54 protein-coding genes, 2 rRNA genes and 1 riboswitch (1 of these 57 running past the window's edge) are annotated in these 57,671 nt (G+C 52.1%); of the genes, 24 read left to right on the top strand and 32 right to left on the bottom strand.

Features of this window, described 5'->3' with window-relative positions; translation table 11 throughout:
• The 16 genes from PV407_RS04900 to PV407_RS04825 form a co-directional block, all read left to right on the top strand.
• A protein-coding gene (locus PV407_RS04900; RefSeq protein WP_332088770.1) for a hypothetical protein crosses the window boundary here: on the top strand, positions 1–631 show its 3' portion. Its footprint begins 29 nt before the window's first position; 631 of the gene's 660 nt are visible here — the last part of the coding sequence; its start codon lies off the left edge, out of view; it ends in the stop codon at positions 629–631.
• A gap of 146 nt (positions 632–777) precedes the next feature.
• On the top strand, positions 778–1,011 hold the full coding sequence (locus PV407_RS04895; RefSeq protein ID WP_332088769.1) for a hypothetical protein: 234 nt from the start codon (positions 778–780) through the stop codon (positions 1,009–1,011).
• Positions 989–2,023, top strand: coding sequence for a restriction endonuclease PLD domain-containing protein (locus PV407_RS04890; protein WP_332088768.1), 1,035 nt, complete (start codon positions 989–991; stop codon positions 2,021–2,023). The genes PV407_RS04895 and PV407_RS04890 overlap by 23 nt, the downstream gene beginning before the upstream one ends.
• Before the next feature lie 157 nt (positions 2,024–2,180).
• Positions 2,181–2,681: a helix-turn-helix domain-containing protein gene (locus PV407_RS04885; RefSeq protein ID WP_332088767.1), complete on the top strand. Its 501-nt coding sequence runs from the start codon at positions 2,181–2,183 to the stop codon at positions 2,679–2,681.
• A complete protein-coding gene (locus PV407_RS04880; RefSeq protein WP_332088766.1) occupies positions 2,678–3,175 on the top strand; it encodes a helix-turn-helix domain-containing protein in 498 nt (165 codons plus the stop codon). Before PV407_RS04885 ends, PV407_RS04880 begins: the two co-directional genes overlap by 4 nt.
• A gap of 60 nt (positions 3,176–3,235) precedes the next feature.
• Positions 3,236–4,144 (top strand): hypothetical protein, encoded by a 909-nt coding sequence (locus PV407_RS04875; RefSeq protein ID WP_332088765.1) that lies wholly within the window; start codon positions 3,236–3,238, stop codon positions 4,142–4,144.
• Positions 4,145–5,006: 862 nt separating this feature from the next.
• Positions 5,007–5,915: a tyrosine-type recombinase/integrase gene (locus PV407_RS04870; protein WP_332088764.1), complete on the top strand. Its 909-nt coding sequence runs from the start codon at positions 5,007–5,009 to the stop codon at positions 5,913–5,915.
• 42 nt (positions 5,916–5,957) lie between these two features.
• Positions 5,958–6,635 (top strand): hypothetical protein, encoded by a 678-nt coding sequence (locus PV407_RS04865; protein ID WP_332088763.1) that lies wholly within the window; start codon positions 5,958–5,960, stop codon positions 6,633–6,635.
• Positions 6,622–7,290: an EAL domain-containing protein gene (locus PV407_RS04860; RefSeq protein ID WP_332088762.1), complete on the top strand. Its 669-nt coding sequence runs from the start codon at positions 6,622–6,624 to the stop codon at positions 7,288–7,290. The genes PV407_RS04865 and PV407_RS04860 overlap by 14 nt, the downstream gene beginning before the upstream one ends.
• Positions 7,291–7,366: 76 nt before the next feature.
• On the top strand, positions 7,367–8,005 hold the full coding sequence (locus PV407_RS04855) for an EAL domain-containing protein (protein ID WP_332088761.1): 639 nt from the start codon (positions 7,367–7,369) through the stop codon (positions 8,003–8,005).
• Positions 8,006–8,134: 129 nt separating this feature from the next.
• On the top strand, positions 8,135–8,740 hold the full coding sequence (locus PV407_RS04850; protein ID WP_332088760.1) for a hypothetical protein: 606 nt from the start codon (positions 8,135–8,137) through the stop codon (positions 8,738–8,740).
• A 33-nt stretch (positions 8,741–8,773) separates the two neighbouring features.
• Positions 8,774–9,241: a hypothetical protein gene (locus tag PV407_RS04845; RefSeq protein ID WP_332088759.1), complete on the top strand. Its 468-nt coding sequence runs from the start codon at positions 8,774–8,776 to the stop codon at positions 9,239–9,241.
• Positions 9,242–9,335: 94 nt separating this feature from the next.
• The gene (locus tag PV407_RS04840) at positions 9,336–9,896 is read left to right on the top strand and encodes a hypothetical protein (protein WP_332088758.1); all 561 of its coding nucleotides are present in this window, start codon (positions 9,336–9,338) and stop codon (positions 9,894–9,896) included.
• Positions 9,889–10,179: a hypothetical protein gene (locus tag PV407_RS04835; RefSeq protein WP_332088757.1), complete on the top strand. Its 291-nt coding sequence runs from the start codon at positions 9,889–9,891 to the stop codon at positions 10,177–10,179. Before PV407_RS04840 ends, PV407_RS04835 begins: the two co-directional genes overlap by 8 nt.
• A 132-nt stretch (positions 10,180–10,311) precedes the next feature.
• On the top strand, positions 10,312–11,667 hold the full coding sequence (locus PV407_RS04830; RefSeq protein ID WP_332088756.1) for a hypothetical protein: 1,356 nt from the start codon (positions 10,312–10,314) through the stop codon (positions 11,665–11,667).
• A gap of 27 nt (positions 11,668–11,694) precedes the next feature.
• Positions 11,695–13,434, top strand: coding sequence for a hypothetical protein (locus tag PV407_RS04825; protein WP_332088755.1), 1,740 nt, complete (start codon positions 11,695–11,697; stop codon positions 13,432–13,434).
• A gap of 264 nt (positions 13,435–13,698) precedes the next feature.
• On the opposite strand, the gene PV407_RS04820 is transcribed toward PV407_RS04825, so the two are convergent.
• Positions 13,699–14,394, bottom strand: a complete 696-nt coding sequence (locus PV407_RS04820; RefSeq protein ID WP_332088754.1) for a helix-turn-helix domain-containing protein — start codon at positions 14,392–14,394, stop codon at positions 13,699–13,701.
• A gap of 182 nt (positions 14,395–14,576) precedes the next feature.
• Positions 14,577–14,843, bottom strand: a complete 267-nt coding sequence (locus PV407_RS04815) for a helix-turn-helix domain-containing protein (protein WP_332088753.1) — start codon at positions 14,841–14,843, stop codon at positions 14,577–14,579.
• A 241-nt stretch (positions 14,844–15,084) separates the two neighbouring features.
• Here PV407_RS04815 and PV407_RS04810 point away from each other — a divergent pair, with 241 nt between their 5' ends.
• The 5 genes from PV407_RS04810 to PV407_RS04790 all read left to right on the top strand — a co-directional run bounded on the left by PV407_RS04810 (position 15,085) and on the right by PV407_RS04790 (position 22,124).
• On the top strand, positions 15,085–17,163 hold the full coding sequence (locus PV407_RS04810) for a WG repeat-containing protein (protein WP_332088752.1): 2,079 nt from the start codon (positions 15,085–15,087) through the stop codon (positions 17,161–17,163).
• Between the two features lie 35 nt (positions 17,164–17,198).
• Positions 17,199–19,352, top strand: a complete 2,154-nt coding sequence (locus tag PV407_RS04805) for a WG repeat-containing protein (RefSeq protein WP_332088751.1) — start codon at positions 17,199–17,201, stop codon at positions 19,350–19,352.
• Between the two features lie 175 nt (positions 19,353–19,527).
• Entirely contained in the window at positions 19,528–20,634 is a 1,107-nt protein-coding gene (locus tag PV407_RS04800) for a hypothetical protein (protein ID WP_332088750.1), read from the top strand.
• A 30-nt stretch (positions 20,635–20,664) separates the two neighbouring features.
• Positions 20,665–21,432 (top strand): hypothetical protein, encoded by a 768-nt coding sequence (locus PV407_RS04795; protein ID WP_332088749.1) that lies wholly within the window; start codon positions 20,665–20,667, stop codon positions 21,430–21,432.
• A 32-nt stretch (positions 21,433–21,464) separates the two neighbouring features.
• A complete protein-coding gene (locus PV407_RS04790) occupies positions 21,465–22,124 on the top strand; it encodes a DNA-3-methyladenine glycosylase family protein (RefSeq protein ID WP_332088748.1) in 660 nt (219 codons plus the stop codon).
• Between the two features lie 44 nt (positions 22,125–22,168).
• On the opposite strand, the gene PV407_RS04785 is transcribed toward PV407_RS04790, so the two are convergent.
• Entirely contained in the window at positions 22,169–23,266 is a 1,098-nt protein-coding gene (locus PV407_RS04785) for a restriction endonuclease, SacI family (protein WP_332088747.1), read from the bottom strand.
• A 116-nt stretch (positions 23,267–23,382) separates the two neighbouring features.
• On the opposite strand from PV407_RS04785, the gene PV407_RS04780 reads away from it, so the two are divergent.
• The gene (locus PV407_RS04780) at positions 23,383–24,522 is read left to right on the top strand and encodes a DNA cytosine methyltransferase (protein WP_332088746.1); all 1,140 of its coding nucleotides are present in this window, start codon (positions 23,383–23,385) and stop codon (positions 24,520–24,522) included.
• A gap of 130 nt (positions 24,523–24,652) precedes the next feature.
• On the opposite strand, the gene rlmD is transcribed toward PV407_RS04780, so the two are convergent.
• The 4 genes from rlmD to PV407_RS04760 all read right to left on the bottom strand — a co-directional run bounded on the left by rlmD (position 24,653) and on the right by PV407_RS04760 (position 28,404).
• Complete coding sequence (rlmD, locus tag PV407_RS04775) at positions 24,653–26,209, bottom strand: 23S rRNA (uracil(1939)-C(5))-methyltransferase RlmD (protein WP_332088744.1); 1,557 nt, start codon at positions 26,207–26,209, stop codon at positions 24,653–24,655.
• Between the two features lie 20 nt (positions 26,210–26,229).
• Complete coding sequence (locus PV407_RS04770) at positions 26,230–27,138, bottom strand: diacylglycerol kinase (RefSeq protein ID WP_332088742.1); 909 nt, start codon at positions 27,136–27,138, stop codon at positions 26,230–26,232.
• 16 nt (positions 27,139–27,154) lie between these two features.
• On the bottom strand, positions 27,155–27,955 hold the full coding sequence (locus tag PV407_RS04765) for a sirohydrochlorin chelatase (protein WP_332088740.1): 801 nt from the start codon (positions 27,953–27,955) through the stop codon (positions 27,155–27,157).
• Between the two features lie 158 nt (positions 27,956–28,113).
• The gene (locus tag PV407_RS04760; protein ID WP_139603968.1) at positions 28,114–28,404 is read right to left on the bottom strand and encodes a YerC/YecD family TrpR-related protein; all 291 of its coding nucleotides are present in this window, start codon (positions 28,402–28,404) and stop codon (positions 28,114–28,116) included.
• 1,221 nt (positions 28,405–29,625) lie between these two features.
• Between PV407_RS04760 and PV407_RS04755 the strand changes: the two genes are divergently transcribed.
• Positions 29,626–30,138, top strand: a complete 513-nt coding sequence (locus PV407_RS04755; protein WP_332088735.1) for a hypothetical protein — start codon at positions 29,626–29,628, stop codon at positions 30,136–30,138.
• A gap of 104 nt (positions 30,139–30,242) precedes the next feature.
• Here the strand turns inward: PV407_RS04755 and PV407_RS04750 are convergent, their stop codons facing one another.
• The 6 genes from PV407_RS04750 to PV407_RS04725 form a co-directional block, all read right to left on the bottom strand.
• Entirely contained in the window at positions 30,243–31,061 is an 819-nt protein-coding gene (locus PV407_RS04750) for a hypothetical protein (protein WP_332088733.1), read from the bottom strand.
• A 142-nt stretch (positions 31,062–31,203) separates the two neighbouring features.
• Positions 31,204–32,463: a Glu/Leu/Phe/Val family dehydrogenase gene (locus PV407_RS04745; protein ID WP_332088858.1), complete on the bottom strand. Its 1,260-nt coding sequence runs from the start codon at positions 32,461–32,463 to the stop codon at positions 31,204–31,206.
• Between the two features lie 131 nt (positions 32,464–32,594).
• Positions 32,595–33,497 (bottom strand): TIGR01777 family oxidoreductase, encoded by a 903-nt coding sequence (locus tag PV407_RS04740; RefSeq protein ID WP_332088732.1) that lies wholly within the window; start codon positions 33,495–33,497, stop codon positions 32,595–32,597.
• A 147-nt stretch (positions 33,498–33,644) separates the two neighbouring features.
• Positions 33,645–33,788, bottom strand: coding sequence for a hypothetical protein (locus PV407_RS04735; RefSeq protein ID WP_332088730.1), 144 nt, complete (start codon positions 33,786–33,788; stop codon positions 33,645–33,647).
• An 11-nt stretch (positions 33,789–33,799) separates the two neighbouring features.
• Positions 33,800–34,891, bottom strand: coding sequence for a DUF3048 domain-containing protein (locus tag PV407_RS04730; protein WP_332088729.1), 1,092 nt, complete (start codon positions 34,889–34,891; stop codon positions 33,800–33,802).
• 211 nt (positions 34,892–35,102) lie between these two features.
• A complete protein-coding gene (locus tag PV407_RS04725) occupies positions 35,103–35,771 on the bottom strand; it encodes a Bax inhibitor-1/YccA family protein (protein WP_332088728.1) in 669 nt (222 codons plus the stop codon).
• Positions 35,772–35,879: 108 nt separating this feature from the next.
• On the opposite strand from PV407_RS04725, the gene PV407_RS04720 reads away from it, so the two are divergent.
• A complete protein-coding gene (locus PV407_RS04720; RefSeq protein ID WP_332088726.1) occupies positions 35,880–36,005 on the top strand; it encodes a hypothetical protein in 126 nt (41 codons plus the stop codon).
• Between the two features lie 183 nt (positions 36,006–36,188).
• Here PV407_RS04720 and purD read toward each other — a convergent pair whose 3' ends face one another.
• The 19 genes from purD to PV407_RS04625 all read right to left on the bottom strand — a co-directional run.
• On the bottom strand, positions 36,189–37,448 hold the full coding sequence (purD, locus tag PV407_RS04715; RefSeq protein WP_332088725.1) for a phosphoribosylamine--glycine ligase: 1,260 nt from the start codon (positions 37,446–37,448) through the stop codon (positions 36,189–36,191).
• A gap of 21 nt (positions 37,449–37,469) precedes the next feature.
• Positions 37,470–38,201 carry an IMP cyclohydrolase gene (locus PV407_RS04710; RefSeq protein ID WP_332088724.1) on the bottom strand — a complete coding sequence of 244 codons (732 nt, stop codon included), beginning with the start codon at positions 38,199–38,201 and terminating at the stop codon, positions 37,470–37,472.
• Positions 38,202–38,235: 34 nt separating this feature from the next.
• Positions 38,236–39,411 (bottom strand): phosphoribosylaminoimidazolecarboxamide formyltransferase, encoded by a 1,176-nt coding sequence (locus tag PV407_RS04705; RefSeq protein ID WP_332088723.1) that lies wholly within the window; start codon positions 39,409–39,411, stop codon positions 38,236–38,238.
• 48 nt (positions 39,412–39,459) lie between these two features.
• Positions 39,460–40,074, bottom strand: a complete 615-nt coding sequence (gene purN, locus PV407_RS04700) for a phosphoribosylglycinamide formyltransferase (protein WP_332088722.1) — start codon at positions 40,072–40,074, stop codon at positions 39,460–39,462.
• On the bottom strand, positions 40,074–41,114 hold the full coding sequence (purM, locus tag PV407_RS04695; protein ID WP_332088721.1) for a phosphoribosylformylglycinamidine cyclo-ligase: 1,041 nt from the start codon (positions 41,112–41,114) through the stop codon (positions 40,074–40,076). Before purM ends, purN begins: the two co-directional genes overlap by 1 nt.
• A gap of 334 nt (positions 41,115–41,448) precedes the next feature.
• The gene (locus PV407_RS04690; RefSeq protein WP_332088720.1) at positions 41,449–41,613 is read right to left on the bottom strand and encodes a hypothetical protein; all 165 of its coding nucleotides are present in this window, start codon (positions 41,611–41,613) and stop codon (positions 41,449–41,451) included.
• Between the two features lie 107 nt (positions 41,614–41,720).
• Positions 41,721–43,211, bottom strand: a complete 1,491-nt coding sequence (purF, locus tag PV407_RS04685) for an amidophosphoribosyltransferase (RefSeq protein ID WP_332088719.1) — start codon at positions 43,209–43,211, stop codon at positions 41,721–41,723.
• Complete coding sequence (purL, locus tag PV407_RS04680; RefSeq protein ID WP_332088718.1) at positions 43,196–45,439, bottom strand: phosphoribosylformylglycinamidine synthase subunit PurL; 2,244 nt, start codon at positions 45,437–45,439, stop codon at positions 43,196–43,198. Before purL ends, purF begins: the two co-directional genes overlap by 16 nt.
• The gene (gene purQ, locus PV407_RS04675) at positions 45,417–46,109 is read right to left on the bottom strand and encodes a phosphoribosylformylglycinamidine synthase subunit PurQ (RefSeq protein WP_332088717.1); all 693 of its coding nucleotides are present in this window, start codon (positions 46,107–46,109) and stop codon (positions 45,417–45,419) included. The genes purL and purQ overlap by 23 nt, the downstream gene beginning before the upstream one ends.
• A 48-nt stretch (positions 46,110–46,157) precedes the next feature.
• Positions 46,158–46,409, bottom strand: a complete 252-nt coding sequence (purS, locus tag PV407_RS04670) for a phosphoribosylformylglycinamidine synthase subunit PurS (protein WP_332088716.1) — start codon at positions 46,407–46,409, stop codon at positions 46,158–46,160.
• A gap of 99 nt (positions 46,410–46,508) precedes the next feature.
• Entirely contained in the window at positions 46,509–47,399 is an 891-nt protein-coding gene (locus tag PV407_RS04665; protein ID WP_332088715.1) for a phosphoribosylaminoimidazolesuccinocarboxamide synthase, read from the bottom strand.
• A 57-nt stretch (positions 47,400–47,456) separates the two neighbouring features.
• The gene (gene purB / locus PV407_RS04660; RefSeq protein ID WP_332088714.1) at positions 47,457–48,752 is read right to left on the bottom strand and encodes an adenylosuccinate lyase; all 1,296 of its coding nucleotides are present in this window, start codon (positions 48,750–48,752) and stop codon (positions 47,457–47,459) included.
• Positions 48,753–48,884: 132 nt separating this feature from the next.
• A complete protein-coding gene (purK, locus tag PV407_RS04655) occupies positions 48,885–50,042 on the bottom strand; it encodes a 5-(carboxyamino)imidazole ribonucleotide synthase (RefSeq protein ID WP_332088713.1) in 1,158 nt (385 codons plus the stop codon).
• A complete protein-coding gene (purE, locus tag PV407_RS04650) occupies positions 50,042–50,539 on the bottom strand; it encodes a 5-(carboxyamino)imidazole ribonucleotide mutase (protein WP_332088712.1) in 498 nt (165 codons plus the stop codon). Before purE ends, purK begins: the two co-directional genes overlap by 1 nt.
• Before the next feature lie 178 nt (positions 50,540–50,717).
• A riboswitch (purine riboswitch) is annotated at positions 50,718–50,819 on the bottom strand.
• Between the two features lie 272 nt (positions 50,820–51,091).
• On the bottom strand, positions 51,092–52,840 hold the full coding sequence (locus tag PV407_RS04645) for a hypothetical protein (protein WP_332088711.1): 1,749 nt from the start codon (positions 52,838–52,840) through the stop codon (positions 51,092–51,094).
• Positions 52,841–53,123: 283 nt separating this feature from the next.
• Positions 53,124–53,930, bottom strand: a complete 807-nt coding sequence (locus PV407_RS04640) for an alpha/beta hydrolase (protein WP_332088710.1) — start codon at positions 53,928–53,930, stop codon at positions 53,124–53,126.
• Between the two features lie 81 nt (positions 53,931–54,011).
• Positions 54,012–54,770: a GTP pyrophosphokinase gene (locus tag PV407_RS04635; protein WP_332088709.1), complete on the bottom strand. Its 759-nt coding sequence runs from the start codon at positions 54,768–54,770 to the stop codon at positions 54,012–54,014.
• Positions 54,771–56,237: 1,467 nt separating this feature from the next.
• Positions 56,238–56,354: ribosomal RNA gene (rrf, locus tag PV407_RS04630) — 5S ribosomal RNA — on the bottom strand.
• 121 nt (positions 56,355–56,475) lie between these two features.
• Positions 56,476–57,671: ribosomal RNA gene (locus PV407_RS04625) — 16S ribosomal RNA — on the bottom strand; the annotation flags it as partial.

The raw sequence follows: 57,671 nt of genomic DNA, 5'->3' as shown, positions 1-57,671 counted from the left end.
CATTGACCTGACTTTTTCGCCAGTTATCAACCGGCACAGCGATATTATTGCTAACGAAGCAACTTTAACTCTCGAAGATTCAACCCTTATCAAGCACTTCCCCACATCCAGACTCAACGAAGTCCAGAATCAATTAGATATGTACTACAAACGCCTTGCCATTGAGTCCTACTCCGGCAATGTTCCTTTGATTCTTAGCACCAGCGAGTGGCATCACAGGGGTTCTGCATCTGCGCCGCGGCCATTTTTTTATGAAATTACCGTCTTTTATCAATCAGTCTGGGTAACTTTATACTACTATGAACCGACTAGACGAATCTCATCAAAGGAGATTCCGATACGGAAAATTGGACAAGGGCTTCAAGCGTTACCGTTGTTAATACAAACAGCAAATCCAAGGTTCATCATTTTATCGCGGCAGTTCTCACATCAGCAGAATCATGCCGAGATTGTAACTGCCTATTCGAGAGTTCTGGAACATCTCTGCGAACTAGGCATCGAGGTTATTGCATCTGGTGTTTCGACCAGAAAGTTAACGTGGTTCCCCGCTCCTAAAGGGTTACTTACGAACAGTTCCGTATCTGGTGGCAGTACTGCCCTTCCGTCTCCTTCCCCATTGGAGTACCGCTAGAATACTACTAGAGGAAATTTGAGGAAAATCCCTCGGTGGTGTAAAATTTATTCGAGTATCTCGAAATATGTTGCAATTTGCGTTCAACAAGCAGGAATGAGTCATATTTTGTTAAAGTAGATTCAGAGGTATGGAAGGTGTGCTGAATGTTCATTGGTTTAGTTGCACATGGAGATCCGTTCTGGATAGCTTGGTCGCTACTTCTTGATGTTGCGCTTCTTTCGCTAATGTATGGATCAGGGGTTCTGTTTATCGTTGTTGGCGATCAGTATTATGGTGCAACGGATTCGAAGATATTTGCCAATGTAACCAGCAGATACTTACTGAGTCCGGTTGATGTAAAGGGAGAGTTTCAAAATGAGAATCCTAAACAATATTGACTCCAGTCATTTTAACGAAATAAAGAGTTTAGTTCAGAACGCAGACGAACTGTACATCATTAGCCCTTTCCTAATGGAGTCATTCGACGTTTTCTTCGATGAGATTGTCGCCCCTTCTGGAATCAAGCGCATCGTATTAGTCACAACCCTTAAGGACAATGATCCCGACTTATTCAAAAAGGCGAACTCCCTTTACTCATTCTCAGTAAATTGTCTAACCCGCGCAATCGCGTATAGAGTACACGTCGATAACAAGCTTCACGGTAAAATCTATATTGCCAGTAAAGACGGCAGCCCGATCAGGGGTATCATTACATCGGCGAACTTCACGGATCGGGGGTTAAGCCACAATCACGAGTGGGGCGTTCAGATAGATGAATCGGCAGCGTTAAAGCAAATCATTGCCGATATCAGTAAAGTCAGCAGTCACGCCCTGACGAATGAGGAACTCCACAATATAATAGTGAAGATTGACAGCTACACAAAGAACTCGGGAGAACCGACACCACCCAAGATCAATCTAGAGATAAATAGCTTTATCAAGCACAAGGTTGTCGAAACTAAATCAGATGTTCGCTATTTCATAAAGCCGGTCGGCTTCTCAGATGAACCATTCGAGCCTTCCAGGGTATTATCAAGCGATATTGAAGCCATGCACTTTTCGAAGAGACGTCCGAATTCTGTACGGGTCGGAGATATTCTACTTTGCTATGGTGTCGGTTCGACAAAGCTGCTGGGGTATTTCGAGGTGATAAGCGAACCGTACATTTGGAATGATGATTACAGGTGGCCTTGGGAGGTAAAAGCCAGGAATCTATGTCCGAAGTATAGTCAAGCTTGGTACAAATTTGACAACACGATCTCGAGTACTCAGGCTTCTTTTGATTCCAAGTTGCCCATTACTTATGTCGGAGGAAGAACCCTCGGTGCTTTACAATTTGGAGCGGACAAAATCCGACTGTCGTATGAGTTTGCTCAACATGTAATTAGCATAATTGAGGGCAGTGTGTAATGAATTTAGCAGTACAAGACTCGTCCATTGAGTTTTGTACTGCTTTACTTTTTGAAATTTGATTTTTTCATCGCGCTTATAGCTTTCTTTATTTGAAGGAGTAAAGACAGAGTTAGCGAAAAAATATAAATCCGAAAGGTTTTAGGAGGGAAACGAATTGACAAAAAGAAAGGTCACGCTCAATGTCAAGGAAGTATCGGAAATATTGGGCATTTCTAACGGAAAGATTTATGAGATGGCCAGAATGAATCAAATTCCGCATATAAAGGTTGGCAGTAGAATTATCTTCCACGAAGATGTATTACGTGAATGGATGGGCGCCGCGAGTGTTACCCCGAGAGGGCCATTATTCACTCCCCTTCCATCTGAAAAGAACGACTCTGACGATGCATTAGCAGGGACAAGATACGAACTTCACTTAACTGGTGAGACCATTCGCTTTATTCAGACGGTACTTGAGATCCAAGAGGCTGATATCAAAAAGCATTTGGATGAAGTATTCGATGAGAGTGCAACAAAGAGCGTTTTTTATAAAGATCGGCCCGAGGACTTAGAAAAACGCAGATTGTATGCTCAACGGCGCTACCATGCATTAATCCTCGCTCTTGATGAACTTGATCGGGAATTTAGTAAGGCTCAGCGGAGGGAATTGAAATGATTGGCTATGTAATTTGGGGAGAGGAAGAGGCGAAAAAATGGTATAACGGTCACATGAATTCAAAAGAGGCTTCAGAATATCTCGGTATTTCAAGATACATGCTACGCAAGTTAGTTAACGAGAACAAAATTCCATATACCAAGCACTATCAAAATATTTCGTTTCATCAAACGATTATTGACGCTTGGATGCGCGGCGAATTTATCCCAGGACGAGTTGAACTAATTCTTGATGAAGAATCAATTGAATTCGATCACAGGGATGCTCTAAGAGAGCATTATGAAAGATACCCTGAACAACTTGAAAAGATTAAGGAGCAAGAAGAATTATCGATACCATCCGTTGCTACTGACTATAAATTCGAAGTAAGGCAGGATGGGGTTTTAGTTTCTTTTGGTTCCGTAAATAGTAAGATGGCTTTTCAAGTATTCCTAAGTAATAGTGTAGTCGATGAGCTTATTGAGTCTGTTCAAAGATTAAGATCAAGGTATTAAAACACAAAGCTTTATGCTCTAATCAATATACTGTGCCCAATCGAAAGGGGTTTCTAAGATATGTATTCGATCAACTTATATGACTCTTCCCTGCATGTCAATCACTTGAGTAACCATACGTACTTAAAGCTTGAGTTCGACCTAAGAATTGCCGATGGTATTCAGATATGTGATCTTGCATTAACAGATCAACACCATAGGCTTCAAAACGTTTTGGGAATTCAAGTACAGGCCAAATCGAATTCGGTATTCTTGAAAAAGGCGATTGGCGAGATTCAGTCAAATCTTCTAGTGTTCAATCAAGGCACTGGCCATAGGGTTTGGGATTGGGTATTCGACTCCAACGATATCTCTGCCCTTGAAGGGGTTCGATCTGGCGATGTTTACTTCACGATTGAAGTTAAGGCACTTGTTGAAGTAAGGGAGAACGGAATTAAGATCATTCCAGTATCCGGCAGTCAGCAAATCAGGATTGCAGAGACCGACTGGCTTCAATTCATCCGTAGCTTCGGGTATTCCACAAAGCATGGTATGACCCTTCCCTCATCGCTACTTAATGATACATGTTGGTTACGAGCTTATGAATTGCTCGACGATGCACGGGAACATTTGCAAAGGGGCAAGACATATGATGCCTTGCGGCAATGTCTTTCGACTCTTGAGTCCTATACAGATTATGGTCGAGATCGGGGCGGGCCGTACAGTGAGAAAGTATGGGATGAACTATTAGGTGATATCACACCTCAGAAAAAGGAAGGAATCATCAAGCTTATTACTGGGGTTTCTACATATCTAAACAAGGTTGGTCATCATCGGAACTCTAAGATGAAGGATAATGGCAATCTCACTTCGGTTCCTCTTGATCAATATGAAGCGGAGTTGCTTATCAGCATTACTCAGCTTGTGGTTACTTATTTGGAGAGGCTTAAAGAGGATCATTCGTCTTCGATTGGTGAATCGGCACATTAAGAACATCGCATAAGGAAATTGACAGCGAGGAACTTTTTCCTGAGCTCGGTGTCTCCGAATTTTTGTAACTCTTAAAAATCGACTCTACGTGGCTCACAAATCGATTTATTGGTATTCGCGGCTTCGGCTCTGGGGCTTGATCGCTTACAAGCCGTTACACAGCGAAATCGTGGTGTCCGCTCTCATTGGTACTCTTTTCCCTGTCCGGTCGCATAGATCATCTCCCGGTCAGGTGTCCATGAACTTCCCCATCTTATGGGGTTAAAAGTACAGTTTTCCTCTCGATAGATCCCCCGTTCTATTTCGGTGCGTTTGTATTTACATAGAAGGAACTGAACCGGCCCATTCCTTATAGCTATGGTTAGCAACCGAGGATTCCATTTAATTGTAAGAAAAATGACAGTACAGACTCGTCCTTCGAGTTCTGTACTGTCTTTCTTTTTGTAAATCGTAAAAATAGCTTTCCCGGAAGCCGCATGTACGGTTTCTTTTCGGCAGTGTATTACGAAGCCAATGTACGTATGTCATGGATGCGGTATCGCTCACCAGATGTGAACTCCCTTCCTCCTACACGGGTTCACGTTATCCAACGATCCGCATCCGTACTAACAGTCTCATCACAGTCAACCGAAGTCGGCTCAAAAGAACAGGTTTCCTTCTTTCCGTGGTCAGGGGGTTTTATTCTGGTCGACATGAGGTTCACTATGCACGGAATCCCCTCCCTTCTAACTCGTCGCACAATAGTCATTATATGACGAGTTTGGCCATCGGGCTGATGGTTATGGTTCAAATTTTTTTGCAACTGCTCGTACAATGCACGTTTACAACTCGTCGTATAACGATTGACAAGGGGGTATTATTTTTGAAAATCGATGTGGTCGCCGCTCTATGCTTAAAGAGAATGGAAGCCGATGGAAAATCTGCAAATACGCTTAAAGGTTATCAGATGTGCTACAGGCGGTTCCTGAATTGGTTGGCGGCTTCATGGGGTGAGGTTACGGAGATCGAGGATGTGACACAGACTGTTGTCCGGGACTTCAAGGCGTTTCTTCAATCAAGAATTGATGTACGGACGCAGCGACAATTTGCTCCAGCGACGATAAACCAAAATTTGATTGCCTTAAAGACTTTATTGGTATTCGCAGGAACCCTCGGGGTACAGTTCCGCTCCGATCCGATCAGCGCGATCAAGCTGATCCCGGTTGCCAATCAAAATCAAACCAGATGGCTAAGTCAAGATCAAGTCTCAAAAATACTCCATGAAATCGAGTTGCTAAAGCGTACCAGCGACAAACGAAAGGCACTCTACAAAGCGGTCGTTTCCGTATTAGTTAACTGCGGCTTACGTGTCGATGAAGCCGCCAATCTAACGTTAACTGATGTGATCCTGCCATCCGGCCTGATTGTCGTCAGAAGCGGCAAAGGCGGAAAGTATCGGCATGTTCCGTTCAAGCAAAAGACGAAGAACACCCTCGAACGTTGGCTATTTTTTCATGAAAGGAAAACGCCGTATCTTTTTTACTCACAGCGGAGTGACCGTATGACAACTCGGGCAATTCAGCACATGATCGAAAAGTTATCGGAGCTAACGAAGATCGATTTTACGGTACATCAGCTCCGTCATACGTATGCGAAAGGGGTTGCCCGAGAAAGCGGCCAGATCGAAACGGTCGCATCCCTACTTGGCCACGCCAATATTCAAACGACTAGGCGTTACATTGAACCTTCAATGCAGGAGATGGGTGCGGTCATAGAACGAGTGGAATTCTAATGAATTTGGTTACTCAAATCAAATGAAACGGAGTGGTATTCAATGAACGTTATCGGCGGAAAGTTTATTCCTGTGGTGGACGAGCAATTCAATATTATTGCTTATGAGGCTGGTATTGAGCTAATGGAGTTGGAAAAGGAAAAGGCCGATTTCAGTCTCGACGGCATCGACCTGAGCAAGCTTTTCGCTCACCCGGACTATTTCATTCAAAAACTTGCTCTTGAGAACTACCGGGGATCGGTTCCGTTAATTCTTAAAGCCGACTGTGTTGATCCACTTCCGGATTCATTTCCAAGACCTGAAGGGGTTCAAATCGTTCTTCTGTTGAAAGAATGGATGGATAAAAAATATCTTGATCGTGTCTTCGAACTTTACGCTGGCGAGGAGATTTCTTATGCTTTGTCGGAAAGTTCGAATGGGGTCATATCATGGCCATTTTCAATTAGCACTCACCCGGAGTTTATTAAGATAACGCCTGATCGTCGTTTTCCCCGCAATGATATGCTTTTAGAATTTGCGAAGGATACATGGGGGTTGAACAACTTTTTAGAGTATTTTTTTAAGCCGCTCAAAGATATGGGCATCCGTATCATCGCATGCGATATCCTTTCCGAAGAGGACTTTGAACTTATGAAGCCGGTTGCCGATGCGTTCATGGGGGTTTGGGTTTCGGAGCAGTTGGCATCTCGAAATATCGAGGTTCCCAATGGAGCCGAATAAACCTTTCTCCACTTTGCAGTTGTATCCAGTGTACCAACCAATTGTTGACCGCCAGCTATCGATTGTTGGCTACGAGTCCTTTATCCGGGGTACAGATGCGAATCGGGTATTAGCTGATTTCCTCTCTCCGTCCTTACAGCGGCTGGATCGGATCGTGGCGATGGACACGTTATGCAAGCAGTTAGCGCTGGAAAAGTACACGGGTGCGGCACCACTTTTTCTTAATTCACACCCATACTCTAGCAATCCGTTCCTGCAGCCGCTCTCGCTCCCGAAGCGGCATGGGTTGGTCATAGAACTCAACGAGCATGCGCTGGTGAATGAAGAACAACTGTTGTTGAAAAATGTCGAATGGTTGTCGGCCAGTGGAGTTAGCTTTGCCATAGACGATTTCGGTTGTGGTTTTCTTTCCTTCCCATTTATCATGCGGCTGAATCCCGGATTCATAAAGCTCGCCAAGGAAGTTATCCAATCCTGTTCAGATATGCGTTCCAGAGAAGTAGTAAAAAGGATTGTACAGCCGTTCCGCGACATGGGCATTCAGATCATAGCCGAAGGTATCGAGTCGGAAGCACAATACGAGAGTTTGCAATCCGTTGTTGATGCTTTCCAGGGGTATTGGATATCTAAACCTAAAATTCTGCTCGGAGCATAAAGAAGCGCGGCGCTTATCGTGGTCAGTCAATGCGCCGCGCATTACAAGTTGTTGTTTCTAAGTGAGGGTTCCGACAATGCATATTATTGAAAAACATAAACGGAGCGAGTTTGGTGTTCAGGTGGGGGTTGCGCCGGTTGTTAATCGAGATTTTCAGCTTGTTGCTTATGAAGTTATTATGCAGTTTGACACAACCAATCAGGAGCAGATATCAGAACATGCTTTAGATCGGTATATTGCCAGTAAGACTCACAAGGAATCGGTTCCGCTTATTCTAAACAGTCAGTCGACAGCAACCTCTCATTGCCTTAACCTGTTGGCGGATTCGAAGAGTGAAATCATTCTCCAAGTTGAATTTTCTCAATTGCAATCTTATGCAAGGATTCAGCATCAGTCAGAACGGTCATCAGGAAATGGGGTTCAAATTGTCCTTTCGGGTTTTATACAATGCTATTTTTCATTGCCAATCTTGATCGATCTTCGACCGAAGTTTATTAAGTTGGCTTGGGAAGTAATCCAGTCCTGCGCGGACGACGACACAATGCATGGGATAGCCAAGCTGTTGAAGCCGCTTAAAGAATCTGGAACCTTGGTTATCGTTGACGGTATCGAGGATCGAAATCGATTTGAGCGAGTAGAACCCTTTGCTGACGCATTTCAGGGGTGTTGGATCACGCAGAACAGGCAGCGACTAGAACTTCATAGCAAGCTATAAGATTGGATTCGATCTCTTTTTTCAGAGTCGAATCCTTTTCGTTTTTGACGTACATTTGATCGTGTTGAGCCTTTCGGCCTAGTGGAGTATTATTAAAGGATAATGTTACCAAGTCCATCAGGAGGTTCTATGAACTTTTCATATGATAGAGAAGCCGAACTTAAGGAGAAATTCAATCAGTTTATCACCAGCAAAGTTACAGGGGTAAATGAGGACTATTACTCGCGGCTGTCAGCGGAAGATTTTGAAGAAATAAAGACGACTTTGAAGGACATACACAACATTATTACATTTAAGACGACAGTCCGTTTTATCGAATGGGCAAGCGAGCGTTTCCCATATGTGAAGGAAAATTTTCAAGTTTACTTGGATCAGGTATTAGGTACGAAACCAAGTGACAATGGGTATGATCTTGTCGTTACTGGCGAAGTTAACATCATTGCTGAAATCAAATGTAATAAGCCAATCAACAACGGTTATAAGTTCGGTTCGGCACAGAGAAATGGCATTGTTAAGGACATTCGGGGGTTACTTGACGGTAAGTCCAAGGCTAAATCGGTTAATTCCAGTACGGCTTACAAGTTTCTCGTTATCTATGATTTTGGTGATTATACGTTAAAAGCCGCACAGCACCTGATAAAAAATATCGAGGCTGACCTGAAAGGCAAAGTTGAGATTTACGATGACAGTACCAAGCTGAACTTGGATAAAGTGTATATCGTATTTACAAAGTAATGAGGTGCAATGTTTGAGATGAAGTTAGACCTTATGAAAATTTTCGACGGTTACGTCAGAAACTACCATACTTTCAATCTCTCCGTTCATCATGGAAAGCATTCATTCACCATGACGGAGATTGAGTATTTTTCAAGACTCGGTTCGATGTTGGGGTATCTTCCCTACACGGAGGACACAGCCGGCGGTACCTGTAGAGCAATGGATTTATCTTGGTGGGGCGAATACGATGGTGAGTATTGGCACGACCTGATATTACATCTGGAACGGGAGAACTATACCAAGAAGGATGAGGAGACACTGGACAAGTTGTTTTGTTATCGCGAAGTACGTCCCCTCAACGCCATCGGGATTATGAATGTTCCGAGCCAGGAAAGAATTGCTGAATTGATCCGTATAGCAAAAACAACTTGCAAGGTTGAGAATGCCCTTCTCGTTTTTAGAACATATTCATCAGGAAAGAAACAACCTTATTTTGACGAAGTCATGCCTATTTATTGAATAAGAGAAAATTGATCGGCAGCAAAATAGCTTTCGTCTCCGATATTGGCGGTACTTTATTTATGCACTACGATAATCAAGGAACAGATAAATAATGGACTATTTATCGCAGTATGACCAAGAAACGTATATATTCGAGACAGTACGCCGCCGTTTTGCTGATCAGGGGTTCCTAAACGCGTATGACTTCTTCTGTATAATTATTTGGAAGGCCAACCGTGCAAAGACTAAAATCGCACAAAGGTTACTGAAGATTAATAAATTTGACACCCTTGATGATGCAGTTAAGGCTCTTTCAAAAGGTATTATCACAGCGTCCGAACACAAAGAGCGGTTGCATTATTTGCTAAATGACTGGGGTTTCCAACTTCCTATGGCGACAGCTATTTTGACTGCCTTATATCCAGATTACTTTACGGTCTATGATGTAAGAGTTTGTGATGAACTTCAAGATTTTCACAACCTGAAAAATATGGTTAACTTCGAGAACATATGGACTGGATTCCTTGCCTATAAGCAACAGGTTGAGTTAGCCGCTTCAGAAGGTCTTTCACTTCGCGATAAGGATCGCTATCTTTGGGGTCGATCATTCTCGCGGCAGCTTGAAAATGACATAAGAAAAAGATTTAGTAAGGGAGATAAAGATAATGAGTGATAGTTTGAAGCACTATTTGCCAGAAGAGGTTCCAGACCATTTATTCACACAGAGTCGCTTAAGCCGGATGGGACTTGCTCCGACAGCAGAGCATGTCGCCTATGTCATCTATCCAGAGCAACGGCAGCAGTTCAAACTTTTCGATATCAGTGCGACTAGAAAACGTAAACAGCAAAAAGGGTTCTCTCTCGTCCAAAAGGATGCAACGGTCGAGCAGATACTCGCTGAACGTAAGCGCGAATTGGAAGTTAGGAAGATTCAGTTAGAGGGGAATCCTAAATAACTTGTTTCGGTGTAAAGAATTTTGGCAGTTTGTTTGTCGACATTGGTGACTATCTGCTAGTAACCAAATCATTTGTTTATTTTCTTAGTTTAATGCTCAGCAGTCAAACTGCATGTCGGGAGGGGGTATTCAATGGCGAGTATCAATGAACTTATTGACGCGATCACTCTGGTTCTGACAGAGGAAAAAGCATATGACCTGCCAACCGTTTGCATCAGATATGGTTTAGATAGCGGAGACGAGTCCGAGGCTTTTAAGAGTAGGCGTGTCTATGTCCAAAAAAGGCTTAAAGGAAAAGACCAATTATTCTTACTGGACTTGGCTAAGCGGGTTATTAACGACTATGGTTCAGTAGCCAATTCATTGGCTAAACTAGTTCATCGTGTCAGTCCAACAGGACTATTTACAATCAGCGAGATAACTAGACGAAATATCATGGATGAACTATATGCTAGAAATAACATTTCAGGCAAGTACGATTTGATTGAGCTCTTGAACAGGATATGGGATTTGGACACCATGCCTTCCTTGGATTCCCGGTTCAAAACAGCATCAGGCGATATATGGCAACATATGATCAATAACTCTGACTGGGACGATGTTTACTTATTCGAGAAGTACTTGGAGTTATTGACCGCAACTGATGAAGTATTTATAAAATTTTTGGAACAAGTAGTACATCCATTAGTGCGACAACAGGCCGAGCAGGATGAGTATATTGAGTTTATCAATAAACATTTAGTACATGATGGCTATAAACTAACGTTGGCTGACAATATTTCGGGATTCCCGGTTTATAAAATAGATAAAGTTCTCGATGGGGTAAAAGGTAATGTGAAGAACCTGATATTCGCCGCAGTGGGCCAGAAGCCGGAAATAGTGATCAGTGACTCTATCAATAACGATATAAAAATCGTTAAGCATGAGGAAAATTGCTTAATCTATGACCGACCTATTCCGAATACTGGCTTGTACTGGACAGACTTAGTTACATGGTGGGCAGATAGGAATGGTACTACGGAGCCTGATAGGGATACTGAAAAATCACTCTATTGGCGCCTATATAAGTCCTTGGCCTCCCCGCCGGAACAGTTATTATTCAGAAGTTACTTCAAGTACTTTAAGGGATTGTTTGAAAAGAATTTTCCTGCTCTGGTACCGCAGGTTTACTTACACTATGACCCATACACGATAAAACAACGATCAGGAAAGGCGTTCTTACCTAGACAGCGAATGGACTTCCTTTTGGTATTTTCAAATAAGCAGCGGATAGTCCTTGAAATAGACGGAAAGCAGCATTACTCTGATGGTGATATTTCTAGCCCTCAAAAGTATGCTGAAATGGTGCATGCGGACAGAGAGTTAAAACTGAATGGCTATGAAGTATATCGTTTCGGTGGGTATGAACTGCTGGATGAAGAAGTAGGAGCAAGAATCGTTAAGGAATTCTTCGAAGGACTGTTCAAAAGGCACGGAGTCAGATCATGATAAAAAATAATGATAGTTGGTGGGACAATGCTACAAATAATCTCTGGAAAATTTTACGGAGATAGGCATATTCATGAGAATAAAGGTCGTGGAATCCTCTATTCCAACTTTAGTTGGTTCAACTCAATAGAAACTGACATCGCCTCTTTAGAGCCTGCTGATCTTCATGGAGATGTCAAAGGATACGTTATTAGTTATGTAAATAAACTTGAAAGTGATGAAGGAAATGGGTTTTCTTTAGTCAGAACTGGTGACTCTGAGATTGTGCAGCAATTCAGGTTACTGTGTTCTTTTGGTTTGAATGCATACTTCGATCATGACAAAGTAACAGTACAAATGAATTGTAGAGAAAAATCTGTGGGTATAGGTGACGATACCGTTCCGGCACAGTTTGTTCCTAAATTTTTCAAAAGAGAAATTAATGGTACCGCTGTAGAAGTAGACAATTTAATCTCATTTGTAAAGCACGTAATTGGTTTGAAACGAGAAGACTATAATAACGTCATCGCGTGTTTAACAAATTATTTAGATGCGCTTGAGGCTGTAAATTATAACATTGATTTGGCTTATTCAATGATCATCTATTCGCTAGAGGCATTGAGTAAAAAGTATAACGATTATACCCCTTCTTGGCTAGATTACGACCAACGTTTGAAGAAAGAGTTAGAGGCTCATTTCGAGACAATAGATGGTGAGAAGGCTCAAGGGATAAAGGATATATTGGTTAAATCCGCACATTTGAAATTGCAGCAAAATTTTATTGACTTCGTATGCAGAAATCTCTCTGATTCCTTTTTTGAAGAAGAGTCATTCGGTGTGACAGCTGCGCTTAAGAAGTCAGAATTAAAAAGAGCCCTTCGAAATGCGTATATTCTGAGATCTGGCTACGTTCATGAGCTAAGAACAATTTTGAAGCAGTTAAAGATACATACGATAGCCGCTGGAGATGTCTACAATTGGCAAGGTGAGCCTTACTTAACGTTTTCGGGTTTAATTAGAGTTTTTAGACATGTAGTGAAGAATTTTATCTGGTCTAGAGAAACTGTTACTACCGAGAATATAAATTGGAGAAGTGAATTGCCTGGTGTAGTTAGCGTGGAACTTGCACCTCAATATTGGGTGTGGAAACATGAGAGCTTCCTTACGTCTCACGCAACTGGTAAGTTTTCCGGCTTTTTATCACAGTTAGCTGGGGTTTTATCCCAAAATGAGCCATTAACAGATTTAAAGGAGTTGCTAGAGAAGTATATTGTACTTTTACCGAATGCAAAGAGGATGGAAAAAGTATCAATGTACTGTATGTTTTTCCTATATACAATATCGGTCAGGGAAGAGCATAGACCGGTGAATCATCAGAAATTTATTAGTGATAATACCAGACTTACAGAAATGCCCTGTATAGAGAATATGGTGACTTATCTGTATATTGGACAGGATTGGCCGTGGGAAAAAGAAGTATGCCAAAGCACATATGATGAGTATAATACTTCTAGATTCTCGGCAAACTCATTAAAGCTGCCAAGTATTTTTGAGATCGGCATACTGTGCCGCTTAGCAAATCTGTGTGATCCAGTTGAAGATTCGAGTAATAGAACACGGTTGTTTAATCAAGCTCGACATGAGGCAGCAGGACTGGAACAGATCCAAAAATACATCGAGAAATGCCTCGAGAATGAGTGTGATGCTGATATATCTCATATCCTTAAAGGGTGCAGAGAAGAGTTAGATGAAAGTGGAAATACTTTTGGCTCCGCTGAGCCAACGTAACTTTAAAGTAATTTTCCCTAACTCCTACCCCACTCACTTTAAGCAGTTTGGAAAGCACCTTCAAATCAATGACCGTTTCGTTAGCTGACATTCGAAGGATAGAGCAAATCACGCACTTTCCTTCTGTTACAGTGAGTGTTCCATCGGTTCTTACATCTTGATCGTAATTTTTTCATAAAGGTAATCCGCAGCAGGGATTCCCCTCCCCGCTTTTTGTCCGGGAATCAGAGGTATAGAGAAGCCGCTTCGCTTCGCGTGGCGGCTTTACCCTTTCTCTCTAACGAGTTCATTGCCGGTTATGCCAAGAATCTCGTATGCTTCCTGAACCATAAAGCGATCTTTGCCGAATAGTTGATACGACTGGTTATATATTCCACTAATGGACGTGACGTGATTGAGGTTTTGAACCATAAATTGAGAATTACACAAGACGGCAACTTTTTTCGAGTAGATCAATAAATTCTTCTGGAACTCGATCGCTTTCTCTGTAACTTCCGGCGAGTACACAGCCGGTTCCCCATCTGCAGCAAGCATAAGTCTATGGTCTACCAGTAGGCTTATCTCCCCTCTGCCAAAGCCAGCACAAATCCCAATCAGTGTTCTATCCATGTATGCCACATCTTGTGGGGTCAGAAGACCTTTTACGGTGAAGGCAAGTACACGTGTTTCAGGGTCAAGATGGTACTTAAACCGATCCTGAATCGGCTCCGTAAAGTCTTTTTGTTGATATGTGGGGGTTGCCGAGAATCTCTCCCCAGCGAATAGATATTCAATCGACACTGTAAGCGCCGCGGCGATCTTTTCGATATTTACCAGACTGATATTCCGAGTGCCGCGCTCAACATCCGTAATATATGTTCGATCAAGTCCGGCTCGATGAGCCAGTGTTTCTTGCGACATTCCGCTACGCAACCGCAGTTCGCGTACCCGTATACCAAAATGATGGCGTATATCTAGCAAATCAGTGACCTCCCGACAACGACAAATCTATATCAAAAATATCGGCATAGTAGATCTGGAGGTTTAGGTCTTAATGTCACTTAAAGTCCGTGGAAAATTATTCTTCATTCCACTACTCTTAGTCTCGAAATGCAAAAAATCCGTCAGATATCTTTTGACGGATTTTTGAAGGGAGAGGTTGGTCATTCTTTCCCCTTTTCTGGGTTCTGCTTCTCATATTCGATTTCGACCATTCGTATTAGGTCGGAAGGTTTGATCTTAAGCCCTTCGCATATTTCAAAAATTTTGCTGACTGATGGTTCGTTTTTCCCGACTTCAATTAAAGAAATGTATGATCGGTCAACATCACAAGAAAAAGCCAGATCTTCTTGGCTTATTCCTTTCTTCATCCGGATGGCTTTTATGGTTTTTCCAATAATCTTCTTTATGATAATGGGCTGGTTACTCAAAGGGAACTTTCTCCTTTTATGCCCATTATCAGTCTGCTATAATTGCGACAACAGATAGAGTTTTCAACAAATAGGGAATTTATGTAAGTTTTTATTCTATCTCATGACGTATACTGTGTGCGAGGTGAAGAGACGATTTCAGACGAAAACATCTTATTGCATTATATCATTCACATCCAAATCAACGAGTAAAGCTAATTTCCGACCTTTGATGCACTAGACCTATGATGGAGGAATAGAAATGATTAAACGAGGAGTAATGAGTTCTCTGATCGCTTCGAGCATTCTAATGTTTGCTTCGGCAGTTCAGGCTCAGGGAAACGAAAGTATCACAGGAGAACCCCGTTTCGCTATTAAACCGATGTTTGAAGATATGAAGAATCGTGATGGCAGCTCGTTTTATGCTGCTACATTAGCCTTTAGTGATGGAGTAGCATTTGTTGATTTTCAGTACATTGATAAATCAGGGAAAGTGAAATTTAAATATCCGGGTTCCTCTGTCTCAGGTTACCCATCGTTTAAGGATGGTCTTTTGATTGTTGAATCTGTGCATGGTGTTTTGAATAACGAAGGAAATGTGGTTGTCAAACCTTTTTACTATGATGATGTCGCACGAATAGGAAAACCAGGGGCAGAGTATGTAAAAGAGGTATTAAAGGTAAAAAAGAAAGGAATGTACGGATTAATTAGCCGTACTGGCGAGGAGATTGTAAAACCGCAATATGAAAAAATTGAACCAGTCGAGGTATATGTTACTGAAGGCGCTTCTACTCACGCTGATAATATATACACAGTCGGTTTTGTAAAAGTCAAGTTGAATGGAAAGTATGGGTTGCTTGATCTTAGCGGCAAAAAAATTCTTGAACCACAAAATGACGATATCTACGTGTATCCTAATTCAGTCGGTAACAACAAAAGGTTCATGGTTAAAGTCAAGTTGAATGGTATATATGGCCTTTTCGATACTACAGGGAAGGAAATCGTAGCTCCGAGGTACAGCGAGATTGGTTTCTACTCCGACGGCTTGGCACCAGTACTCAAAGACGGAAAGTATGGCTATATTGACCAGAATGGTACGGAAGTAGTTAAGCCACAATACGATGTTGCAAGAGAATTCTCTGGCGGTTTTGCAGGAGTAAGTTTAGATGGAAAATGGGGGTACATTGATCAAGCCGGGAAAGAAGTCGTAAAACCTCAGTATGATGTTGATGATTTTATCAAAAACAATCCAAGCCCCAAGAATAACAACACAAAACCAAAAGAAAAAGACTTTACGAGTCTCATAGAAAAAGACGGTAAGTTCAGTCTGATTGATCAGAGCGGCAACGAAATAGCTCTAGATTATGATCACGTTGATTATATGGGAGTGCATTTGTATGTTACTCGTAGTAACAAGAAATACGGGTTAATCGACAAGAAGACGGGAAAAGAAGTAGCCGAACCAATTTACGATAAAATTAATGTAGTCACGGATGAATTGCTTTCTGTTATCAAAGATGGGAAACAAGGGTTTGTAGACTCAACGGGAAAAGAAGTTGTCCGCCCCCAATACGACATATTTGATGAACCGGTATTTCAAGCTGTTTCTACTGGAAGAGAAGGTTTGATACTGGTCGCAAAAAACGGCAAGTTAGGCCTTATAGATTTTTCTGGTAATGAAGTGATCAAGCCACAATTCGAATATATTAACAAATTCAGTGAAGGGGTCGCAGCCGTAGAAAAAGACGGTTTATGGGGGTTTATATATGATCCTTTGGACACCCCTTCAGACTGGGCAAAACAGGAAATTGAAGTTGCTTATTCCCTGAATCTAGTTCCTGAACAGTTCAATTATGATTTTACCAGTAACATTAACCGTATAGACTTTAGCAGATTAATCGTTAATCTTCTAGAAGTTAAGAAACAGAAAAGCATTTCCGAAGTGCTTTCGGATCAGAACAGAGTGTTGGCCACAAATGCTTTTAAAGACACCAACGATCCCACTATTCTTGCTGCCTACTCTCTCGGAATTGTTGGCGGTAAAGGAAATGGCATTTTCGATCCCAATGGTGAAATTACCCGACAAGAAGCCGCTGTGATGCTGGCCAGAACAGCCAAAATACTAGGCATCGGTGATGATGGCAACAACGGAACTTATTCTGACGACGATGAAATTGCAATTTGGGCTAAAGATTCGGTGTCGCTAGTCTCCTCTATTAAGGATAAAACGAACCAAAATCCGGTGATGGGCAGTACGGGGAACAATAACTTCAGTCCGAAGGCCAGTTATACGAAGCAGCAGGCGTTTATTACGATGAAAAGGCTGTTTAATGCCATATAAAGACTTTGATCGCTTAGTTCTAGGAGGTATTTTTGATGCGTAGTTTCCATTTCCCGAAAGTTGGATTAACATTGATAGTTATTTTGCTGTGTACAGTGCTGTCAAGTCCCATCACGATGGCACAGGAAAACAATCAAACACCGGCAAGTACCGCCCCTTTTGTTTGGTTGCTGAAACCTCAAATATCATACACATATGTTCGGGATTTATCAGAAGGGCTAGCCGTTGCAAATATTGGTGGAGTGCTATTGAATACAGGGGAAATTAAGGGCGGAAAGTTCGGCTATGTAAGTAAACTCGGGCGCGAAATAGTCCCCTTAAAATTTACTTATGCAAAGGCTTTTGCTGAAGGTCTTGGTGCCGTTCGCAATGAGGATAATAAGTGGGGGTTCGTGGACAAGAACGGTAATCTGATCATTCCCTGCATATATGACGATGTAGAATCGTTTTCAAATGGACTTGCTTGGGTAAAGAAAAACGGGAATTGGGGGTATATCGACAAAAAGGGCAACAATGTTCTTCCATTTAAGTATGTTGAAAAGAAAGATATCACAAGCAAAATTGTTCGGGTAACAGTTAGTACGGATTATAGCCAAGGAGTTTACGATAAAGTACGCAGATCGTTCATCCTAAATGAAGATACATATGACGATATTCAATATGGTGACGGATTATTTGAAGTTCGGATAAACGGGAAAAACAATTTTGTAAATATGAACGGCCAAGTAGTTATCCCATACTCAGCTCTGAAAGACCGACTGATTGATGCCCCTTTTCATGACGGACTGGCGCAACTCCGGGAAGAAAGCAATCAAGACGACTACTGGAGATTAGGATTCATTGATAAAACCGGCAAGACTGTGATCCCTCCCAAATATCGGAGGGTCGGCACCTATTTCTCCGAAGGAATTATTGCGGTATCTGAGAATTGGGATCGAACAACTCAGTCAGGGACTTTCACTTTAATTGATAAAACAGGCAAAGACGTCTTAGGAAAAGACTTGGGTGTTTTTTCAGACGTTTCTCCGTTTATCAACGGCCGCGCTGTAGTTACAAAGTATGATGCGCAAACCAAGCGCTACCTCAGCGGATTAATAGATAAATCTGGGAAGCTAATTATTCCTGTGCAGTATGACTCAATTGACTATGTCAAATCCTCTTATGACTTTAGTGACGGCACGGTAAAGTATGAACCGTATCAGAACGGTATGATCTTTATCAAGAAGCTGGCTGACTCGAAGTATAAAAGTTATAATGTTGGAGTCACGGATGCTAACGGTAATGTGCTTATCAAACCAGACAAGTATGTGAGTCTTTCTGAATACTCCGATAATAAAGTGTGGCATCCCGTTACGATTGAAAAATTCGAGTTAATCGATATCCACACAGGTCAAGCTGAAGTCTTTTATTTTCCCAAGTATATTTCGGAAGAATACGCCTTCGTTGCCAAAAAGCCAGAATACTCCCCTACGGGCGAGCCAGAGCATAGATTTTTCTTTATAGATTCACAAGGCAATCGGGTATTTCCAACCGCCAATGATGAGTATTTCACAGAAGCATTTGCTTCTCCAGAAGGAGTAACTGTTAAGCAGAACGGTATGTGGGGTATTCTGTCCAATCCTACGGACATCCCATCCGATTGGGCGAAGCCAGAAGTTGAAAAGGCGTTTTCGCTTAACCTTATTCCCGACGAGATGAAGTTTGGCTATATCAGCAACATTTCCCGAGCCGACTTCAGCAAGTTGGTTGTCCATCTCTTGGAGGTCAAAACTGGCAAAACTGTTGATTCTTTATTAGCCGAGAAAAACAAAAAGATTGATTCATCAGCTTTCAGTGACACAAGTGATCCTGACATTCTGACTGCTTACTCTCTCGGTATCGTAGGTGGAAAAGGAAACGGGGTATTCGATCCGGAAGGGGACATCACTCGCCAAGAAGCCGCTGTTATGTTGATGAGAACCGCCAACATATTAGGCATCAGTCCTGAAAACAGTTCACCGAGTTTTGCTGATAACAATGATATAGCGAACTGGGCGATGGAGTCTGTCTCGGCGGTAACCTCTATCAAGGATAAAACAAATCGGAGTGCGGTTATGGGCAGCACCGGAAGTAATAGGTTTAGTCCGATTGCTGGCTACACACGCCAGCAAGCTTTTATTACTGTGAAAAGATTGTTTAATGCTTTATAGCAAAAAATCCACACATTATAGAAATGGGCCGAGGAATGAAATTGTCATCGTTCCTCGGCCCAGTTTATATTTCTTGGCACTCCTCTTGATTATGAAAGTTTAGTGGGAATATAAAGGTTCTGGATATAAAATGTCGAAATAAGATTAGATCATATTTAGAAGGGATCTAGTCTGGATGAGAAAACGAAATAAAAAAGAGGAAAGGTTTATTCGAGTCACTGAATTACTTGGAGATATAGTTGTCAAAGCTCAAAATAAACATTTCAAGAATGACCCCGCTTTTTCAAATGATCTTGATCTGCTATTTTCAACCTCATATTGGGGATTCAGAGAGATAACACTCGTTGTTGTTGTGGCACGACTTCTTGATAGTAATTTTAAGGCATCAGAAGCATTTTATGAGTGTCACCCTCGGCCACTGTTTGAACATCCAATTCGACATGTATTACTAGAACTGAATATTCCACGCAGAAAATCTGGCCCTTTGAATGTTGCTAAGGCTACCGTTGGTATAAATGACGAATGGGCAGGCCAAAGAAGGCCTGCTCACGTTGCAGCAGCCGTAGTTCGTCTCGTTCAGTGGATAGAAACTGTTTCAAGAGATGATCTGGAGAATTTTGCTGTTTGTCTCATGACCAAATTTATCGATGAGGCGAAGAAAACGGAAGCTTTGAATGTCGAACTTGAGCCTCAATCGGACCCGGAGTTCTTATTTATGCTTTGTAGCAGGCTCATTCAAGAAACGCCAGATGCAGGAAACACCCCACAACGTATATTCGGGCTATTGCTACACTCATATCATGAAACATTAGGGACTGGAATTATAGTTACTGGTTTTGAAGACAGGGCATCCACAACAAGTACTACTAGCAAAAAACCAGGTGATGTGAATGAAGAAACCTTGGAGGGCGGGATTCTAAAAGTATACGAAGTTACAGTGAAGCCATTCAATCAGCAACGCATTAGTGAATCATACGAGGCACTAAAGGTTTACAATGAGACTCACTCAACTCATATTAATGAGGTAATCGTTGTCTGCAGAAAAAGCGATGTCCCCGAAGGTATAATAACTACCGATTTAAACGGGGTTCTTGGAAAATTTGTTTTTCAAGATACCATTTACTATTTTGTCGATATTTTTGAATGGATACTTCTTCAATTGTTAAAAATGCCAACGAACAGTAAACTGTTTTTTTATGACGAGCTTCATGAATACGTAAGGAACTCGAGTACTTCTCTAAAAGTAAAAAATCTCTGGAGAAGCATTCATACTGTAAGTTAAAATTATCTATCTACAGAAAGGCTCTTCAATATGAACTTAGCGGAAATTGTAACCAGAATGGAGATAACACTACACCATATTGGTTACGACTTAAAACAAACTGTCGATGATCTGGGGCAGATTGAGCGGTTTGAAAAAAGATCCCGCGGCGACACATTTGATATTAATGAGCACGTTAAGGGTATGATTCTTGCTCTATTAAGTAACCAAAGACCTTGGAAGCCTATCATGCAGAATATGACAAAGATAACCGAAATATTTTTGAATTTTCAGGTTGAAAAACTCAAGCAAGCAGACAAAAGGCTCTTGGCTGAGCAACTTAAAGGTATCAAATGTGGCAACCGAGCGATTGATAAGCAGTTGGCTAGTTTGGACTTCAATCTTTCAGTATTCGAGCAAATCGAGTTGGATTATGGCAGTCTTGACAAGTATGTTATCAGTGATTCACCAATTGACATTGCTTGGGAACTAGCGAAAGGGAAAAAGTATAAGCTTAAACAAATTGGTTTTGCCTTGGCACTGGAGTACTTAAGAAATGTTGGTATTCAGGCTATAAAACCGGACTTGCATTTACGACGCATTATTAGTAAAAACCGTTTGAACCTATATCCCGGTTATCCATCAGAAATAGACACATATAGAATATTAAGTACTATTTCAAAAGAAGCAAATGTTAGTCTTACTTATATTGATAATCTGATGTGGGTTTTCTGCGCTACAGATTATGCTAATGTATGTGGCAGTAACCCCAAATGCCACATCTGTCAACTCCAAGACAACTGCAACATGGCGACTTAATTTCAATCAGATTGTAGAAAGGTAAAAATGAAATGCAAAACAATATATGTTTAAGCGCTGAAAGTGTTAGACTACTTTGTGAATCTGATCCAATACTTAAAGATTTAATTCATCTGATAGGAGACGTAGAACATAAATCAGATGTGGACTATTTCGAGTCATTAGCAATGTCTATTATTGGCCAGCAGTTATCATCAAAAGCTGCGGCCACTATTCGCAATCGTGTTCAATGTTTATGTAGTGATAAAGTTACAGCTTCTAGCATTATATCCCTATCGCACGATCAACTAAGAGCCGCGGGAGTATCGCATGCAAAAATAATGTATCTTAAAGACTTAGCGGAGAAGGTATTAACAGAGCAGCTTGATTTTAGTAGCATTCGTGACTGGGATAACGAAGAAGTCATTAAAAGATTGACTGAAGTAAAAGGAATAGGAAAATGGACAGCCGAAATGTTTTTGATATTTGCTTTAGGTCGAACGAACGTTATGTCTTATGCGGACGCAGGGCTTCAACGAGCTGCTAAATGGCTGTATAATCTTCCAGAGCATCCTAAGTCAAATTACCTTCAACAAGTTGATCATGCATGGTCACCGTTTCAGAGTGTTGTATCACTATATCTATGGGAAGCTATTGACCGTGGATATGTTGACTCCGGAAAGTCGCTTTCTGATATTCTCGACACCAACTGAAATAGAAGCCCCGGTTTAGCAAAGACTAATCCGAGGCTGCAAAATCACTCAATGAATCCATGTTTTTGGGCGAGTTTTTGTAAATACTTAACAGTATCATCTTTCATTCTTGCTTCTCGTGCTATTGACATTAAAGTAACGAAAAATTGATCAGTACTAGTTGGAAGAATCTGTGCAAGGAACAATTTTATATATTCCTTATGAGATATGAAGGTTAAGTAAACTCCTCTTTTTGCTGCACTTTTTATGAGTTCGTCTTCAGTCGAACCCTGTAGTGTTGCTCTTGGACCTGTAACAAACATTAACCTATCGAATCCAGACTCAACTACTTTTCGTACTGCGTGATTTACGTCATCTTGTGTAAATATTTTATCTTTTGCTTCAACGGCATATAACAATTGTCCGTTCAAATAAACATCGATATCACTTACTTCTTTGGAAGAAGCTCCTGACTGATTTACGACATGTATCTCTACTTTTGTCTTACCCGCCAATGCAGCACAGTAAAGCTTCATAAGAACGCCAATAGCCAGTACCAAGCTTTCCCCACTGCAGGCCTGCTCAAGGAGATCTTCAAGGAAGTAATCCATCTCATAGAGAGAAGGAACTTTTGCAACTTGTACCGAGTTCTCCTTCTTTTTCTTAAGAAAATTTATCAGACAACATCGGATAGAATCAGAAAGGGCATCGAAGGCTTCCTGCTGCGAGCTAATTTTCGGTAAAAATGTGCAAAGTAAATTTAACAACATCTGATCATTACCCCGACGCACCGGGTTAGTAGGACTCAATTCAGGAGCACGGGCTGGCTTGTTGAGAAAAGGTTCGTTTGAACTTCCCAGACCCCCGTCAAAATATTTACGTTCAAATGGTACTAATAAGCCATGACAAAGACTCCTCGCATCATATGCACCTTGTAATTGAGAACCGGCTTGCAAGCATAGTGCATTAACTTGTGGATTAGTTGCCTTTGCTAAGAGAGCTGTCACTAATATGTATCGAAACGTCAGATGAGTACCGAAGAGAACAGTCTGTATTTCATTTGAAAATTTGGACTGCCAATTGTATTCTTTAGTCCCTGCTTTTTGCGTTGCTTGCACTAATATTTCGTATGCTTGGCTTTTATCCACTCTTACTTCGCTCATATGTCTTTACCCCCGAATCTTGTGTAAAAAGAATTCTTCAAATCAGAACATATGTTTGCTATACTGACTAAAACCGCGACTTATAGTAAAATAAAAAAATGATTGGAGTTGATAACTTGCGTAAATATACTGGACTATCTTTGTTCTCAGGTGCTGGCGGTATGGATGTTGGATTCAAGAATGCAGGAGTAAATATTGTTTGGTCAAACGAGCTGGATAAAGACGCCTGCAATACTTATGAGGCCAATCATCCTGAATCTTTTTTGTATAGAGGTGATGTGCGTGACACCTTTAACGAGCTAGAAAATCTCAAAGGAATAGATATTGTTTTCGGTGGCCCACCTTGTCAAGGATTCTCAGTGGCAGGAAAGATGGACCCTAATGATGAGAGAAGCACCCTCATATGGACTTATCTTGATGTTATAAAAATTGTGAAACCAAAAGCATTTGTTCTTGAAAACGTCAGTGCGCTGGCCAAACTTGAAAAATGGAAATCGGTTAGAACAAGAATGTTTCAAATTGCAGATGAGTTAGGCTATAGTTGCTATCCTTTCTTACTTAATTCTGCGGACTATGGAGTCCCCCAAAAAAGAGAACGTGTCTTTTTTATTGGATTGTTAAATAAATATCTGGATCAAGAGCTATTGTTAAGAAGATTACAGTTGCAGAAAATACAGCCTAGAACCATAAGGGAGACTATATCTCACCTTGGTCCGGCGGGTTCTCCAAGTAACCCACATACTTGTGAAGCACGAATTACCCTTGCAGCAAATCCAGTTATGAGAAAGTCTCCGTATGCAGGTATGATATTTAATGGAATGGGACGACCTCTGGACATCGACGGTATTTCAAACACCCTCCCAGCTTCAATGGGAGGAAATAAAACTCCTATAGTTGATGAGGCTTTACTCTACAGGACAGCTAATGATAATTGGGTGGTTAATTATCACCAAAGTTTACTAGCTGGTAAAGTTCCAGAGTTTGCTCAAGCACCATCAAGATTAAGGAGACTTACCATAAAAGAAGCAGCTCTAATCCAAACATTCCCTGAAGATTATGTGTTTAAGGGAAGTAAATCTGCAATTTATCGCCAGATCGGAAACGCCGTTCCTTGTCTCCTAGCTCAAGCAGTAGCTTCAGCGGTAATTGATGAATTAGATAACAAATCTATAAATCAGATAGAGTATGGTCAGCTTTCGCTGGATTCTTTTATTCGAGAAACTAGTCTTCGCGAGAAAGAAGTAATTTCCATATAGTATATCATACCCATTCTCGCTTGCATAACTCGGTAAGCTTTGAATAGTTCGAATTAGCCAAAATAAACAGCCCTACCTTTTCAAAAAGGATAGGCTGTTTATTTTGTTTGCATCCGGTTTAGGCGCCCCATTATTTGTCAATACGATGTGTTGACACTACGCACTCCACATGCGCCGTATGCGGAAACATATCCACCGGCTGCACCTCGACGGTGTGAAAGCCGCCGTCCTCCAGCACGCGCAAGTCGCGGGCGAGCGTGGACGGGTTGCACGAGACGTAGACGACGCGCTGCGGACGCATCGCGACGATCGTCTCGAGCAGGGCGGCGTCGCACCCTTTGCGCGGCGGGTCGACGACGATGACGTCGGCGCGGATGCCCTGCTCCCGCCACGAGGGGAGGACGTCCTCGGCTTTGCCGACCGCGAATTCCGCGTTCGCGATGCCGTTCAGCTCGGCGTTGCGGCGGGCGTCCTCGATCGCCTCCGGGACGATCTCCACGCCGTAGACGCGCTTCGCCCGCTGCGCGAGGAACAGCGAAATCGTGCCGACGCCGCAATACGCGTCGATCACCGTTTCGCCGCCGGTCAGCCCGGCGTATTCGAGCGCTTTGCCGTAAAGCGCCTCCGTTTGCACCGGGTTGACCTGGTAAAACGAATGCGCGGATATCGCGAACCGCACGTCGCCGATCGCGTCGTAAATCCGGTCCCGGCCCCACAGCACCGACGTACGCGGTCCCATCACCGTACCGGGAGGCCCGTCGTTCACGTTGTGGCATACGCTGGCCACGCCCGGGACCGATTCCGCGATGCGCCGCGCCAGCCGGTCGGCGTTCGGCAGCCGCTCCGTATCCGTGACGAGCACGACCATCGTTTCGCCGGTGCGAAAGCCGGTCTTGACGATGACGTGGCGCAGGCCGCTTTGCCGTTTCTCCGCGTCGTACGCGGGAATGCCGGCTTCGGCGGCGAGACGCTTCACGACGCGAACGATGTCGTCGGCGATTTCGCCGCGAATGAGGCAGCGTTCGCTGTCGACGATGCGGTGGCTGCCCGTCGCGTAAAAGCCGCCGACCAAGCCGCCCTCCCGCTCCCCGATCGGCACCTGCACCTTGTTGCGGTACCGCCAAGGCTCGGCCATGCCGATGGTCGGATGCACCACGACGCCTCCGCTGTCCTCAGCGCCGCCGGCGCCGCTCCCGACGCGCTCCCGTCCCGCCGCATCCGCGGCCTCGCCCTCCTGCCGCAGCTCGGCAACCCGCAGCTTGCCGATCCGCTGCAAATTGTCGGCGACCAGCCGCCGCTTCCACCGCAGCTGCGCCTCGTAGCCGAGATGCTGCAGCTGGCAGCCGCCGCACTCGGCAAATACGGGGCACGGCGGCCCGACGCGGTCCGGGCTCGGCTCCAGCACCTCCAGCAGCTCGGCGTGACCGTACTGCTTCTTGAGGCCGGTGACCCGCGCCTTCACCCGTTCGCCCGGCAAGGCGCCATGAATAAAAAGGGTAAAGCCGTTCACCCGGCCTACCCCTTCGCCTTCATGCCCGATGCCGATCACATCGGCGACGACTTCCTCCCGCAGCGCCACCGGAGCGGCGGCCGCGGCGGCCGCCCTGCCGCCTCGCGTTTCGCCCGGACGTCCGTCCGGCTTTCTGTTCCGTTTCGTTCGGCCGGTAGGGCCGGTTCGGTTTGCCACGTTGGATAACACTCCGCCTTTTATTTGTAAGTAGACGTTCCGGATTCGTCGACAAAAATTTGCAAATGATCCGGCAGCACCGATATCGTGCACGGCAGTGTGCCGCCGAACTCGCCGTCGAGATTAAGCTGCACGTAATCCGGCGATGTCACCTGGATATGCTGCGTCTTGAAATGAATGACGTGCGGATCGTTCAGATGCTCGCCGCGCAGCGCCGAGGAGACGATGCGGATAAACTCCGGCAAATTGCATTTCCGCAAAATGAACACGTCGAGCAGCCCGTCGCTCAGGCTGGCGTCCGGCGCCAGCTTCTCGAAGCCGCCGACGGAGTTGCTGTTGCAGATGAGAAACATCATCACTTCCTCGTGGACGACTTTCTCCTTGGCGCGGAACACCAGCTCGGTCGGCCTCAGCCGCGGCAGCTTCTCCAGCCCTTTCATATAGTACGCCAGCTGGCCGAGCACCGTTTTCAGCTTGCTGGGCACCTCGTACGTGAGCTCCGTCAGCGAGCCGCCGCCGGCGATGTTGATGAAATAACGCTGATTCACTTTGCCGACGTCGATCACCCGCGTATGCCGCTGCAAAATCAGATCGACCGCGTATTCCCAATGCTTCGGAATGCCGAGCGCCCGGGCAAAATCGTTCGTCGTCCCGAGCGGCAAAATGCCGAGCGGGGGACGATTCTTTTTCTCGGCCATCCCGTTGATCACTTCGTACAGCGTACCGTCGCCGCCCGCGGCGATAATGACGTCGAAGCCGCGCTCCACCGCATCGGCGGCGGCCAGGACGGCGTCCCCTTCCCCGATCGTGGCGTGGGTCGACGTTTCGAGCCCGCCCTGCTCCAGCCGCTGCAAAATTTCCGGCAATCTGCGCTTCATTTCTTCCCGACCCGACGTCGGATTGTAGATCAATCTTGCGCGTTTCGCCATCGACCCATACCTCCATCTAGCATAAGTTTCTACGCGGCCCGATCCGCTTCAGCCGCTCCGCCGCCTGCCGCTCCATCCAGCGCGAGACCGACGGGTGCGGCAGCAGCGCCTTGCCGTCATACGTATAGCGAAGTCCGTCCAGCCGCTGCGGAATGACCGTATTCGTAAAATAGCCCGAGCTCAAAAACAGCGGCACCACGACGATGTCGCAATCCGGCTCCGATTCGCGCCAATCGGCGAAAGCCTCCCGCGTTTCATCCGGGAGCAGCAGCGCCGACCGTACGTCGGCATAGCCGCCGAGCAGCCGCAGCCGTGCGGCGACGCGGTCCATGCCGGTTTTCCATCTGCGGTAAAATTGCGGAATCTCGCTCCCGTGGCCGACCAGCAGCACGCGCTGCCGCTCCGGACGATCCGTCAAGCTCCGCAGACGATCGAATACGATATCCGCCACAACCGGATCGTCGTCGAGCGGCGGACACATATGCACGTTCGCGCGCAGACGAAACGGCTGCAAATCCGTATCGAACGACGGCGCGGGCAAGTCGCCGAGCGCATATCGGATTTCCTCGACGTGCGTGCTCCCGTACGAAACGAACAGCGGGACGACCACGATATCGGTGACGCCTTGCGCTTCGAGCGAATCGATGCCGTCCTGAATCAGCCGCCCTTCGACGATTTCCAAAAACGAAGAGACGATCGGCACCTCTTCCGTTCCGCTGCCGAGATCGCCGATATCCGCGACGGCCCGATCGATGAGTTCGATCCATTCCGGGCTGCGGGAGCCGTGGCTGATGACGAGAACGCCGGCTTTGCTCATAAGGGGACATCCTTTCCGCCAACTTGTCATCCTCATGCTATCGAAACCGCTCCCGAAAGTCAATTCGCCCCCGGCCCAACGCCAAAAAACCCGCTCCGATCGGGAGCGGGCTTCCGGCAAACCGTCCGATGAGCCGGGAATCCGGGCTGCGGACGCGATTAACGGCCGAGCCGTTCGAGCGCCATTTTGTAGCCGTCGTTTCCGTAATTCAAGCACCGCTTCACGCGGGAAATCGTCGCCGTGCTCGCCCCCGTCTCGGCCTCGATCTGGTTGTAGGTGCTGCCTTTGCCGAGCATGCGGGCAACCTCAAGACGCTGGGACAACGATTGGATTTCGTTGACCGTGCACAGGTCGTCGAAAAAAATGTAGCACTCCTCCACCGTCTTGAGCGTCAAAACGGCTTCGAACAACTGGTCGATCGATTTATCGTTTAACTTCTTTAATTGCACGTTAACTCAACCCCTATTTCACTGACTTACATACCTGTTTCGACATCAAAAGCGACAATCCTTCCTTTACGATTGCGAAACGTTAAAATTTCTATGCATCACCGGGCTAAAATGATATAACAGCCTTCGCCGCCGATCGGCGACTGCATGCTGTTCATATTATAACATCTTTTGTGCGAAACGGTTCGAATTCGCCGGTTATGCCGACTCCAAGCGCGACAGGCACGTTCCCCGCAAGCTTCCATAAGGAAAACCATCTATCGACGCATTTCGAGGATGAGCAAAAACAGCGGCTTCCGAAACGTAACGGACGCCACGGCGCTTATTTCGCGAAAATCGGCCGTTTTCCACTCGTAACGGACACCATTGCTCTTAATTACCCCGAATCGCCGTCCAAAAGGGGGTTTTTCGCCAAATAGCTGTGCCTGTGTCCGTTAGAAAAAAAATAAGCCGAAATGAGACTCGATAGCGGCCTCCATGTCCGTTACACATTTGGTACTGGGGACCAGTCCCGCCGCGCCCCATGCTCGCCCCCGCTTCAACTCCCGCCGTCACCGGCGCAGGTCGTACGAGCCGCTATCGCCATTTCCCGCCGCCGGCAGCAGGAAACCCGCTCCGGCTTTGGCGCTTTAGCGAAATCGGGACGGACGGTCTTTTCTGTGCAAACCGATCCTCTTTGCACGCCGAACCGGCAGCGGAGCGGGAAGCGAGATGGAAATGCTCCCGCTATTTTCTGAAAGCTTCCCGTTTCCGGGCAAAACAAAGGGAAAATGTCCCGCTACATTCGTCCATACCGTGCATTTCGCCGATACTGCGCCATTTTACCTGGAGCTTCTCCCGGTATTTCGACACGACGCCACTAGGAGAGCGAGTTAACGTGAGGTTTTCCCGTTCGTTCGATATTCGATTCGAAAGCCGGACGCAGAAACGAAAGGCGCTGCTCGCCCCGGCTTTAGCGTACTTTCCAGACGTAACGCGCTTTTTGCGCAACCTCGTTCCCTTCGCCAGCCGCCCCGCATCGGTGACGAATACAACGAGATCGTCAATAAGGAAACCGAATCATACATAAAAAAGGGCGCCGCTTCGCGCCCGTTTTCCCGGACGAAAGGGCGATCCCCCGAACCGGATGCGGCAAACCGGGCATTCGTCCAATCCAATCATTCGCCTACGACATACAGTATCGTATAGCCTATAACCTAAACAAGAAGGAATGTGAATCTCGTGAATCCACATCAATGGCCGACTTGGCACGACGCCCGGAACCAGCGAAATCAATGGGACTACCGGGAATTCGGCTCCCATCAGGGGGCGGGACACGGCGGGCTTCCCGCCGAATACAGCTACATCCCCCCGCAATTCGGGCAGCAATTGCCGGGCCCGCCGCTTGGAGGCGGGGGCGGCGGGGGCGGAAGCGCCGGCGGGCTGCTCAGCGGCTTGAACTTCAAAGACATCAAATCGGTCGTCGACCGGCTGGGCGGCATCGACGGCATTATCTCGACCGTCGGCAAAGTCCAGAAAATCGTCAGCAGCATTCAGCAAATGCAGCCGATGATCAAGCTGCTCATGACGATGCTGCCCGGCAAATCGAAGGCGGCGGACGACGACGATTTGGACCAGGAGGAATGGAAACGGCCGCGCAGACGCAAACGCCGGCGCCGGAAAGGCAAAAGAAAAGCGCGCACGCGCTCGACGATTTACGTGCACAAGGCGAAACGCCGCAATCCGTATTGGTGACCGAAACCGCCCGCTTCCGCTGCCGTTTGGCGCAGCGAAGCGGGCGGTTTTTGCGGCGGTGCCGAAGCGGCGGTTTATCCCGGCCGGCGTTCCGGAGTCGGCCGTCACGCCCCGCGGCGCAGAGCGGCGATCCAATCGTCCGCGTCATAGACGAAGCCGTACAGCAGAGCGACTTGCCAGAGCGCGATCTCTTTCGCCGTTTCGGCTCGGGCCGTTTCCTTGTTTTCGATCGCCGTCACCGCCTGGCGGATCGCCGAGCACAGGTAGCCTTCCCGCTGCATGTCGACCATCCCTCCCGGCGACGTTTGCAGACAGCCGTTGATCGCGAAGCCGGCGTACACCAGATGGTTGATGCCGTCCTCCCGGCAAAGCGCATGCAGCTGCGCGGTCGATTCCGCGACGCCTTCCTCGCCCTGCGGGCGCGCCGTAGCGGGAAAATCGATGCGGCTCTGCCCGGCCGCGATGTCGGCCCGGTTATGCTCGCCCGGGAAAACGTCCCGCGCCTTGAACGCCGTCAGCCGGCGAAACGTGTCGTCGTGCTCGACCCGACGCGCTTTCGGTTGTTCCGGGCCGGCCAGCCGGACCGCTCTTTTGAAGCCCGGGCAATCGCGAAAATAGTCCCCGCCCGGGCGGACGACGTGATAGACCGTCATGCCGGCGTCTCTGGCGGCGCCGAGCACCCCCGGCAGCACACGGTCGCATACGTCGTACGAGCGCGGAATGTACTCGACGACGCGATGCCAGCCGGGGTACTGCTCCCTCGTTCCGCAGTCCCAGGCGTGCATGACGACGAGCGCCGTTTTGTCCCGGCGAATCGGCAGCGTCGTTTTGTTCCAGCCTCCGAAAGCTTCCGCCGGGACGTCCAGCGCGAAATCCGCATCGTAATGGCGATAATACCAAGTCGGAATTTCCAGCTCGCCCATTTCCCGTTCCCCCGATCCGCATCAATGCGCAGCGTTCAAGCCTATGCACAAAAAGAAGAGCATCGCCGTGCAGACCGTTCTGCCGCGGAAGCGATGCTCCTGGATAGCCGATTTCTTTTTCAATATGCGTTTGCCGGACGGATTAGACCCAGCCTCTCAGCCTGCTCGCTTCGGCATATTTCTGCACGCCGACCATGTAAGCGGCAAGACGGGGCGTAATGCCGCGGCTTTTCGCCAAACTGAGCACTTTCTGGACCGCTTCGACCATTTTCGATTCGAGCTTCCGGTTTACTTCTTCCTCGGTCCAATAATAGCCCTGGTTGTTTTGCACCCATTCGAAGTACGAAACGGTCACGCCTCCCGCGTTCGCCAGCACGTCCGGTACGACGAGCACGCCGCGCTCGTGGAGCCTGTCGGACGCCTCCAGCGTAGTCGGGCCGTTCGCGGCTTCGACGATCAGCTTCGCCTGGATCCGGTCGACGTTTTCCAGCGTGATCTGGTTTTCGAGCGCCGCCGGGACGAGCACGTCGCACGGCTGCACGAGATAATCGGCGTTCGTCAGCCGTTTGCTGAACAAGTTCGTCACACTGCCGAACGAATCCCGCCGGTCGAGCAAGTAAGGAATATCCAGACCTTTCTCGTCGTAAATGCCGCCGTGTACGTCGCTGATGCCGACGACGATCGCGCCCCATTGGTCGAGAATTTCCGCCAAATGGCTGCCGACGTTGCCGAATCCTTGGATGCACACCTTGAGCCCTTTCAGCGCCATTCCTTGCTGCGCCGCCGCTTCGCGAATCGAAATCGCCACGCCGAGCGACGTCGCCTTCTCGCGCCCTTGCGATCCGCCGATCACGAGCGGCTTGCCGGTAATGAAGCCGGGCGAATCGTACTCGCGAATGCGGCTGTACTCGTCGAGCATCCAAGCCATGATTTGCGCGTTCGTGTATACGTCGGGAGCCGGAATATCTTTGTTCGGGCCGACGATTTGACTGATCGCCCGCACGTAGCCGCGCGCCAAACGTTCGACCTCGCCGAGCGACATCGTCCGCGGATCGCAGATGATGCCGCCTTTCCCTCCGCCGTAAGGCAAATCGAAAATGCCGCATTTCAGCGTCATCCACAGCGACAAAGCGGACACTTCCTCCGCCGTGACGCTCGGATGGAAGCGGATCCCCCCTTTTGTCGGTCCGACGGCGTCCGTATGCTGGGCGCGATAGCCGGTAAACACTTTGACCTGCCCGTCGTCCATCCGGACCGGGATGCGCACGGTCAGCAGCCGCAGCGGCTCCTTCAGCAGCTCAAAATAGCTTTCGCCGTAACCGAGCCGTTCGAGCGCTTCGTGTATGACCTTTTGGGTAGCGGCCAGCACGCCTTCGCTGAGCGGAGGCCGTCCCGCCCCCATCAAAATCCGTTTGTTCCCGCTCAATCTGCTTCACCTGGCTTCCAGTTAATTGTATCTGACTTGTACGGGTTTTGCTCTATTTCAGTTAACAATACCTTACACAGAGTGTCAAGATGCAGAAAAGACTCAATTTATGCCGAGTCCCCGCCATAGATCGCTTTTAACGCTTCATCCACCGTTGGATGCCGGAATGCGAAGCCGTGCTCGACCGCCTTGGCCGGCACGACGTTTTGGCCGGTGAGCAGCATGTCCGCCATCTCGCCCAGGGCGAGACGAAGCGCGAACGCGGGCGCGGGAAACAGGCTCGGCCTGCGCAAGGCGCGCCCGAGCGCCCGGGCGAAGTCCGAGCTCGTCACCGGATGCGGCGCGGTGGCGTTGACCGGGCCGCGAACGTCGGGCCGCTCGAGGCAGTGGCGGATGAGGCGCACGATATCGTCGATATGAATCCAGCTCAGCCATTGCCGACCGCTGCCGACTTTGCCGCCGGCGCCGAACTTGAACGGGAGCGCCATCAGCGGCAGCGCTCCGCCGTCCCGATCCAGCACGACGCCCGTACGCAGCAGCACGAGCCTGTCGCAGGCGATCGATCGGGCGGCCCGCTCCCATTCCAGGACGACGCCAGACAAAAAATCGACGGCCGCGACCGGACTCGTTTCGTTGAAAACATCGGTCTCGGAAGTGCCGTATATGCCGACCGCCGAGCCGTTCACGACCGCCTTCGGCTTTTCGTCCAGCGATTCGGTCAGCCGGGCGAGCTTCGCGACCGCTTCCAGCCTGGAGTCGAGCACGCGGCGCTTCGCCCGCGCCGTCCATCTCTGATTGATCGTTTCCCCCGCCAAATTGACGATGCCGTCCAGCCCCTCGAACAGCCCCTTCCGGTCCGCCAGCTCGTCCCAAGAGACCGTCTTCAGCCGGTCGCGTATGCCCCCGGACCCTTGGCGGGAGACGAGAACGATCTCGTCCCCGCACAATTGCAAATAGCGGATCAACTTGCCGCCGATCAAGCCCGTCCCCCCGCATACCGCGATTCTCATAAGCGTCCCCTCCGCTTTGCCGTTTCCAATATTTTACCACAACGAAACGGGCGGCGAAAAAAAGAAAAGCTCCGCCAGGGAGCCTCCTGCGAGCGATGCGTCAACGCGGGCCGCAAAACAAAGCGGTATGTCCGGAACGTCCGGCGATTACAGCAGCCATTGCAGCAAATCCATCAATGCCGCAATGCCTCCTCCGATAGCGATGCCGATGATGTGATGCATGTGGGTGCCCCTTTCCATTTTCGCGATACCTACAGTTAGTTTGCCCGGATCGCCGTAAAAATAGTCCAAAGGCGGCTTATCTATTCAAACGTCGCCGCCCCTCCCGTCGGAACGATCTGCACCCATGTTTGCCCCGGCAGCCAGCCGAGCTCCTTGCCGCCCTCGTAGGCGCGAATGAGGCCGTCCTTGCGCTCCCAGACGATATCGCGCTTCGTGCCTCCCTGAAGCAGCGCGCCTTTGCCCGGACCGAACAAATCGACGTCGCGCCGCCCCTCCTTGTCCACCACGCGATGCTCCGCATAGCAAATGATTACGTTCGCGGCGCTCAACGTGCGGCCCGATTCGGCGTCGACGTGCGGCTCCCCGTTCATCGACCGCAAGTAGACGCCGTTTGCCGCATCGTATTCGTACGATACCGTATAACCGTGCAAATACGGGATCGTCGCCTTGACCGCCGCCGCGGCGTCCGGCGAAGCGGGCGCCCCTTTCGCGGGCGGAGCGGCGAACGTCGCGATCGGTCCGTTCCAGTCGGCGCGGAACCGTTTCGCTTCCGCCCCTTTGCGGATCAGCTCCGCGCCCGTGTACAAGTTGTGGGGCATTTTCCGCTTCGGGTCGCGCCAGTAATAGCTGCCGTCGCCGTACACTTGGTCGAAATGGGCCAGCTTGCGTTCGGCGATCATGTTCATCGCTTCCTGGCTCCAGCCGGCGTGCACGATCAGCGCGTCGAGTCCGTCGCCGAGCTCGACGAAATACGGCCGGATGCTTCGCACCGGACCGATCGTTTGCGGAGAAGCGCTCTGGTAGACGGCGGCGAATCTCGTAATTTCCCCTTCCGCCAAAATCTCATAGACGATGTCCGCTTCGTCCAGTCCGGTTTGCGGGCGGGCTTGCGGCGAGTTTTCGACCATGACCAGGATCGGCCGCCGCTTCGTTTCGCTTTCCGCAGGCAAGCCGGTCAAAGGATAAACATGCGCGGGCGCGGGCGCAGGCACTGGCTGCCGGCTTGGATGCGCGTCTCCGCCGGACGGCGCCGGGTCGCCTGCCGGCGGCGATTCGCTCCGCACCGGAACCGCTTCCGGCACGCCTCCCTTTGAGCAGCCCGCTGCGGCGAGCGCAAGCGTACCGCCGACGATGGCGGCAGACGCCAGCTTCAACCAATTATGTCTCGGCATGGAGTCCCTCCTTTTCCTCCCGATCTATCGATTTCGTACCGATAGATTCGAATCCGTACCAGTTTATGAGACTTTCGCGTCTCATAGAACATAAACAAAAAGCTTTGCAGCCGTGCGCGCCGTCCGGCTACAAGACCGGAGCAGCCCGCAGGCCGCAAAGCTTTCGGAATCGATCAAACGGAACATGCGGTCAAACGGCCGCTTTCCGGCGTCAGTCGTCGGACAAAATGCCGAGCAGCCGGAGCAAATACAGAAACAGGTTGATGAAGTTCAAGTACAGGTTGAGCACGGCCAGCGGAATTTCTTCGTCGGCGATCCCGTGCTTATACTGCGAAATGTCGTACAGGATGAAGCCCGAGAATACGAGCACCCCGAATGCCGCGATCAGCAGACCGAGCGTGCCGCCGAATCCTCCCGTAAACAGGCCGATCAGACTGAAGCCGATCAGGACGAGAATGCCTACCGTCAAAAATCCGCCGAGAAAGCTGAAATCCCGCTTCGAATAATACGCGTAAGCCGTCAGCCCGCCGAAGATGACGCCCGTGAGCAAAAACGCGCTCGTGACGAGCGTCGGTCCGCCGATCGACGTGTAGTAAGCCAGACTCGGAAAAACCGTAATGCCGCTGATGAAACAAAACGCGAACACGAAACCGTATCCGATCCCTTTGCCTTTCCGCCGAATGAAAAAGGCTGCGACAAGCATGACCAGCTCGATGATGATGAGCGGTATAAACAGCGCCGGCGGGACGTACATGCCTACGAACGATCCGACGAACGAAACGAGAATCGACAGCGTAAACATGCGCAGCAGCTTGTGAAACGGCGCATTGTACGTCGACTGGCCTTCGCCGGCGTAGGAATTCGGTTGCTCCACGTTCATGGAATACCCCTCCGTTCGGATGAAACCTATATTTGGTATTAGTATATCATACGATTCGGGATTCATACCAAGCCATTTGGACAAAATAACGTCGGAGGCGATGCGGGCATGAACGGATTTCTCGATTTCGTCAAAACGTATTGGCTTTCGTTTCTTCTTGCGGCCGGGTTGCTGACGGCGGTCTTATACGAGCTTAAGCATAAGAAAAAATTCGAAAAAAACGAATTCGAATAACCGACCGCTTCCGGCGGTCTTTTTTGTTCGCCGCCGTCCCCGGCTATCCCCCGAAAATCGGCTCGTCCAGTTCCAAATACGCCACCGTGTCCATGTCCGGCCGAAACACGTTCGAAAAAAAAGGTTGCACCCTTAAAAGAAAAAAACGCCCGCCGGACGGCGGACGTTATCGCTCACATTCGATTATTGCAATGCTTTCAAAGCGATATCTTTGCGGTACTGCATCCCGTCGAAACGAATTCGCTCCGCGTCGGCATATGCTTTCGCGCGCGCTTCCTCGATGGTCGCGCCTTTGGCGGTGACGCCGAGCACCCGTCCGCCGTCGGTGACGATCTGCCCGTCCTTGACGGCCGTTCCGGCGTGGAATACGACGGAATCGCGCACTTCGTCCAAGCCGTAGATCGGAATCCCTTTCGGATAGCCGCCGGGGTAGCCTCCGGACGCGAGAATGACGCAGACGGCCGATTCGTCGCTCCACTTGATGTCCATATCCTGCAGGCGGCCGTTGATCGTGGCCAGGAAAATGTCGATCAGATCGGTTTCCAGAAGCGACAGGACGACCTGCGTCTCCGGATCGCCGAAGCGTGCGTTGAATTCGATCGTCTTCGGACCGTCCTCGGTAATCATCAGGCCCGCGAACAGGACGCCGCGGAACGGCCGCCCTTCCTTCACCATCGCTTCCGCCGTCGGCTTAATGATCGTCTCGATCGCCTCGTCGATGATCGATTGCGGAATATGCGGCAGCGGACTGTACGTCCCCATCCCGCCCGTATTCGGCCCCTTGTCGCCGTCGAACACCTGCTTGTGGTCCTGCGACGGAACCATCGGCCGGACGACGCCGCCGTCGACGAACGATAAAATCGACATTTCCTGGCCTTGCAGAAACTCCTCGACGACGACGCTGCTGCCGGAGTCGCCGAACACTTTGTCGACCATAATGTCCTTCAGCGCCCGCTCCGCCTCCTCCAGCGTCCGGGCGACGATGACGCCTTTGCCGGCCGCGAGGCCGTCCGCCTTGATGACGATCGGAGCGCCCTGCTTGCGCACGTAATCGAGCGCGGCCTCGTAATCCTCGAACGATTCGTAAGCGGCCGTCGGGATGTTGTATTTTTTCAGCAGCTGTTTGGTAAACACTTTCGAGCCTTCGATGATCGCCGCGTTTTTGCGCGGACCGAATACGGGAACGCCCCGCTCCTCGAGCACGTCGACGATGCCGTCCGCCAGCGGGTCGTCCGGACCGACGACGACGAGATCGATCGCGTAATCGAGCGCGAATTGGGCGATTTGCCCGAACTCGCTTTCTTTAATCGGCACGCATTCCGCCAGCTCCGCGATGCCCGCGTTGCCCGGCGCGCAATAGACGTGCGTGACGCCGGCGCTTTTTTTCAGCGCCCAGACGATCGCGTGCTCCCTTCCGCCTTTGCCAATGACCAATATACGCAAGCGTCAGCCCTCCCGAATTGTCTATAGCTTATTGATGACGTGCATGTCCGTTTCGCCGGACGCTTTGTCGATCGTTTTGACGAGCAGCGAAATCCGGTTGTCCGCATTCAGCCGCTCCCAATAATACGAGGCGGTTTGCGCGATGTCGTCGAACAGCGGCAGGAGCAGCGGCTCGCCCTGGAACGAAGGCAGCGGATTGCCGTCGCCGGCATACGTCGTCACGCAGTGGCCGAAGCCCGTGATTCCTTGCTCGTAATGAAAATAATGGCGCATCGTTTGCGAGGCGTCGTTCTGATTCGTTTTCAAAATCGACAGCTTGTACGCGCACGCTTGGTCGGACAGGTCGACCAGCCCGGAAATGCGGGGGGTGTAGTTGGGCGCGTCGGGCTCCCAGGTCCGCGTCGTCAGCGCCTGCTCGAACGAGCCGCCGTTTTGCAGCGCTTCGTAAATCGTATCCGTTTGGTCGCCGTTCGTCACGATATGGGCCGAGCCGATATGCCGAACCGGATAATAAATGATCAGAGAAGGATCGGTCAGCTTGGCCGGATCTCTCGCCTCGGTGCGCACGAATCCGTTCGCTTCTTCGATAAAGACGCGATTGCGGCTGTTTTCGCTGCGCCCCATGATCCAATATACTTGCGCATAGCGCGTTCCGTCCGGCGTCAGGCCGATGACGATGCCCCGTCCGGGATACGGATTCGATTGCAGGCGGGCGCTGTTCTGCTCCGCCGTCTGGCTCCAAAGTGCAGTCACGGGAACATTCTCCTTTGCTTTGCGCCTCTAGGATTTAGTGGTGGAACAGCCTTACGCCGGAATACGCCATCACCATGCCGTAATCGTTCGCGGCTTGCACGACTTCCTCGTCGCGCATCGAGCTGCCCGCCTGAATGACGTACCGTACGCCGCTGCGGCTCGCTCTGTCGATGTTGTCGCGGAACGGCAAAAACGCGTCGGAGCCGTACGATACGCCCGTCAGCCCTTTCAGCCATTCCCGCTTCTCGGCCGGCGTCAGGCGCCGCGGCACTTCCTCGAAGCACGCTTCCCAGCTCGCCTGCTCGACCGGCGTCAGCTCGTCCTCGAGCCACAGGTCGATGGCGTTGTTTTGCTCCGGGCGGGACAGTCCTTCGCGGAATTTCATGCCCAGCGCGATCGGATGCTGGCGCAAATACCAGCGGTCCGCCTTGTCGCCGGCAAGACGGGTGCAATGAATGCGCGACTGCTGGCCGGCGCCGATGCCGATCGTTTGGCCGTCGAGCGCATAGCAGATCGAGTTCGACTGCGTATATTTGAGCGTGATGAGCGAGACGAGCATGTCGCGCTTGGCGCCGTCCGGCAGCTCTTTGTTGTTCGTCACGATATGGTCGAACACGGACGCGTCGATTATGCCGTTGTTGCGCTCCTGCTGCATTTTCAGGCCGAACAGCGTGCGCGTTTCGATCGGGTCCGGCACGAAAGCCGGATCGATTTGCAAAATGAGAAACTTGCCGCCCTTTTTCGACTTCAAAATGTCCAGCGCTTCCTCGTCGTAGCCCGGAGCCACGATCAGGTCGGACACCTCGCGCTTGAGCAGCTTTGCCGTCGAGACGTCGACGACGTCGCTGAGCGCGGCCGCGTCGCCGAACGACGACATCCGGTCCGCTCCGCGGGCGCGGGCATAGGCGGTCGCCAGCTCGGACAGCTCGAGTCCTTCCACGAAGTAAGCTTTCTTCAGCGTATCGCTTAACGGCGCGTACACCGCCGCCCCGGCCGGGCTGACGTGCTTGAACGAAGCCGCCGCCGGCAATCCGGTCGCCTGGCGCAGCTCGCGCACGAGCTGGAACGCGTTCAAGGCGTCGAGCAGGTTGATGAAGCCGGGATCGCCGTTCAATACGCGGATCGGCAGCTCGCCGCCGCCGTCCATGTACAGCTTCGCTTCTTTTTGGTGCGGGTTCATCCCGTAACGCAGATGGATTTCGTTTGGCATCGTGGACCTTCCTTCGCTTGATTTGTTCGTGCGTTCGTTACCGCCCGTTCATTTCCACAGCACCCGACGGCCGTCTTCGGCCAGCGATACGTTGCCGCTCGCGATCCCCCGGATGACGAACGGATACAGCTCGTGCTCGATCCGGTGAATTTTCGCGGCGAGCGTGTCGGCCGTATCGTCCTCCGCCACCTCGACGGGGCGCTGCGCGATAATCGGCCCGGTGTCCATGCCGCCGTCGACGAAATGGACCGTGACCCCCGTCACCTTCACCCCGTGCGCGAGCGCTTGTCCGATCGCGTCGAGGCCGGGAAACGAAGGCAGCAGCGACGGATGGATGTTGACGATCCGTCCCTCGTAGGGTTCCAGCAGCGTTCCGGAGACGATCCGCATGTAGCCGGCGAGGACGACGAGGTCGATTTGCTTCTCCTGCAGCAAACGGACGATTTCCGTCTCGTACGCCTGCTTGGACGCATACTGCTTCGGACGGAACGCGAACGTTTCGACGCCCGCCGCCTCGGCCCGCCGGACGACCGGCGCTTCCGGCTTATCGCAAACGAGAAGCCCGACTTCGACATCGAGCTTCCCGGTCTGCACCGCGTCCGCGATCGCCTGGAAGTTGGACCCGCTTCCCGAAGCGAACACCGCAATGCGAAACGGCTTCATCACACGTCCGCTCCGCTGAACGTAACGACCTGCTCGCCTTCCGTAACCGTTCCGAGCCGGTACGCCTTCTCCCCGTTCGCCTCGGCGAGCCGGATCGCGAGCTCCGCCTGCTCCGCGGGCACGATCAGCACCATGCCGATCCCCATGTTGAACGTACGGAACATGTCGTTGTTCGACACGGAGCCGGCTTCCTGCAGCAGCCGGAATATCGGCGGAATCGGCCACGAGCCGTACTCGATCCGGACGTTCGCCCCTTGCGGCAGCACGCGCGGAATGTTTTCCAGGAAGCCGCCGCCCGTAATGTGCGCCATTCCTTTTATATTCACTTGATCGAGCAAGGCGAGTATCGGCTTGACGTATATTTTCGTCGGCGCCAGCAGGACGTCGCCGAGCTTGCCGCCGAGCTGCGGAATGTCGTCGTGCAGGCTGTAGCCTTTATCCTGGAGCAGCAGCTTGCGCACGAGCGAAAAGCCGTTCGAATGGACGCCGCTCGAGGCGAGCCCGATCACCGCGTCGCCCGGGGCGATGCCGGAGCCGTCGATAATCTTCTTCTTATCGACGATCCCTACCGTAAAGCCGGCGATGTCGTATTCGCCTTCGCCGTACATGCCCGGCATTTCGGCCGTTTCGCCGCCGATCAGCGAGCAGCCGGCCTGCAGGCAGCCGTCGGCGATCCCTTTTACGATCGCTTCGATTTTTTCCGGCACGACTTTGTCGCAAGCCAAATAGTCGAGGAAAAAGAGCGGCTCCGCCCCCTGCACGACGACATCGTTGACGCACATCGCTACCGCGTCGATGCCGATCGTATCGTGTTTGTCCATCGCGAAGGCGATTTTCAGCTTCGTGCCTACGCCGTCCGTGCCGGACACGAGCACCGGCTCCTCGTATTTGTCCTTGTTCAGGCCGAACAACGCGCCGAAGCCGCCCAGTTCGGTAAGCACCTCCGGGCGGAACGTCTTCTGCACGTGCTTCTTCATCCGGACGACCGCTTCATTGCCCGCCGCGATGTCCACTCCCGCTTGCTTATACGCTTCCGACAAACTCGTTCACTCCTTGAAAGGTGTTGGAGCGCCATTCGGATTCGAAAGTGGCGCTATTTCGGGCCTTAATGGCAAGACCGGCGAGGCGCAGTCCCGTCTCCCCGATCGCATGTTGTCCGTGCAAAATATAACTCCGGCGAATTGTAACCTTCATTCCACTAATAGTGAACTTCGATGCGCTAATCGAACCCCAATCCAGCCACTGTTCGCTTTTACCGAACGCGATCTCCCTATTAGGAAATTCACATTCGCTACTTGCAAAACCAAGTTCACTAATCGCGTAATTAAAGCTGATTCGGCCCGAATAACGAAATGGCATTCACTATTAAGGTCGTTAAGGTTCGCTATACGCCGGAGCAAGAGCCAGCAGCACTTCGCACTGCACTTCGCACTGCGCTTCGCACTGCACTTCGCACTGCGCTTCGCACTGCACTTCGCACTGCGCTTCGCACTGCACTTCGCACTGCGCTCGCTCGGCGCTTCGCACTGCACTTCGCACTGCGCTCGCTCGGCGCTTCGCACTGCACTTCGCACTGCACTTCGCACTGCACTAGCTCGGCGCTCGTCCATGTTACTTCGTCGTTTCGGTCCGTACGCTCGCGAAATTCAATCGCAGCCGCCGCAAGCGGCCGCAGCCGCTTCCTCGTCCGGCACCGGCGTCGGGTAAATGTTGTCGAAGCAGGCGGTGCAATGACCGCCGTGCGGCTCGCCCTGCAGGCGGCCGATCGATTCGATCAGCCCTTCCTTGGACAAAAAGTGCAGCGAGTCGGCGTTGATCGCCTTGCGAATTTCTTCGACCGATTTTTGCGAACCGATCAATTCTTTACGGCTCGGGGTGTCGATGCCGTAAAAGCAAGGATTTTTGAACGGCGGCGAGCTGATGCGCACATGCACTTCCTTCGCCCCCGCCTCGCGCAGCAGGTTGACGATGCGAAGCGACGTCGTGCCGCGTACGATCGAATCGTCGATCATGACGACGCGTTTGCCTTCGACGACTTTGCGCACCGCGCTCAGCTTCATTTTGACGCCCTGCTCGCGCAGCTCCTGGCTCGGCTGAATGAACGTCCGGCCGGTATAGCGGTTTTTGATCAGCCCGAGCTCGTACGGAATGCCCGTCTGCTCGGCGTAGCCGATCGCCGCCGAAATGCTCGAATCCGGCACGCCGGTGACGATATCCGCGTCGACGAACGACTCCATCGCCAGCTGCCGTCCCATCCGCTTCCGCGCGCTGTGGACGTTGACCGCGTCGATATCGCTGTCGGGACGGGAGAAATAAATATATTCCATCGCGCAGACGGCGCGCTTCTGCGGAGCGGCGAACCGCTCCTCCTTCAGGCCGCCTTCGTCCAAAACAAGCAGCTCGCCCGGCTCGATATCGCGGACATAGTCCGCGCCGATCGCGTCGAAGGCGCACGTTTCCGAGGCGAACACCCACGCTTCGCCCAGCCTGCCGAGCACGAACGGCCGCAGTCCGTGCGGATCGCGCGCGGCGATCAGCTTGCCGTTCGTCATGAACAGAAACGCGTACGCCCCGTTCAGCGCGACAAGCGCTTCGCGGACCGCTTCGACGATATCGTTATGTTTCGAGCGGGCGATCAAATGCGCGACGACTTCTGTATCGCTCGACGTTTGGAAAATCGAGCCTTGCCGCTCCAGCTCTTTGCGAATCTCCGGCGCATTGACGATATTGCCGTTCGTCGCCACGGCCAAGTCGCCTTCGCGGTATTTGAACACGAGCGGCTGGGCGTTCGCCAGCTTGCTTTCCCCGGACGTGGAATAACGGACGTGGGCGATCGCCACCGGCCCTTTCAGGGAAACGAGCCGGTCGTTGTCGAACACTTCCTTCACGAGCCCCATGCCGCGATGGTAATGGAACTGGTCGCCGTCGGTGACGCAAATGCCGCCGCTTTCCTGGCCGCGATGCTGGAGCGCGTGCAGCCCGTAGTAGCACAAATGGGAAGCTTCGGGGTGACCGTACACCCCGAAGACGCCGCACTCTTCCTTCAATTTGTCGAACAGGTTTTCGCCGTTGATGCCTTCGTTGTAAAAGTCCCCGCTCCAAAGCGGCTCCGCGGGACGCTTTATTGCATGAGGCATGGGATCGCATCCTTCCAAACCTTTTCTAGCTGAGCGACAGGGGACTGGATGGCCGGCTTTCCGTTAATTTCGATTTGGACTTGATCGCCTTGTACCGTGCCCAGCTTCGCGACCGGCACGCCGTTTTGGGCGATCCACGCTTCGAGCTCCGCCGCTTGGTCCGGCGAGGCGCTGAGCAAAATGCGCGACTGGCTTTCGCTGAACAGCGCGAAATCGGGACGAAGCGCCGTCTCGACGTTCACCTTCGCGCCGATGCGGCCGCTGATCGCCGATTCGGCGAGCGCCACGGCCAGGCCGCCTTCGGACAAGTCGTGCGCGGAAGCGACGAGACCTTTCTGAATGGCGCCGAGCACGGCATTCAGCAGCCTGCTCTCGGCTTCCAGATCGATTTGCGGCGGACGTCCTTCGGTTACGCCGTGCAGCACCTTCTGGAATTCGCTGCCGCCGAGCTCCGCTTTCGTTTCGCCGAGCAGGAAGATGACATCGCCTTCCTTCTTGAAGCCTTGCGTCGTAATATGATCGAGATCGTGCACGAGACCGACCATGCCGATGACCGGCGTCGGGTAAATCGCGCCTTTCGCGTTTTCGTTGTACAAGCTTACGTTGCCGCCGATGACCGGGGTGTTCAGCTTGCGGCACGCTTCGGACATGCCGTCGGCCGCCTTCTCCAGCTGCCAGAAAATGTCCGGCTTCTCCGGACTGCCGAAGTTCAAATTGTCGGTAATCGCCAGCGGCTCCGCGCCCGAGCAGACGATGTTGCGCGCCGCTTCCGCGACCGCGATCGCGCCGCCGACTTCCGGATCGAGGTACACGTACCGTCCGTTGCAGTCCGTCGTCATCGCCAGCGCCTTGCGGGTGCCTTCCACGCCGACGACCGCGGCATCCGAGCCCGGACGGACGTACGTGCTCGTCCGCACCATATGATCGTACTGGCTGTACACCCATTCCTTGCTCGCCACCGTCGGGGAGGCAAGCACCCGCTTCAGCGCGTCCGTCAAATCGGTGACTTCCGCATAGCGGGTCGTATCGACCGACGCTTGCTGCTCGTAGTACGCCGGCACTTTGGACGGCTTGTTGTAGACCGGACATTCGTCGACAAGCGCTTTGACCGGCAGCTCGCCGACGAGCTCGCCTTTATGGAACAGCTTCAGCTTGCCGTCGTCGGTCACTTTGCCGACCTTCGCGCAGATGAGGCCCCAGCGCTCGAAAATCGCTTTCGCCTGCGCCTCGTGCTCCGGCCTTACGACGAACAGCATCCGCTCCTGCGACTCGGACAGCATCATTTCGTACGGCGTCATGCCTTCTTCGCGCTGCGGCACTTCGTCGAGATACAGCTCCATGCCGTTGCCCGCTTTGCTCGCCATCTCCGAGCTGGAGCAGGTGAGGCCCGCCGCGCCCATGTCCTGGATGCCGACGACGATGCCGGAGTTGATCAGCTCGAGCGTCGCTTCGAGCACGAGCTTCTCCATGAACGGATCGCCGACCTGCACCGCCGGACGCTTCGCTTCCGACTCCTCGGTCAATTCTTCGGAGGCGAACGTCGCCCCGTGAATGCCGTCGCGGCCGGTCGCCGGACCGACGTAAAATACCGGGTTGCCGACGCCTTGGGCGACGCCCTTCTGGATTTTATCGTGATCGATGATGCCTACGCACATCGCATTGACGAGCGGATTGCCTTCGTAGCTTTCGTCGAACATCACTTCGCCGGCGACCGTCGGGATGCCGATGCAGTTGCCGTAACCGGCGATGCCCGAAACGACGTGCTCGAACAAATATTTGACCCGGTCGTTTTCGAGCGACCCGAACCGGAGCGAGTTGAGCAGCGCCACGGGACGCGCGCCCATCGAGAAAATGTCGCGGATGATGCCGCCGACGCCGGTTGCCGCGCCTTGGTACGGCTCGATCGCCGACGGGTGGTTGTGGCTTTCGATTTTGAACACGACCGCCTGCTTGTCGCCGATGTCGACGATGCCGGCCCCTTCGCCCGGTCCCATCAGGACGCGCGGTCCGGTGATCGGGAACCGTTTCAGAATCGGCTTGGAGTTTTTGTACGAGCAATGCTCCGACCACATGACGCTGAATACGCCGATTTCCACGTAATTCGGCTTCCGTCCGAGAAATCCGCAAATGAGCTCGTACTCGCTGTCGGTGACGCCCATCTGCTTGTAAATTTGCTGCTCGGCGATTTGTTCCGCCGTCGGTTCCTTAACGGACAGCTGCTGCGCCATGTTTTTCCCTCCATGCGTTCAAAATCGACGTAAACATCCGTTTGCCGTCCTCCGAGCCGAGCAGCTGGTCGACCGCGCGCTCCGGGTGCGGCATCATGCCGACGACGTTGCCCTGCTTGCTGCAAATGCCGGCGATGTCGTCCACCGAGCCGTTCGGGTTTTCGCCGTGATAGCGGAATACGATCTGGTCGTTCGCCTTCAGCTCGGCCAGCGTCGCATCGTCGCAGTAGTAGTTGCCTTCGCCGTGGGCGATCGGGATGTCGATCAGCTCGCCCTGCGCGTACTGCGTCGTGAACGGGTTCCGGTTGTTTTCGACCCGCAGCGTCGCGCTGTGGCAGCGAAACTTGAGCGACTTGTTGCGCAGCATGGCGCCCGGCAGCAGTCCCGATTCGAGCAAAATTTGAAACCCGTTGCAAATGCCGAGCACGAACTTGCCCTGCTCCGCCGCCTTTACGACCTCGGTCATGACCGGGGCAAAGCGGGATATCGCGCCGCAGCGCAAGTAGTCGCCGTACGAAAACCCGCCGGGAACCAAAATCGCGTCATATTTGGACAGATCGGTAGACGTATGCCACACGTATTCGACCGGCTGGCCGATCGTTTGCTCGACCGCCTTGAAGCAGTCGATGTCGCAGTTCGATCCGGGAAACACAAGTACCGCAAAGTTCATGGTCGATGCCCTCCTTTTCCTGTACCTTTCGTCGTTTAACGGATTCGTTTACTGTCCGGAGGAAAGCTCGAACCGGTAATCCTCGATGACCGTGTTGGCCAAAAGCTTCTCGCACATCGCCTTGACGCGCGCTTCCGCCTCCGTCGCGTCGCTTGTGTCCAGCTCGAGCTCCATATATTTGCCGATGCGCACTTTGCCGACTTCCGCGAAGCCCATCGAGTGCAGGGCGCCTTGAACGGCGCTGCCTTGCGGATCGAGTACGTTTTGCTTGATCGTCACGTAGACGGTTGCTTTCAACATGGGAAAGTTCCTCCTCTTGATCGGTAACCGGCGTTCGACGCGGCCGGCCCCGGGTGCATGGAAAAGCGGCGATCGTTCGATCGTGATGCGGCCCTGCGTTTAACCGCCCGTCAGACGGCGCAAAATGTCGCGGTACCGGCGCGACGTCTCCTCGACGACGGAAGCCGGCAGCGGATCGGGCTCGCTGTTTTTGTCCCAGCCGGAATTCGCGAGGTACGTGCGGACCGGCTCTTTGTCCATTCCTTCGATCTCGATGTCGAGCGCATAGTTTTCTTTCGCCCAAAAACGCGATGAGTCCGGCGTAAAAATTTCGTCGATCAAAATCACTTGGCCGTCGATCAGGCCGAATTCGAACTTCGTGTCGGCCAGGATGATGCCGCGTTCGGCGCAAAAGCGGTGCGCGAACTCGTACAGCATCAAGCTTTTGTCGCGCAGCTCGGCCGCGAGCTCCTTGCCGACGAGCTGTTCCATCCGCTCGAACGAAATGTCCTCGTCGTGGCCGACGTCGTTTTTCGCCGCCGGGGTGAAGAGCGGCTGCGGAAACTTCTCGTTTTTGCGCATCCCTTCCGGCAGCTTGATCCCGTTAATCTCGCCCGTTTTTTGGTATTGTCTCCACCCGCCGCCGGTAATATAGCCGCGTACGACGCACTCGATATCGATGCGCTGCGCCTTCTTCGTCACCATAAAGCGGTGTTTCATGACGTCGCCGTTCGTAACGAGGCCGGCCGGCAGCTTCTCCAGCTCGGCATGAACGACATGGTTCGGCATCAGCTTCGCCGTCTGCTCGAACCAAAACTTGCTCACTTGATTCAGCACATTGCCTTTGTCCGGCACGGCCGGGCTCAGCACATAGTCGAACGCCGAGATCCGGTCGGTCGTCACCATCAGGAAATGGTCCCCTAAATCGTACATTTCCCGCACTTTCCCTTTGTACAGCAGCGGTGCTTTCACGTAGTCCGCAGCAGTCGAAATCGCCGTCGCTTCGCTCAAGGCTAAAGCCTCCTTTTGTATGGGAGGGGCCGGGCGGCCCCGAATAGGTTCGGCGGATCAGTTCAGGCCGAGACGCTCGAAAATCGTATCCACGTGCTTCAAATGCCAGCTCGGATCGAAGCAGTCTGCGATTTCTTCGGCACTCAGCTGCTCGCGGATGACGGGATCGTTCTCCACGATGTCGCGGAACGAGCGCTGCTCCTCCCACGCCTGCATCGCCTTCGGCTGCACCGTATCGTACGCCTGCTCGCGGCTGAAGCCTTTGTCGATCAGCTTCGTCATGACGCGTCCGGAAAACGGCACGTCGTACGTCCGCTTCATGTTGCGAAGCATATTTTCCGGGAAAACGGTCAAATTTTTAATAATGTTGCCGAGCCGGTTCAGCATGTAGTTGATCAAAATCGTCGAATCCGGCAAAATGATCCGTTCGACGGACGAGTGGGAAATGTCGCGCTCGTGCCAGAGAGGAACGTTCTCGTAGGCGGAAATCATATGCCCGCGGATGACGCGCGCGAGGCCGGAAATGCTCTCGCAGCCGATCGGGTTGCGCTTGTGCGGCATCGCCGACGAGCCTTTTTGCCCTTTCGCGAACGGCTCCTCGACTTCGCGGAATTCGCTCTTCTGCAGGGCGCGAATTTCGGTCGCGAACTTGTCGAGCGAAGTGGCGATCAAGGCGAGCGTGCTCAAATAGTCGGCGTGGCGGTCGCGCTGCAGCGTCTGCGTCGAAATCGGCGCCGGCTTCGTGCCGAGCTTGCCGCACACGTACTGCTCGATGAACGGGTCGATGTTGGCGTACGTGCCGACGGCGCCGGAAATTTTGCCGAACTGCACGCCGTCCGCGGCCGCGCGGAACCGCGTCAGGTTGCGCTTCATCTCTTCGTGCCAAAGCGCCATTTTGAGGCCGAACGTCGTCGGCTCGGCATGAACGCCGTGCGTCCGTCCCATCATCGGCGTATGCTTGTATTGAATCGCTTTTTCCTTCACGATATCGATAAACCGGAGCAAGTCCTTCTCGATGATTTCGTTCGCCTGGCGGAGCAAGTAGCCGAGCGCCGTATCGACGACGTCGGTGGACGTCAGCCCGTAATGCACCCATTTGCGCTCCGGACCGAGCGTTTCGGATACGGCCCGCGTAAAGGCGATGACGTCGTGGCGCGTTTCCTCCTCGATCTCGTAAATGCGCTCGATGTTGAAGCCGGCTTTGTCCCGCAGCGCCTTGACGTCTTCCTTCGGGATGACGCCGAGCTCCGACCACGCCTCGCACGACAAAATTTCGACCTCGAGCCAAGCTTTGAATTTGTTTTCCTCGGTCCATATGGCGGCCATTTCCGGCCGGCTGTAACGCTGCAGCATGTAGGTCCTACCTCCGATTGTAATCTCGCTTAATCCGCGAAATCGGCGTCGTTACGGAACGATATCCGCTATTTGCCGCTCTTTCGCTTCTATTTATTGAATAAAGGACTTACTTTCCGTCCCTAAGGCGGGTTACCTTTGCCATATCGCCGAGCTTTCGACCCAGCGGATCGCTTTCTCCACGTCGTCCGTCAGCAGGTTGACGTGGCCCATTTTCCGTTTCGCCTTCGCCTCATGCTTGCCGTACAAGTGCACCTTCGCGGCAACGCCCTCCGGCAAGCCCGCTTCCTCGCCCATCCAGTCCAGCAGCGGCGCGACGTGCTCGCCCAAAACGTTCGCCATGACGACCGGCGTCAGCAGCTCGACCGGCCCGAGCGGCAAGTTGCATATCGCCCGCACATGCTGCTCGAACTGGGACGTCCGGCACGCCTCCATCGTATAGTGTCCGGAATTGTGCGGCCGCGGCGCCAGCTCGTTGACGAACAGTTCGCCGTCCGCGGTCAAAAACATTTCGACCGCCAGCAGGCCGATCGCCTCCATCGATTCGGCGATGCGGACCGCCATCTTCTCGGCCTCCGCCAGCACGTCCGCGTGAGCGCGGGCCGGGACGATGGACAGGTGCAAAATATTGTCGACGTGAATATTTTCCGCCGCGGGGAACGCTTTTATTTCCCCTCGCGGGCTTCTCGCCGCGATGACCGACAGTTCTTTCTCGAACCGGATGAACTTTTCCAGAACGAGCTCCGTTTTCGCTTTGGCGAGCGTGTCGTACGCCTCCGGGACTTCGCTTTCCGCGCGGATGACCCACTGGCCCTTGCCGTCGTAGCCGCCGGTCGCGGTCTTGAGCACGCACGGCGTGCCGAACTCGCGAACCGCGCCCAGCAGCTCTTCCTCGCTGCGAATTTCGCGATACGGCGCCACCTTGACGCCGGCCGCCTCGATCGCCCGCTTCTCGCGCAGCCGGTGCTGCGTCGTGTATAGCAGCTCGCTGCCTTGCGGCACGTAGCATTCGCTCGTCAGCATACCGGCCACGGCGGCGTCGACGTTCTCGAACTCGTACGTGATAACGTCGGAAATTGCCGCCAGCCGCTTCGCCGCGTCGGCGTCATGATAAGCGGCGACGATTTGCTCGTCGGCCACCTGCCCGAGCGGCGAATCTTCGGTCGGATCGAGCGTCGCGAACCGGTAGCCCATCGCCCGTCCGGCAAGCGCCAGCATCCGGCCGAGCTGGCCTCCGCCCAGCACCCCGATCGTGCCGCCCGGCAGCACCGTTTTTCGTTCGCGGGCCATCACTCATCCGCCCCCAACGTCTCGCTCATTTGCAGCACGTGCTGCCGCAGCTGCTCGCGCCGCTGCGCGAGCCGGTCCATCAGCTCGGGATCGTGGGCGCCGATGATTTGGGCGGCGAGCAGTCCGGCGTTCGTCGCCCCCGCGTTGCCGATGGCCACGGTCGCGACCGGAATGCCGCCAGGCATTTGCACGATCGACAGCAGCGAATCGAGGCCGTTCAAATTCGACGACTTCACCGGCACGCCGATGACCGGAAGCACCGTCTTCGACGCCACCATGCCGGGCAAATGCGCCGCGCCGCCCGCGCCCGCTATGATCACCTTTAGGCCGCGCTCGCGCGCCGACTCCGCGTATTCGAACATCAAATCCGGAGTCCGGTGCGCGGATACGACCTTTTTCTCGTACGGCACCTGAAGCTCGTCGAGTACGTCGCACGCGTGCTTCATCGTCGGCCAATCGGAGCTGCTTCCCATAATAACGCCTACTTTCGCCGCCATAACCAACCTTCTTTCGATAAAATGTAGCGGCAACCGGCATAACCGGCGGCCGACAAAAAAGAAAAAGTCCAGCGACAGGCGCGGGGCGTCTGCCGGGTGGACGTAAGCTTCTGGAAGGGCCGCTTCCGCTTCGCGGAACCGAAAAAGGGAATGCCGGAGCGCCGGGAAGGCGTCCCATTCCACTATCAGGTTCGCTCGTAGTCCAAAAATTTAAGGTTTTTGGGTAGAGACTTCCGGGCCATATCCCCGGGGTTATACGAGAAAACGTTCAGGCAATATCCGATTTATGTTGCTGCATGTTTAGTTTATCAATGTTGACATTGCCGTGTCAACTTAAAAAGACGAACATTATTGTGTCCATATTGTTCAAAAGTTCGTATTTCATTCGCAAAACGGAACGGGTTTTGTCGAAAGTCGTTTTTCGGCCGCCGGATCGGCCCTTCGAAACGGAAAAAGCTCCCTATGCCCGGGAGCTCGGGAACCGATACGGGAAGTCCCGAAACCGGCAAAAAAAGCCGTCCCTTCGTCAAGAAGAGACGGCATCTGTTCCGGTTACACCGCCGCGCGGGATGCGTCGCGAAGCGGAATGGCCGTTTCGCCCGCCGGAACGTCGACGATCAGCTGCTGCAGCGGCATGCCGTACCGTTTGACCATGCGGACGCTGCGGACGACGGCTGCGGCTGCGGCTTCGCCTTGCGGCAATGCGGCGTCCGGAGGCAGCATGACGGTCAGCCCCTTGCATGCGCATTCCGCCGTAATGCGCAAAACCCCATTTTCCACCACGGCTTCGACGGTTCTGCGCAGCTGCAGCCATTCATACAGCTCGAGCGACGTCCACCACGCCAACCCTTGCTCCTCCCCGTACCGGACCAGCTCCACGAAGCCTTCTCCCACAGCGGCCAGCGTCGCCGGATGATACAGAAAATGGGCGACGCCGTAAACGTCTTTGCTGCGATCGAGCAGCGCCTTTCCTTCGTCCATCGTACAGCGAAGCGGCACCGGAGGATCCCAGGCCAGCGTCGGATTGCTGTATACGTCCATGAGCCGGTTGCGCTCCGAGCTGTCCGACATCGGCAAATACGGATGGCACGTACCCGCCAAAAAGCCTTTGTTGCCCTGCTTCGTCCCGCCTTTGCTTTGCTCGACGACGATGCCCGCCCGTTCGCACCATTTGAAAAACTGCACGCCGCCTTCCCAGCGCAAATAGTGGTTTTTGTTCGTCCAAATCCGGACAGGCTCGTTCAGCGCCTCCATCTGGCTTTGCAGGGCGGCGAGCTGTTCGTTGAACAGCTTCTCGTCCCAACGGCAGCCGTCCGTTTCCAACGCGTTGTAGTGCAAAGCCATCTCGTGGCCTTCGGCGATAATCCGCCTATAAATCAGCTCCGGATAGCCCGGCATAATGACGCACCAGCTCGAACGAATTCCGGCTTCCTTCAGCCGGTCCAGCATCATGTCGGCCGCATGGGGGGCGTTGCCGTCCGTATCGTGCGAAATATGGCCGACCGCCTCGAGGCCTTCCGGCCAAAACCAAACCTGCGCAAGCGTCCGGGAAACCGCTTCACTCAGACGGTGCAGCAGCCGGATGAACAAAATGCGGAATTCGTCCACGATCGGATGAAGATAGAACGGAACGCCGTCCGGGACGGCCGCCGCGCGGTCGCGGTCCCAGTCGAGCACGCTTCCGTCGTCGGTTTTGAAAATATCGTCATTGATCAGTCCCGAGCCGTCCGGCGACGGAACGCCGTCCTTCACGACCGGGACGCCTTGCTGAATCAGGCAAAACGTGCGCGCAAGGTCGACCGCAAGCAAGGCGGCGGCTCCTTTCGGATAAGCTTTGACCGTGACGGCCGGATGGGAGGTGGCCGTCCCGTTTCGCAGCGTGATTGCGCCATTCGTCTCGACCCCGTCCGCCGCCTTCACGAGCGCCGCTCCGAAAAAATGAAACGAGCTCAGCAGGCCGTCCGCAAGCGGCGCTTCCTGCCAGTCGATCCATCCTTCCTTGACCGCGCGCGCCTTTTGCACCCCGAGCGCCTGATCGAGCCCGTACGTATCTCCGATGGCCAGCACCGCGTTCCCGCTCTCGCAGTAGGCTTGAAACAGCTCGCCCCAATTCGCCCGGCGATCGAGCCCCGCCACGATCGTCACGCCCTCCGGCTTCTCGTTCAGCCACGCTTCCGGCGACCATGCTTTATAAGAAATACCCGCCTGTTTCAGGATCTCGAACAAATAAGGCGCGTATGCATCCCGGCCCTGCTCCCAGCATTCCTCCGCCTGCCTCTCGTTCCATATGAAATGGATCATCAAAAATCACCTGTCTCATACATGTTTTTTACAACTTATTAACATCATAATCGCTCCGCCCGAAACCGTCAATCGCCGAAACAACAATCTTTCCCGGCAATAATCGGGAGAAACGCCAAAAAGCGCTCTTCCTGCAGAGCGCTTCATGCCTATGATTTGCGAGCGCGGGTTCGGACCGCGCCGCTCCGATTCCAACCTTGCGACGATGCATGGAAGCAAAATACTCGCCGTACCTGCAGCCGGCCCGATCGCCGGCGCGCCCGCGTTCGACGATGCCGACGCTTTAGTCGCCGGCCGATTCGCCCCATCGCCGTTCGAAAAACCGCAGCGTATCCGCCAAATGCTCCGTCCAGTACGCCCAATTATGCTGACCTTCGAATTCGGCGTATTCGTGCTCGTAGCCGATCCGTTCCAAATGCTGCTTAAACTGGACGTTCATCGGATATAACCCGTCTTCCCTGCCGCAGTCGAAGTACAGCGCCGGCCGGTTCGCCGCCTCCAGCCGCTGCTCGCTGAGCACCGACAAGTCGTACCGTTTCGCATAGTCGCCGTGCCGGGGCCCGATCATGCGGGACCATTGGGAGCGGGAAAAATCGTAATAGGGCAGCTGGCCCGCCGAACCGAGCGCGCCGGACAGGCTCGCCGCGGCCGAAAACGTCTCCGGATGGCGCAGCGCCAGCATAAACGCGCCGAATCCGCCCATCGAATATCCGCCGATCACGCGATGCTCCCGATCCGGAATCGTCCGGTAATTGGCGTCGATGAACGGAACGAGATCGTACAGCACATATTGCTCGTAGTTGCCGGTGCCGTCGTACCAATCGACATAAAACGTGCCGTGACCGTATCCCCCGTCGTTCGGCATGACGACGATGCATTCGCGAAGCTCCCCGGATCCGATCATCCGGTCTAACGTGTCCTCGGCGCCGCCTTTCGTCAGCCAGCTGCTTTCGCATCCGTGCATGCCGTGAAGCAAATAAACGACCGGGTACGCGCGTTCGGACCGGTCGTACGACGGAGGCAAATAAACGAAGCAGGACATTCTCGCAAACAGCGCCCCCGAGAAAAAAGGAACAGGATGTACAGCCATACGATCACGCTCCAAACGCTATGTAGTAGTCGCAGTTCAACTCCTATTATACCAGCCGCGGTTTCGCCTTACCAAAAACGGCTATTCGCCCGCCCCGGCCGGTTTTCCGTCGCCGATCAGGTTCAGCAGCGCGGCCGGCAGCTTGAACAGCTGGTTGTCGATGACGATCTCCGGCACGATCTGCATATCGTCCGCCGCCCGTTCTTCCTTGATTTGCTGGATTTCTTTATGGAGACGCTCCATTTTGCGGTCGAGGGCGGTCGCCGAATCCGCGGCGTCCTTCAATTCGTCCAACAAATGGCCGGGGATGGACCGGTTGTATTTGTAAAAAATTTTGTGCTCCAGACTCGCCCAAAAGTCCATCGCGATCGTGCGGATCTGCACCTCGACGAGGACGTTCTCCCGCCGGTCGGACATATGGACCGGCACCTCGACGAGCAGATGCAGGCTGCGGTACCCGTTCGGCTTCGGATTCCGAATGTAGTCCTTCTCTTCGATCAGCGTCAGATCGCTTTGGTTGCACAGCATATCGCGAATCCGGTAAATGTCGGCGACGAACGAGCACGTGATGCGCAGCCCGGCGATGTCCTTGATATGCTGCTTCATGCTCGGGAACGAAACGTCGCATCCTTTGCGGATCATCTTCTTCACGATGCTTTCCGGCGACTTGAGCCGCGACTTCGTATGCTCGATCGGATTATACTCGTGCAGCAGGTGGAACTCCTCCTGCAAAATTTCGACTTTCGTCTCCATTTCCTGCAGCGCGAACTTGTACGTCATCATAAATCGGGTGATGTCGTTTCTTATTTTTTTCAGTTGTTCGATATGGGGTGCGGCCATCGATAGACTCCTTCCTCACTTTCCGCTCCGTACTAGCGTACCCGTTTTGCCGGGGCGATGAAACCGTCCGAAGACCGATTTCGGCGAACGTGCAGAAAAAGAAGCCCTTCGGGCGCTTGCGAACTGATTTGATTGGGTTTCGAACTAACGAATCCGGAGATCGTTATCGGAGCTGAATGTGGAGGTGTGAATTGGATTACGAACTCCAGTATCGCTATTGCCGGCAAATCGGTTCGTTTTCTTCCGTTTTGGGCTGGATAGCGATATCCGGATTCGTTAGCCTGAAAAAACGTTTGTTTTTCCGCCGATAAGCATACTACGATTCGTTCCATTCGCAACAACCGACACGGATCCAGCATTAGGGTACGCCGGGCTGGGAACGAAAGGCGAAAATCGCTCGATCAGGGAAAAACGTCTATCTAGGTATTTCGAGGATGAGCGAAAACCGTCGGCTTCCGAAACGTAACGGACACCACGACGCTTATTTCGCGAAAATCGGCCGTTTTCCAATCGTAACGGACACCACCTGCGCTTATTGGCTCCGAACCGCCGTCCAACAGGGGGTTTTTCGCCAAATAGCTGTGCCTGTGTCCGTTAGAAACAAAATAAACCGAAATGAGGCTCATTAGCGGCCGCCATGTCCGTTAGACTCTTGGAACCTGGGGCCAGTCCCGCCACCGCCCCATGCTCGCCCCCCGCCGCCAACTCCCGACGACGACAGCGCAAGTCATACGAGCCGCTAACGCCGTTTCCTGCCGCCGGCAGCAGGAAACCCGCTCCAACTCCCGACGACGCCGGCGCAGGTCATACGAGCCGGTATCGCCGTTTCCCGCCACCGGCCGCTCCCACTCCCGCCGACACCGGCGCAGGTCATACGGGCCGCTATCGCCGTTTCTCTCCGCCGGCAGCAGGAATCCCGCTCCAACTCCCGACGACGCCAGCGCAAGTCATACGAGCCGATATCGCCGTGTCTCGCCGCCGGCAGCAGGAAACCTGCTCCGGCTTTGGCGCTTAAGCGAAGGCGGGACGGACGGTCTATTCTGTGCAAACCGAACCTTTCTGCACGCCGAAACGACAGCCGAGCGGGGAACGAGATGGAAATGCTCCCGCTATTTTCGGTCACTTCCCGTTTCCGGGCAAAACAACGGGAAAACATCCCGCTACATTTGTCCAAATCGCGCTTTTCGCCGGTTCGGCGCCGTTTTATCGGGAGCTTCTCCCGGTATTTCGAAACGGCGCCGCTAGGAGAGCGAGTTAACAGGAGGTTTTCCCGTTCGGTTTTTTCCAATAGCCCGGCAGGACTCGGATACGCCGGGCATGGAAACGAAAGGCGCTGCTTGCTGCATCCTTTAGCGTACATTTCCAGCCATCCGAACCACAGGATCATCAAAAAGGACCCGAAAAGATAGAAATTCTTTATACCAAAAAAAATCGCCCATCCGCAAACTGCGAAAGGGCGACTTTATCGCTTGGCGACGTCCTACTCTCCCAGGACCCTGCGGTCCAAGTACCATCGGCGCTGGAGGGCTTAACGGTCGTGTTCGGGATGGGAACGCGTGGATCCCCTCCGCCATCATCACCAAACGGATTGAAGCAGGCAAGATTTCTCTTGCTCCTTCAAAACTGAGCAACGAGCGGTGCAAGTGTGTTTGAGGCTTTCGCTTCATGTTGTCCGGTATGGTTGCCGGTTCGATGTTCTCCATAGAAAGGAGGTGATCCAGCCGCACCTTCCGATACGGCTACCTTGTTACGACTTCACCCCAATCATCTACCCCACCTTCGGCGGCTGGCCCCTTGCGGTTACCTCACCGACTTCGGGTGTTGTAAACTCTCGTGGTGTGACGGGCGGTGTGTACAAGACCCGGGAACGTATTCACCGCGGCATGCTGATCCGCGATTACTAGCAATTCCGACTTCATGCAGGCGAGTTGCAGCCTGCAATCCGAACTGAGACCGGCTTTCTAGGATTGGCTCCGGGTCGCCCCTTCGCTGCCCGTTGTACCGGCCATTGTAGTACGTGTGTAGCCCAGGTCATAAGGGGCATGATGATTTGACGTCATCCCCGCCTTCCTCCGGTTTGTCACCGGCAGTCATTTTAGAGTGCCCACCCGAAGTGCTGGCAACTAAAATCAAGGGTTGCGCTCGTTGCGGGACTTAACCCAACATCTCACGACACGAGCTGACGACAACCATGCACCACCTGTCTCCCCTGTCCCGAAGGCCTACCCTATCTCTAGGGTATTCAGGGGGATGTCAAGACCTGGTAAGGTTCTTCGCGTTGCTTCGAATTAAACCACATACTCCACTGCTTGTGCGGGTCCCCGTCAATTCCTTTGAGTTTCAGTCTTGCGACCGTACTCCCCAGGCGGAGTGCTTACTGTGTTGACTTCGGCACCAAGGGTATCGAAACCCCTAACACCTAGCACTCATCGTTTACGGCGTGGACTACCAGGGTATCTAATCCTGTTTGCTCCCCACGCTTTCGCGCCTCAGCGTCAGTTACAGGCCAGGAAGTCGCCTTCGCCACTGGTGTTCCTCCACATCTCTACGCATTTCACCGCTACACGTGGAATTCCACTTCCCTCTCCTGCACTCAAGCCGTCCAGTTTCCCGTGCGAACCGGGGTTGAGCCCCGGGCTTAAACACCAGACTTAAACGGCCGCCTGCGCGCGCTTTACGCCCAATAATTCCGGACAACGCTTGCCCCCTACGTATTACCGCGGCTGCTGGCACGTAGTTAGCCGGGGCTTTCTTCTCAGATACCGTCACCCAAGGAGCAGTTACTCTCCTTGGCGTTCTTCTCTGGCAACAGAGCTTTACGATCCGAAAACCTTCATCACTCACGCGGCGTTGCTCCGTCAGGCTTTCGCCCATTGCGGAAGATTCCCTACTGCTGCCTCC

The organism is Paenibacillus sp. GYB003 (assembly GCF_036577625.1).
Taxonomy (GTDB): Bacteria; Bacillota; Bacilli; order Paenibacillales; family NBRC-103111; genus Paenibacillus_AB.
Note: the sequence above shows the minus strand (reverse complement) of the source record. Positions and strands in the feature narration are given on the sequence as shown.

What these genes read in the sequence shown, in the direction of transcription:
- PV407_RS04730 (WP_332088729.1), bottom strand. Translation starts at nt 34,891, where the DNA reads ATGCCGAGACATAATTGGTTGAAGCTGGCGTCTGCCGCCATCGTCGGC.
- PV407_RS04880 (WP_332088766.1), top strand. Translation starts at nt 2,678, where the DNA reads ATGATTGGCTATGTAATTTGGGGAGAGGAAGAGGCGAAAAAATGGTAT.
- PV407_RS04805 (WP_332088751.1), top strand. Translation starts at nt 17,199, where the DNA reads ATGCGTAGTTTCCATTTCCCGAAAGTTGGATTAACATTGATAGTTATT.
- PV407_RS04860 (WP_332088762.1), top strand. Translation starts at nt 6,622, where the DNA reads ATGGAGCCGAATAAACCTTTCTCCACTTTGCAGTTGTATCCAGTGTAC.
- purN (WP_332088722.1), bottom strand. Translation starts at nt 40,074, where the DNA reads ATGAAGCCGTTTCGCATTGCGGTGTTCGCTTCGGGAAGCGGGTCCAAC.
- PV407_RS04875 (WP_332088765.1), top strand. Translation starts at nt 3,236, where the DNA reads ATGTATTCGATCAACTTATATGACTCTTCCCTGCATGTCAATCACTTG.
- PV407_RS04740 (WP_332088732.1), bottom strand. Translation starts at nt 33,497, where the DNA reads ATGAGAATCGCGGTATGCGGGGGGACGGGCTTGATCGGCGGCAAGTTG.
- PV407_RS04745 (WP_332088858.1), bottom strand. Translation starts at nt 32,463, where the DNA reads ATGGGGGCGGGACGGCCTCCGCTCAGCGAAGGCGTGCTGGCCGCTACC.
- PV407_RS04845 (WP_332088759.1), top strand. Translation starts at nt 8,774, where the DNA reads ATGAAAATTTTCGACGGTTACGTCAGAAACTACCATACTTTCAATCTC.
- PV407_RS04800 (WP_332088750.1), top strand. Translation starts at nt 19,528, where the DNA reads ATGAGAAAACGAAATAAAAAAGAGGAAAGGTTTATTCGAGTCACTGAA.
- PV407_RS04705 (WP_332088723.1), bottom strand. Translation starts at nt 39,411, where the DNA reads ATGCCAAACGAAATCCATCTGCGTTACGGGATGAACCCGCACCAAAAA.
- PV407_RS04830 (WP_332088756.1), top strand. Translation starts at nt 10,312, where the DNA reads ATGGCGAGTATCAATGAACTTATTGACGCGATCACTCTGGTTCTGACA.
- purQ (WP_332088717.1), bottom strand. Translation starts at nt 46,109, where the DNA reads ATGAACTTTGCGGTACTTGTGTTTCCCGGATCGAACTGCGACATCGAC.
- PV407_RS04750 (WP_332088733.1), bottom strand. Translation starts at nt 31,061, where the DNA reads ATGGGCGAGCTGGAAATTCCGACTTGGTATTATCGCCATTACGATGCG.
- PV407_RS04795 (WP_332088749.1), top strand. Translation starts at nt 20,665, where the DNA reads ATGAACTTAGCGGAAATTGTAACCAGAATGGAGATAACACTACACCAT.
- PV407_RS04725 (WP_332088728.1), bottom strand. Translation starts at nt 35,771, where the DNA reads ATGAACGTGGAGCAACCGAATTCCTACGCCGGCGAAGGCCAGTCGACG.
- PV407_RS04895 (WP_332088769.1), top strand. Translation starts at nt 778, where the DNA reads ATGTTCATTGGTTTAGTTGCACATGGAGATCCGTTCTGGATAGCTTGG.
- PV407_RS04825 (WP_332088755.1), top strand. Translation starts at nt 11,695, where the DNA reads ATGCTACAAATAATCTCTGGAAAATTTTACGGAGATAGGCATATTCAT.
- PV407_RS04855 (WP_332088761.1), top strand. Translation starts at nt 7,367, where the DNA reads ATGCATATTATTGAAAAACATAAACGGAGCGAGTTTGGTGTTCAGGTG.
- PV407_RS04790 (WP_332088748.1), top strand. Translation starts at nt 21,465, where the DNA reads ATGCAAAACAATATATGTTTAAGCGCTGAAAGTGTTAGACTACTTTGT.
- PV407_RS04635 (WP_332088709.1), bottom strand. Translation starts at nt 54,770, where the DNA reads ATGGCCGCACCCCATATCGAACAACTGAAAAAAATAAGAAACGACATC.
- purB (WP_332088714.1), bottom strand. Translation starts at nt 48,752, where the DNA reads ATGCTGCAGCGTTACAGCCGGCCGGAAATGGCCGCCATATGGACCGAG.
- PV407_RS04640 (WP_332088710.1), bottom strand. Translation starts at nt 53,930, where the DNA reads ATGGCTGTACATCCTGTTCCTTTTTTCTCGGGGGCGCTGTTTGCGAGA.
- PV407_RS04720 (WP_332088726.1), top strand. Translation starts at nt 35,880, where the DNA reads ATGAACGGATTTCTCGATTTCGTCAAAACGTATTGGCTTTCGTTTCTT.
- PV407_RS04850 (WP_332088760.1), top strand. Translation starts at nt 8,135, where the DNA reads ATGAACTTTTCATATGATAGAGAAGCCGAACTTAAGGAGAAATTCAAT.
- PV407_RS04840 (WP_332088758.1), top strand. Translation starts at nt 9,336, where the DNA reads ATGGACTATTTATCGCAGTATGACCAAGAAACGTATATATTCGAGACA.
- PV407_RS04810 (WP_332088752.1), top strand. Translation starts at nt 15,085, where the DNA reads ATGATTAAACGAGGAGTAATGAGTTCTCTGATCGCTTCGAGCATTCTA.
- purF (WP_332088719.1), bottom strand. Translation starts at nt 43,211, where the DNA reads ATGCCTCATGCAATAAAGCGTCCCGCGGAGCCGCTTTGGAGCGGGGAC.
- PV407_RS04770 (WP_332088742.1), bottom strand. Translation starts at nt 27,138, where the DNA reads ATGGCGAAACGCGCAAGATTGATCTACAATCCGACGTCGGGTCGGGAA.
- purK (WP_332088713.1), bottom strand. Translation starts at nt 50,042, where the DNA reads ATGGCCCGCGAACGAAAAACGGTGCTGCCGGGCGGCACGATCGGGGTG.
- purE (WP_332088712.1), bottom strand. Translation starts at nt 50,539, where the DNA reads ATGGCGGCGAAAGTAGGCGTTATTATGGGAAGCAGCTCCGATTGGCCG.
- PV407_RS04890 (WP_332088768.1), top strand. Translation starts at nt 989, where the DNA reads ATGAGAATCCTAAACAATATTGACTCCAGTCATTTTAACGAAATAAAG.
- PV407_RS04865 (WP_332088763.1), top strand. Translation starts at nt 5,958, where the DNA reads ATGAACGTTATCGGCGGAAAGTTTATTCCTGTGGTGGACGAGCAATTC.
- PV407_RS04785 (WP_332088747.1), bottom strand. Translation starts at nt 23,266, where the DNA reads ATGAGCGAAGTAAGAGTGGATAAAAGCCAAGCATACGAAATATTAGTG.
- PV407_RS04645 (WP_332088711.1), bottom strand. Translation starts at nt 52,840, where the DNA reads ATGATCCATTTCATATGGAACGAGAGGCAGGCGGAGGAATGCTGGGAG.
- purL (WP_332088718.1), bottom strand. Translation starts at nt 45,439, where the DNA reads ATGGCGCAGCAGCTGTCCGTTAAGGAACCGACGGCGGAACAAATCGCC.
- PV407_RS04835 (WP_332088757.1), top strand. Translation starts at nt 9,889, where the DNA reads ATGAGTGATAGTTTGAAGCACTATTTGCCAGAAGAGGTTCCAGACCAT.
- PV407_RS04765 (WP_332088740.1), bottom strand. Translation starts at nt 27,955, where the DNA reads ATGAGCAAAGCCGGCGTTCTCGTCATCAGCCACGGCTCCCGCAGCCCG.
- purS (WP_332088716.1), bottom strand. Translation starts at nt 46,409, where the DNA reads ATGTTGAAAGCAACCGTCTACGTGACGATCAAGCAAAACGTACTCGAT.